This is a genomic window from Tenacibaculum sediminilitoris, from assembly GCF_964513795.1.
GTDB classification, from domain to species: Bacteria; Bacteroidota; Bacteroidia; order Flavobacteriales; family Flavobacteriaceae; genus Polaribacter; species Polaribacter sediminilitoris.
Window position 1 is genome coordinate 173,015 of sequence record NZ_CAZEQR010000011.1, and the last position, 57,671, is coordinate 230,685.

The 57,671-nt window shown below is 31.0% G+C and carries 42 protein-coding genes, 2 tRNA genes and 1 pseudogene (2 of these 45 running past the window's edge); 19 read left to right on the forward strand and 26 right to left on the reverse strand.

Going from position 1 to position 57,671, the window contains the following annotated elements:
- On the forward strand, positions 1-213 hold the 3' end of the coding sequence (gene fahA, locus ACKTSW_RS04600) for a fumarylacetoacetase (protein ID WP_408024102.1). It extends 1,065 nt beyond the left edge of the window; 213 of the gene's 1,278 nt are visible here — the last part of the coding sequence; its start codon lies off the left edge, out of view; the stop codon is at positions 211-213.
- Positions 214-285: 72 nt separating this feature from the next.
- On the opposite strand, the gene ACKTSW_RS04605 is transcribed toward fahA, so the two are convergent.
- A complete protein-coding gene (locus ACKTSW_RS04605; protein WP_408024103.1) occupies positions 286-1,842 on the reverse strand; it encodes a DEAD/DEAH box helicase in 1,557 nt (518 codons plus the stop codon).
- A gap of 70 nt (positions 1,843-1,912) precedes the next feature.
- Entirely contained in the window at positions 1,913-2,305 is a 393-nt protein-coding gene (ytxJ, locus tag ACKTSW_RS04610) for a bacillithiol system redox-active protein YtxJ (RefSeq protein WP_408024104.1), read from the reverse strand.
- A 141-nt stretch (positions 2,306-2,446) separates the two neighbouring features.
- On the opposite strand from ytxJ, the gene clpB reads away from it, so the two are divergent.
- Positions 2,447-5,050, forward strand: coding sequence for an ATP-dependent chaperone ClpB (gene clpB / locus ACKTSW_RS04615; protein ID WP_408024105.1), 2,604 nt, complete (start codon positions 2,447-2,449; stop codon positions 5,048-5,050).
- A 172-nt stretch (positions 5,051-5,222) separates the two neighbouring features.
- Positions 5,223-5,651 carry an Hsp20/alpha crystallin family protein gene (locus ACKTSW_RS04620; RefSeq protein WP_408024106.1) on the forward strand — a complete coding sequence of 143 codons (429 nt, stop codon included), beginning with the start codon at positions 5,223-5,225 and terminating at the stop codon, positions 5,649-5,651.
- 89 nt (positions 5,652-5,740) lie between these two features.
- Here the strand turns inward: ACKTSW_RS04620 and ACKTSW_RS04625 are convergent, their stop codons facing one another.
- Positions 5,741-6,469, reverse strand: a complete 729-nt coding sequence (locus ACKTSW_RS04625) for a DUF6503 family protein (protein WP_408024107.1) — start codon at positions 6,467-6,469, stop codon at positions 5,741-5,743.
- Positions 6,470-6,762: 293 nt separating this feature from the next.
- Here ACKTSW_RS04625 and smpB point away from each other — a divergent pair, with 293 nt between their 5' ends.
- The 4 genes from smpB (at position 6,763) to ACKTSW_RS04645 (ending at position 9,781) form a co-directional block, all read left to right on the forward strand.
- The gene (gene smpB / locus ACKTSW_RS04630) at positions 6,763-7,221 is read left to right on the forward strand and encodes an SsrA-binding protein SmpB (RefSeq protein ID WP_408024108.1); all 459 of its coding nucleotides are present in this window, start codon (positions 6,763-6,765) and stop codon (positions 7,219-7,221) included.
- Between the two features lie 257 nt (positions 7,222-7,478).
- Positions 7,479-8,060 carry a Maf family nucleotide pyrophosphatase gene (locus tag ACKTSW_RS04635; RefSeq protein WP_408024109.1) on the forward strand — a complete coding sequence of 194 codons (582 nt, stop codon included), beginning with the start codon at positions 7,479-7,481 and terminating at the stop codon, positions 8,058-8,060.
- A 54-nt stretch (positions 8,061-8,114) separates the two neighbouring features.
- Complete coding sequence (locus ACKTSW_RS04640; RefSeq protein WP_408024110.1) at positions 8,115-9,065, forward strand: transketolase family protein; 951 nt, start codon at positions 8,115-8,117, stop codon at positions 9,063-9,065.
- 104 nt (positions 9,066-9,169) lie between these two features.
- Positions 9,170-9,781, forward strand: coding sequence for a porin family protein (locus ACKTSW_RS04645; protein ID WP_408024111.1), 612 nt, complete (start codon positions 9,170-9,172; stop codon positions 9,779-9,781).
- A gap of 255 nt (positions 9,782-10,036) precedes the next feature.
- Here ACKTSW_RS04645 and ACKTSW_RS04650 read toward each other — a convergent pair whose 3' ends face one another.
- Complete coding sequence (locus ACKTSW_RS04650; RefSeq protein ID WP_408024112.1) at positions 10,037-10,330, reverse strand: hypothetical protein; 294 nt, start codon at positions 10,328-10,330, stop codon at positions 10,037-10,039.
- A 102-nt stretch (positions 10,331-10,432) separates the two neighbouring features.
- On the opposite strand from ACKTSW_RS04650, the gene ACKTSW_RS04655 reads away from it, so the two are divergent.
- The 4 genes from ACKTSW_RS04655 to ACKTSW_RS04670 all read left to right on the forward strand — a co-directional run bounded on the left by ACKTSW_RS04655 (position 10,433) and on the right by ACKTSW_RS04670 (position 13,708).
- On the forward strand, positions 10,433-11,059 hold the full coding sequence (locus ACKTSW_RS04655) for an NUDIX hydrolase (protein WP_408024113.1): 627 nt from the start codon (positions 10,433-10,435) through the stop codon (positions 11,057-11,059).
- A gap of 58 nt (positions 11,060-11,117) precedes the next feature.
- A complete protein-coding gene (locus ACKTSW_RS04660) occupies positions 11,118-11,942 on the forward strand; it encodes a lysophospholipid acyltransferase family protein (protein ID WP_408024114.1) in 825 nt (274 codons plus the stop codon).
- A gap of 33 nt (positions 11,943-11,975) precedes the next feature.
- The gene (locus ACKTSW_RS04665; protein WP_408024115.1) at positions 11,976-13,064 is read left to right on the forward strand and encodes a M42 family metallopeptidase; all 1,089 of its coding nucleotides are present in this window, start codon (positions 11,976-11,978) and stop codon (positions 13,062-13,064) included.
- Between the two features lie 101 nt (positions 13,065-13,165).
- On the forward strand, positions 13,166-13,708 hold the full coding sequence (locus ACKTSW_RS04670) for an NUDIX hydrolase (protein ID WP_408024116.1): 543 nt from the start codon (positions 13,166-13,168) through the stop codon (positions 13,706-13,708).
- A 433-nt stretch (positions 13,709-14,141) separates the two neighbouring features.
- Here ACKTSW_RS04670 and ACKTSW_RS04675 read toward each other — a convergent pair whose 3' ends face one another.
- Positions 14,142-15,020 (reverse strand): FKBP-type peptidyl-prolyl cis-trans isomerase, encoded by an 879-nt coding sequence (locus ACKTSW_RS04675; protein ID WP_408024117.1) that lies wholly within the window; start codon positions 15,018-15,020, stop codon positions 14,142-14,144.
- 79 nt (positions 15,021-15,099) lie between these two features.
- On the opposite strand from ACKTSW_RS04675, the gene ACKTSW_RS04680 reads away from it, so the two are divergent.
- Together ACKTSW_RS04680 and ACKTSW_RS04685 are read left to right on the forward strand one after the other, a co-directional pair.
- The gene (locus tag ACKTSW_RS04680; RefSeq protein WP_408024118.1) at positions 15,100-15,489 is read left to right on the forward strand and encodes an RNA-binding S4 domain-containing protein; all 390 of its coding nucleotides are present in this window, start codon (positions 15,100-15,102) and stop codon (positions 15,487-15,489) included.
- A 29-nt stretch (positions 15,490-15,518) separates the two neighbouring features.
- Positions 15,519-16,022: a phosphoribosyltransferase family protein gene (locus tag ACKTSW_RS04685; protein ID WP_408024119.1), complete on the forward strand. Its 504-nt coding sequence runs from the start codon at positions 15,519-15,521 to the stop codon at positions 16,020-16,022.
- On the opposite strand, the gene ACKTSW_RS04690 is transcribed toward ACKTSW_RS04685, so the two are convergent.
- The gene (locus ACKTSW_RS04690; RefSeq protein ID WP_408024120.1) at positions 16,014-16,532 is read right to left on the reverse strand and encodes a shikimate kinase; all 519 of its coding nucleotides are present in this window, start codon (positions 16,530-16,532) and stop codon (positions 16,014-16,016) included. The two genes, ACKTSW_RS04685 and ACKTSW_RS04690, sit on opposite strands and share 9 nt — an antisense overlap.
- A 106-nt stretch (positions 16,533-16,638) precedes the next feature.
- On the opposite strand from ACKTSW_RS04690, the gene ACKTSW_RS04695 reads away from it, so the two are divergent.
- Both ACKTSW_RS04695 and ACKTSW_RS04700 read left to right on the forward strand, forming a co-directional pair.
- Positions 16,639-16,711 (forward strand) — tRNA-Lys (locus tag ACKTSW_RS04695).
- 37 nt (positions 16,712-16,748) lie between these two features.
- Positions 16,749-16,831 (forward strand) — tRNA-Leu (locus ACKTSW_RS04700).
- Between the two features lie 130 nt (positions 16,832-16,961).
- On the opposite strand, the gene ACKTSW_RS04705 is transcribed toward ACKTSW_RS04700, so the two are convergent.
- The gene (locus ACKTSW_RS04705) at positions 16,962-18,680 is read right to left on the reverse strand and encodes a thiol-activated cytolysin family protein (RefSeq protein ID WP_408024121.1); all 1,719 of its coding nucleotides are present in this window, start codon (positions 18,678-18,680) and stop codon (positions 16,962-16,964) included.
- A gap of 191 nt (positions 18,681-18,871) precedes the next feature.
- Here ACKTSW_RS04705 and ACKTSW_RS04710 point away from each other — a divergent pair, with 191 nt between their 5' ends.
- The 3 genes from ACKTSW_RS04710 to ACKTSW_RS04720 all read left to right on the forward strand — a co-directional run bounded on the left by ACKTSW_RS04710 (position 18,872) and on the right by ACKTSW_RS04720 (position 24,490).
- Complete coding sequence (locus ACKTSW_RS04710; RefSeq protein ID WP_408024122.1) at positions 18,872-19,657, forward strand: carboxypeptidase-like regulatory domain-containing protein; 786 nt, start codon at positions 18,872-18,874, stop codon at positions 19,655-19,657.
- Between the two features lie 97 nt (positions 19,658-19,754).
- Positions 19,755-23,423, forward strand: a complete 3,669-nt coding sequence (purL, locus tag ACKTSW_RS04715) for a phosphoribosylformylglycinamidine synthase (RefSeq protein ID WP_408024123.1) — start codon at positions 19,755-19,757, stop codon at positions 23,421-23,423.
- 641 nt (positions 23,424-24,064) lie between these two features.
- Entirely contained in the window at positions 24,065-24,490 is a 426-nt protein-coding gene (locus ACKTSW_RS04720) for a helix-turn-helix transcriptional regulator (RefSeq protein WP_408024124.1), read from the forward strand.
- 219 nt (positions 24,491-24,709) lie between these two features.
- Here the strand turns inward: ACKTSW_RS04720 and ACKTSW_RS04725 are convergent, their stop codons facing one another.
- The 17 genes from ACKTSW_RS04725 to ACKTSW_RS04805 form a co-directional block, all read right to left on the reverse strand.
- The gene (locus tag ACKTSW_RS04725) at positions 24,710-27,085 is read right to left on the reverse strand and encodes a hypothetical protein (protein WP_408024125.1); all 2,376 of its coding nucleotides are present in this window, start codon (positions 27,083-27,085) and stop codon (positions 24,710-24,712) included.
- Positions 27,086-27,110: 25 nt separating this feature from the next.
- On the reverse strand, positions 27,111-28,496 hold the full coding sequence (locus ACKTSW_RS04730; RefSeq protein ID WP_408024126.1) for a hypothetical protein: 1,386 nt from the start codon (positions 28,494-28,496) through the stop codon (positions 27,111-27,113).
- 11 nt (positions 28,497-28,507) lie between these two features.
- Positions 28,508-29,887 carry a hypothetical protein gene (locus ACKTSW_RS04735; RefSeq protein ID WP_408024127.1) on the reverse strand — a complete coding sequence of 460 codons (1,380 nt, stop codon included), beginning with the start codon at positions 29,885-29,887 and terminating at the stop codon, positions 28,508-28,510.
- Between the two features lie 14 nt (positions 29,888-29,901).
- Entirely contained in the window at positions 29,902-30,543 is a 642-nt protein-coding gene (locus ACKTSW_RS04740; RefSeq protein WP_408024128.1) for a hypothetical protein, read from the reverse strand.
- Positions 30,544-30,545: 2 nt separating this feature from the next.
- Positions 30,546-31,253: a hypothetical protein gene (locus ACKTSW_RS04745; RefSeq protein WP_408024129.1), complete on the reverse strand. Its 708-nt coding sequence runs from the start codon at positions 31,251-31,253 to the stop codon at positions 30,546-30,548.
- Positions 31,232-31,660 carry a hypothetical protein gene (locus ACKTSW_RS04750; protein WP_408024130.1) on the reverse strand — a complete coding sequence of 143 codons (429 nt, stop codon included), beginning with the start codon at positions 31,658-31,660 and terminating at the stop codon, positions 31,232-31,234. Before ACKTSW_RS04750 ends, ACKTSW_RS04745 begins: the two co-directional genes overlap by 22 nt.
- A gap of 72 nt (positions 31,661-31,732) precedes the next feature.
- Entirely contained in the window at positions 31,733-34,882 is a 3,150-nt protein-coding gene (locus ACKTSW_RS04755; protein ID WP_408024131.1) for a fibronectin type III domain-containing protein, read from the reverse strand.
- Positions 34,883-34,892: 10 nt separating this feature from the next.
- Positions 34,893-36,245, reverse strand: coding sequence for a PKD domain-containing protein (locus ACKTSW_RS04760; protein WP_408024132.1), 1,353 nt, complete (start codon positions 36,243-36,245; stop codon positions 34,893-34,895).
- Positions 36,245-41,200, reverse strand: a complete 4,956-nt coding sequence (locus ACKTSW_RS04765; protein WP_408024133.1) for a hypothetical protein — start codon at positions 41,198-41,200, stop codon at positions 36,245-36,247. Before ACKTSW_RS04765 ends, ACKTSW_RS04760 begins: the two co-directional genes overlap by 1 nt.
- A 6-nt stretch (positions 41,201-41,206) precedes the next feature.
- The gene (locus tag ACKTSW_RS04770) at positions 41,207-42,517 is read right to left on the reverse strand and encodes a hypothetical protein (RefSeq protein WP_408024134.1); all 1,311 of its coding nucleotides are present in this window, start codon (positions 42,515-42,517) and stop codon (positions 41,207-41,209) included.
- Positions 42,502-43,794 (reverse strand): hypothetical protein, encoded by a 1,293-nt coding sequence (locus tag ACKTSW_RS04775; RefSeq protein ID WP_408024135.1) that lies wholly within the window; start codon positions 43,792-43,794, stop codon positions 42,502-42,504. Before ACKTSW_RS04775 ends, ACKTSW_RS04770 begins: the two co-directional genes overlap by 16 nt.
- Before the next feature lie 8 nt (positions 43,795-43,802).
- On the reverse strand, positions 43,803-45,899 hold the full coding sequence (locus ACKTSW_RS04780) for a fibronectin type III domain-containing protein (protein WP_408024136.1): 2,097 nt from the start codon (positions 45,897-45,899) through the stop codon (positions 43,803-43,805).
- Entirely contained in the window at positions 45,899-50,602 is a 4,704-nt protein-coding gene (locus tag ACKTSW_RS04785; protein WP_408024137.1) for a hypothetical protein, read from the reverse strand. Before ACKTSW_RS04785 ends, ACKTSW_RS04780 begins: the two co-directional genes overlap by 1 nt.
- 616 nt (positions 50,603-51,218) lie before the next feature.
- Positions 51,219-51,527, reverse strand: a complete 309-nt coding sequence (locus ACKTSW_RS04790; protein ID WP_408024138.1) for a hypothetical protein — start codon at positions 51,525-51,527, stop codon at positions 51,219-51,221.
- Positions 51,528-51,614: 87 nt separating this feature from the next.
- On the reverse strand, positions 51,615-52,745 hold the full coding sequence (bshA, locus tag ACKTSW_RS04795) for an N-acetyl-alpha-D-glucosaminyl L-malate synthase BshA (RefSeq protein ID WP_408024139.1): 1,131 nt from the start codon (positions 52,743-52,745) through the stop codon (positions 51,615-51,617).
- 90 nt (positions 52,746-52,835) lie between these two features.
- Positions 52,836-53,939, reverse strand: coding sequence for a ParA family protein (locus tag ACKTSW_RS04800; protein WP_408024140.1), 1,104 nt, complete (start codon positions 53,937-53,939; stop codon positions 52,836-52,838).
- 198 nt (positions 53,940-54,137) lie between these two features.
- On the reverse strand, positions 54,138-54,983 hold the full coding sequence (locus tag ACKTSW_RS04805; protein WP_408024141.1) for a transketolase: 846 nt from the start codon (positions 54,981-54,983) through the stop codon (positions 54,138-54,140).
- Between the two features lie 614 nt (positions 54,984-55,597).
- On the opposite strand from ACKTSW_RS04805, the pseudogene ACKTSW_RS04810 reads away from it, so the two are divergent.
- Positions 55,598-55,714 (forward strand): annotated as a pseudogene (locus ACKTSW_RS04810) (hypothetical protein); the annotation flags it as partial.
- Positions 55,715-55,716: 2 nt separating this feature from the next.
- Here ACKTSW_RS04810 and ACKTSW_RS04815 read toward each other — a convergent pair.
- On the reverse strand, positions 55,717-56,976 hold the full coding sequence (locus tag ACKTSW_RS04815) for an asparagine synthetase B (protein WP_408024142.1): 1,260 nt from the start codon (positions 56,974-56,976) through the stop codon (positions 55,717-55,719).
- 72 nt (positions 56,977-57,048) lie between these two features.
- Positions 57,049-57,671, reverse strand: the end of a protein-coding gene (gene dnaB, locus ACKTSW_RS04820) for a replicative DNA helicase (RefSeq protein WP_408024143.1). 892 nt of this gene lie beyond the right edge of the window; only the last 623 of its 1,515 coding nucleotides appear in the window; the start codon falls outside the window, past its right edge; the stop codon is at positions 57,049-57,051.

Genomic DNA, 57,671 nt, shown 5'->3' on the forward strand with positions numbered 1-57,671 from the left:
GGTAGTGGTACTATTTCAGGACCTACACAAGATAGTTTTGGTTCTATGTTAGAATTGACATGGAGGGGTCAAAACCCTATAAAAATGAACGATGGTAGCGAACGCAAATTCATTAATGATAATGATACAGTAATTATGCGTGGTTATTGTGAAAATAATAACATTCGTATTGGTTTTGGTGAATGTACTGGTAAAGTATTACCCGCTAAATAAACACTTTAATCAAAATATGATTACAAAAAATCCAGTTCTTTCGAACTGGTTTTTTTTATTTCAACTTCTATCTTATTCTTCTTCTGGTGGTGGATGACCATGAATTTGTTCATACACTTCATCAAAATTACTTCGTAAATAACTGTTTAATTTTTTACGATAATCATCTTGTAACCAATCGATAAAATTATGTGTGCTTTTTGATATACATTTAGAGTATCTATAAATTCTATCATCAATATCGCCTCCTAATTTTTTTGCTAAGATTAACGCATCAAAAACATCTTCACTATTTTCAATACACATTTTAGCATGATGTTCTATTGATTTTTCTAATACTCTTTTTGAAGACTCTCCTCCTTGTATTGTATCTCTGTATACTTTTTTAACATCAAAGTATAAATCTTCAGAGTTTGCAAACTCAGCTTTTACCTCTGCTGGTAATTCGTATTTGAAATCACTTTCAATTTCTTCATCAGATAATAAATTATCTAGATAGAAATTTGGTGCTCTAAACATTTTTTGCCAATCTAAATCAGCTCCCCAAGGTCCAAAACGATGAAAATTATTACCTAAATCAATTACATTAAACTCAGATTTTCCTGGTAAAATACGAGAACCACGACCAATCATTTGATAATATAGTGTTAACGATTTTGTTGCTCTATTTAATATAATTGACTTTACAGAAGGTTCATCAAAACCTGTTGTTAAAATGCTTACCGAAGTAATAATTGCATTGGGTGTTTTATGGAACCATTTTAAGATAAAATTGCGTTCTTTCTTAGTGTTCGTGTTATCCAAATGTGCAATAGGATACCCTGCCCTTTTAAAAGTATCGAACACATGTAAAGAAGTATTAATACCATTATTAAATATTAAGGTTTTTGTTCCTTTAGCTCGTTCTTCATAAGCTTGTAACAACTTAGAAAGCATATCGGTATTCGTGTATAAATCTTCTGATGATTTTACCGTATAATCTCCATTCGCTCCTACTTCTAAAGAAGTTAACCCTACATTGTAAGAGTAAATGTTTGCTTTTGCTAAATATTCATTCTGAATTAAAGCACCAATGCTTTCCCCATCAATAAGCTCATCATAATTATCCTTCATAGGAAGCTTAATATTTGAACTTAAAGGAGTTGCCGTTACTCCTAGTATGAATGACTTATCAAAAAATTTAAATAGTTTAGTAAATGAGTTATAGTGTGCCTCATCAATAATTACTAAACCAACATCAGAAATATCTAACATATCGTCATTTAAACGATTGTTTAAGGTTTCAACCATAGCTACAAAGCAATCAAATTCATCTTGATCTTCTAAACTTGCTTTGCTATCTATAATTTTATTTACTACACCAAATTCTTTCAGCATTTTTGCTGTTTGCTTACACAATTCTATTCGGTGAGTCATTATCAATACTTTTTTTTGATAATGTTTTAAATATTGACGTGTAATTTCAGAGAAAATAACCGTCTTTCCTCCTCCCGTAGGTAATTGATATAGTAAATGGTAATTTTCGGGGGCATTCTCAAAACTTTTAAAAATTTTGTACAATGCTTCTTTTTGATAATCATATAGATTTTTTCCTTTTTTTTGTTGTGAAGTTGCTGTTTCGTTACTCAAAGCTCTGTAATTTTGAAATATGCAAAAATACGAGGTATTTAAGGAAATTCCATTAAAAATGGTATCTTTTTTAAATTTTCTTCAGATCAATATGAGCAATATCATAATGAGAAGCGTGTGTAATTACCTCTTCATTTTTAACTACCAACAACTGAGGAGATTGGTGTAAAACCTGAAATGTATACCCTATTTCATTAGATACATCTCTATAACTAAGTAAGTCAAGATAATACACTTTAAAATCTTTTAATTCCTCATCAAAACTACTTTCAAAACGCTTAATAACCATGCTACTTATACCACATCTCGTCGAATGTTTAAAAATACCTACTGGCTCATTTTTAGATAACTCTTTTATCTCTTTAATTTGGTTTAAAGATGTCAATGGAATCCAATTAATAAATAAGTTTTGTTTGTTTTCATTTGTATTCTTTCTTCCCAAAATAGTGTTTAATACTCCCATATTTTTCTTACTTTAATGAATAACCTTTTTAAAAACAGTCAAAAAGTCATATTTTTTTATTCCTCACAGACAAAATGTCTCTTCTTCTCTTTAAAAATCAATTGGTACTAATTTTGACTTCTATATAGAAAATAAAAAGATATGAATTTTAACAATTATACAATAAAATCACAAGAAACCATACAGCAAGCGCAACAATTAGCGCAAAGCTATGGTAACAACCTTATAGAAAATGAACATATTTTCAAAGCCTTATTTTTAGTCGATGAAAATGTACTTCCTTTCATTTTAAAAAAACTTAACATTAATATTGATGTTATACAACAAGTTTTAGACAAGCAATTAGAAAGTTTCTCAAAAGTTACTGGTGCTGATTTAATGCTCTCTCGTGAAGCTAATAAAACCTTAAATGAAGCTGCTATCATCGCAAAAAAAATGAACGATGAATACGTTTCTATTGAACATTTAATTTTAGCTATTTTTAAATCTAAAAGCCATATAGCACAAGTATTAAAAGATCAAGGAGTTACTGAAAAAAGCTTAAGAGCAGCAATTGAAGAGTTACGCAAAGGAAACCGTGTAACATCACAAAGTGCCGAAGAAACATACAATTCTTTAAATAAATATGCTAAAAACTTAAATCAATTAGCACAAGACGGAAAATTAGACCCAGTAATTGGTCGTGATGAAGAGATTAGACGTTTATTACAAATTTTATCTCGTAGAACTAAAAATAATCCGATTCTAGTAGGTGAACCAGGTACAGGTAAAACAGCTATTGCTGAAGGTTTAGCACATCGAATTATTCGTGGAGATGTTCCTGAAAATCTAAAAGAAAAACAAATTTTTTCTTTAGACATGGGAGCTTTAATTGCCGGTGCAAAATACAAAGGTGAATTTGAAGAGCGTTTAAAATCTGTGGTAAAAGAAGTTACCAAATCTGAAGGGAATATAGTGCTATTCATTGACGAAATTCACACCTTAGTAGGTGCTGGAGGTGGACAAGGTGCAATGGATGCTGCTAATATCTTAAAACCAGCTTTAGCCCGTGGAGAGTTGAGAGCTATTGGAGCTACAACTTTGGACGAATACCAAAAGTATTTTGAAAAGGATAAAGCTTTAGAACGTCGTTTTCAAAAGGTAATGGTAGATGAACCGGATACAGAAAGTGCTATTTCTATTTTACGTGGTATTAAGGATAAATATGAAACACACCATAAAGTTCGTATAAAAGATGAAGCTATTATTGGAGCTGTAGAATTATCGCAACGTTATATTACCAATCGTTTTTTACCTGATAAAGCTATCGATTTAATGGATGAGGCTGCCTCTAAATTACGTATGGAAATCAATTCGAAACCTGAAGAATTAGATGTGTTAGACCGTAAAATAATGCAGTTAGAGATTGAAATTGAAGCAATTAAACGTGAAAATGACGAAGCTAAGCTAAAATCTTTAAATGCTGATTTAGCTAATTTAAAGGAAGAGCGTAATGAAATTAATGCGAAATGGCAATCAGAAAAAAATATTGTTGATACCGTTCAGAGTTTAAAAACAAGTATTGAAAATTATAAACTTGAAGCTGAAAAAGCAGAGCGTAATGGTGATTATGGTAAAGTAGCAGAGTTACGTTATGGTAAAATAAAAGATGCTCAAGAAGAACTTGAAAAGCAACAAGAAATCTTAACCAATCAAAGTGAAAATGCATTGATTAAGGAGGAGGTTACTTATGATGATATTGCAGAAGTTGTAGCAAAATGGACAGGAGTTCCTGTAACTAAAATGTTACAATCAGAACGTGAAAAGTTACTAAAATTAGAAGATGAGTTACACAGGCGTGTCATTGGTCAAAAGGAAGCTATCGAAGCAGTTTCTGATGCGGTACGTCGTTCGAGATCTGGATTACAAAACCCTAATAAACCCATTGGTTCATTCTTATTCTTAGGAACAACAGGAGTTGGTAAAACAGAATTAGCAAAAGCTCTTGCTGAATATTTATTTGACGATGAAAATTCGATGACTCGTATAGATATGAGTGAATATCAAGAACGCCATTCAGTAAGCAGATTGGTGGGTGCGCCTCCAGGATATGTAGGGTATGATGAAGGTGGGCAATTAACAGAAGCTGTTCGAAGAAAACCTTATTCAGTTGTGTTATTAGACGAGATTGAAAAAGCACACCCTGATACCTTTAATATTTTACTACAAGTATTAGATGAAGGTAGATTAACAGATAATAAAGGTCGTGCTGCTGATTTTAAAAATACCATTATTATTATGACCTCTAATATGGGGAGCCATATTATCCAAGAGAAATTTGATAATATGAAAGGAGATATTCATACAACTATGGATTTAGCTAAAACAGAAGTTTTAGGATTGTTAAAACAATCTGTAAGACCTGAGTTTTTAAATAGAATTGATGATATTATTTTATTTACTCCATTATCAGAAGAAAACATTGAAGAGATTGTAAAGTTGCAATTGAAAAGTGTTAAAAAAATGATTGCAAAACAAAACATAATTTTTGACGCTACAGATGAAGCCATTGTTTACCTAGCGAAAAAAGGGTATCAGCCTGAATTTGGTGCACGACCAGTAAAACGTGTAATCCAAAAAGAGGTCTTAAATCAATTATCTAAAGAAATTTTATCAGGAAGAATAACTACTGATAGTATTATCTTACTAGACGCTTTTGATGATGAATTAGTGTTTAGAAACCAATCTGATTTAGTTGAGAAGTAACAATAAATAAATAGCTATAAATCAATACATAAAGTGACATTTATTCATTTATTTTAGTGAAAAAATGTCACTTTTTTTAATCGTTTTGGTGAAAAAATGTCTCTTTTTTTAATTGGTATTTTTTTTGATTAGTAATTACTAAAATTAATGTTTAACTAAAAAATGTAAAGTTATGTTATTAAAGAGTACTGATTTTCCAGCATTACCAAATGTCTTTAATGATTTTTTTAGAGACTGGTCAACTTCAAATTTCTCAGATACAAATACTACATTACCAGCTGTAAACATTAAAGAAAATGAAAATGAGTTTACAGTTGATGTAGCTGCTCCTGGTATGAATAAGGAGGATTTTCAAGTAAATATTGAAAATGATATTCTAACTATTTCATCAGAAAGAAAAGAGAATAAGGAAGACGTGAACGATAACTATACCCGAAAAGAATATAGTTATATGTCGTTTAAAAGAAGTTTTACACTACCTAAAGGTATTGTTGATAGTGAAAAGATTAAAGCTGCCTATAAGAATGGTGAGCTAAAAATTGATATTCCAAAATTAGAAATAGCAAAACCTAAACCTGCGAAGCTAATTACGGTTGAATAAGTTGATTTTATAGTATCTTTTTTAAATTAAAAAACCGAGTGTTCTTAAAAGTTACTCGGTTTTTTTATAGCTTTCAGTCACTAAAAATTCTAAAAAGTATCTACTTGTATATCTTCTAAAACGATTTCAGATATTTTTTTCAATTTACCTTCTTCATATAATTTATCTATGGTGTAAAAATCAATTTCTTTATCTAGAGGCTTGTAATTATTGTAGTCAACAAAACGAATTCCTTTCACTATTTTTTCTTCTTTTGCATCTCTAAAACGTACTCCTCCTCCATTTGTATGGTATTTGTACGCTAAATAATCTAATTGAAAGTCATCTTTAGCAAACCAATAAATAAATACATCTTCAAAATCTTCCCCGCCACCTTCTTCTGTAAAAGTAACTCTAACCTTATAATATTCTTTTCCTTTGATAGTAACGGGTTCAAGCAATTTCTTTTGAACCGCTTTATCATTCAAACCAAAAGGTAATACTGAAAAATAGTGAACAGAATTCACAGAATTGCTATAACGATTTTTATCTTTTTCTGTTAGTTTAACCAAACTATCATTTACAAAACGCTTAAAACTATCATTTGATAGTATGTCTTTTATTTTTATTGAATCATTTTTTATAATTCTAACTAATTCAAAAGCTCCATTATTTCTAGTCGCTTTATAGTAATTTTCCCTAAAGTTAAAAGAAATTTTAGTGTTGCCTACATAACTTAGCTTAGAAGACTCAATAGACTTATCAATTATTTCTTGAGCAGTGAATTTTGGCTTACATGAGACAATTAATAAAAGTAGTAAAATGTATAAATATCGCATAATATTTTGTTTATTTTGGTAGTTAAATCATAAACAAATGTACAGGTATTCATTAATTTTAATTGTTAAGTTTAACACAAAAAATAGAGCTACAATTATGTAACTCTATAAAGGGGGGCAAAATTTATTATTTAAAACCTCATTCTTATACCAAAACCAATTAGTAAAGGGCTAATACCTACTTCTGCTAGTACTGTTGGTAATAATCATACTTACCTAAAAACATGGCTTAAATCATAGCTTAATAATTTTATTTAACAGTTTAAAATTATAGTTATATTTGTGTTTCATTTATGCAAAAAAAAATTAATATACAGAATAAAAAGGCTCGTTTTGAATACGAGATACTTGATAAGTACACAGCAGGAATTCAGCTTACTGGTACCGAAATAAAATCAATACGACAAAGCAAAGCTCGAATTACCGAAAGTTTTTGTGAGTTTAATGATAAAGGAGAACTTTTCGTAGTAAACATGTACATTGAAGAATATGCCTTTGGTCATCATTACAATCATAACCCAAAAAGTGAGCGTCGTTTATTGTTAAATAAACGTGAATTAAAAAAGCTTCAAAAAGAAGTTGAAAGTAAAGGGAATACCATTGTTCCTTTACGTTTATTTATTAATGTAAATGGTTGGGCAAAATTAGATATTGCACTTGCGAAAGGAAAGAAAACTCATGATAAGAGACAAAACATTAAAGATCGAGATAATAAACGTGATTTGGCCAGAATTAAAAAGGTTTATAATTAATGAATAATACTTTTTTAAATATTGTTCATTGGAAGAAAATTATATATTTTGTTTTCATTTTATTCCTTTTTAAATTTTGTTTTTTATACGGTTATGGTTTTGAAACGATTCTTTCTTTTTTTGATTTAGGGTTTTCTTTATTCACCGTTTAATGAATACTTCAGAAACTGAAGATTATAAAAAACTATAGCAAACCGGTCTAATTCTTTTATTTTTAGCTTTATTAAGCATTCCAATCATAGCCTACTACTTTAAATATGTTATCAACTAAACTATCAAAATACTCTATTATTCTTGCTTCAAACTCTCCTAGAAGACAAGAATTAATAAAGAGTTTAGATATTCCTTTTACTATTAAAACAAAGGAAGTAGAAGAAATTTATCCAAAAGAACTTAAACATAGTGAGATAACAGATTATCTAGCTATTTTAAAATCTACACCATTTAAAAATGATTTAAAAGAAAATGAGCTATTAATAACATCTGACACTATCGTATGGATGCATAACAAAGCTTTAGGTAAACCTAAAAACTATAAGGAGGCATTTCAAATGCTCAAAGAATTATCCAACACCAAACACAAAGTTATCACCTCTATATGTATTACGAATACATCATTTCAGAAAACTTTTAATGATACTACTATCGTTAGTTTTAAAGAATTATTAGACGATGAAATTGAGTATTACATAAACACTTATAAACCTTTTGATAAAGCTGGAGCCTATGGTATTCAAGAATGGATTGGTAAAATAGGAATTATAAAAATTGAAGGAAGTTATTTTAACGTTATGGGATTTCCTGTTCATAAACTTTACAAAGAATTATCAAAATTGTAGCTTTACATCTTTATAAAAGATTATTTTTGACGCGTATTTACACAACACAAACTGATGAAAAAATATACTTATACAGAAAAAAAAGATACCCGATCAGGGTTTGGTGATGGTTTAACCGAATTAGGACAGACAAACCCTAATGTTGTAGCTTTATGTGCAGATTTAACTGGTTCATTAAAAATGAATGAGTTTGCTGAAAATCATCCTGAGCGTTTTTATCAAGTAGGAATTGCTGAAGCAAATATGATAGGAATTGCTGCTGGGTTAACTATTGGAGGAAAAATTCCTTTTACAGGTACATTCGCAAACTTTTCAACTGGTAGAGTCTATGACCAAATTCGTCAATCGGTTGCTTATTCTGATAAGAATGTGAAAATTTGTGCTTCTCACGCAGGATTAACCTTAGGTGAAGACGGTGCAACTCATCAAATTTTAGAAGATCTTGGGTTAATGAAAATGTTACCAGGAATGACTGTAATTAACACTTGTGATTATAGCCAAACCAAAGCTGCAACCTTAGCTATTGCTGAGTATGAAGGACCTGTATATTTACGTTTTGGTCGTCCAAAAGTGCCTGTATTTATGACTGATCAACCTTTTGAAATAGGGAAAGCAATACAACTTACCAAAGGTAATGACGTTACTATTGTTGCTACTGGTCATTTAGTTTGGGAAGCTTTACAAGCTGCTGAACAATTAGAAACAAAAGGAATTACTGCTGAAGTTATTAATATACACACTATTAAACCTCTAGATGAAGAGGCTATATTAAAATCTGTTGCCAAAACAGGATGTGTGGTTACTGCTGAAGAGCATAATAAATATGGAGGTCTAGGAGAAAGTGTTGCTCGTTGTTTAGTAACAAACAACCCTACTCCACAAGAATTTGTGGCTGTAAATGATAGTTTTGGTGAATCTGCTACTCCAGATCAACTAATGAAAAAGTATGGTTTAAACGACGAAGCTATTATAAAAGCAGTAGAAAAAGTGATTTCTAGAAAATAAATATCGCTTACAAAACAATAAATACATCACTTTTTAGGTTCAAAGTGATGTATTTTTTTTATAAAAATAAATGTTTAACCCAAAATAGTATAAATTTTTAACAAATGAAAAAAGCAATTTTTATTTTGTGTTTTCTTATAGGAGGATCACAATTAGTACAAAGTCAAATTCAAGGAGGTATCAAAGCTGGTATTAACTATAATTCAGATTCTTTTGCTGACGTAAAAGATGATGTTTTAAGTGGAGCAGAAAGTAAAATGGGTTTTCACGCTGGTGCTTGGTTACGCATAAAACTTCCTGCTACTGGTTTGTATATTAGGCCTGAGTTAGTATATACACAATTAAGTAATAAAGTTTCTTATGAACCAGCTGGTTTTGTAGCTAAAACAACTACTTATGAGGTACAAAAAATAGATGTACCTGTTTTATTAGGCTTAAACTTTTTAGAAATAGGACATGTTTTTGCGGGACCTTCTTTTCAGTATATTTTAGACGCTGGTTTTGATATTGAAGATTTAAAACAAGTTAACTCTGATGGTTTTTCTGTAGGTTTACAATTAGGCGCTGGTGTAGAGCTTGGTAAGTTAGGCGTAGATGTTCGTTGGGAAAGGGCTTTATCTGACACTGAAGCTAATTTTATCGATTCTAATGTAGGAAATGTAAATTTTGGCACTCGTGTAAATCAAATCATTTTAGGACTTTCTTACAGATTTTAAAGTGAAGTTGATGAGTCATCCTAAAATAGGTTGACAGTTTTTAAAAAAATATTAAACCAGTGAATTGAAGTTCACTGGTTTTTTTTTATGTATAACATTAGAAGTTTTATAATTAAGACTTAAGTGTGGTCTATTATTATTGTAGGTGTCGATTGGTTATTTACCATTCTTACAGAACCCCTCCATTAATTCGTTCAGCTAAAGCATTTTGGGGAGTACTTCATTTAGAGCCTTTTTTTATAAAAAGGTTAGGTATTAAACTTCTATTGTGGTTTTTGACTCTTTTGATGAAAACACATAAGTAAATAACCACATTAAAGTAAAGGTTGGTACAGCGTCTAACCCAGGCATTGCTTCTTCAATAAAAGCAATAGCTCCTGCTATTTTACCTTTGTTTCCTTTATACATTTTTGTCATTATATATGCCGACGCTGGTGCCCAAACTATATCTGACAACTCTCCAAGCCCAGGTATTAAATAAGACACATATCCAATAGCATCAAATAATAAACTTAACGCCAGCTTTTGGTACTTTTTTTCTTTACTCATTTATATTAAATTAATTCTACACTTAACAAGGCAAAATTCAAGCCAAAACTTATTACTTTTATCTTGTAAATTGATAAGTTTGTCACAAAATACTAAAAACGAATGACTTTTTCTGATTTTATCAATCAAATAGAAAAACTGCAGCAAAGGCAACTAGGTGGTTTAACATCTCAATTTAAATTGGCACCAAAACTTAGAACACGGTTTTCAGAAGAACTCATACAAAGTAAAAATCCAAGAAAAGCAGCTGTTTTAGCATTATTTTACCCTGACAGCAATAATCAAACTCGATTTTTACTTACTGAAAGAGCAAGCTATAATGGAGCACATTCATCACAAATTAGTTTCCCTGGCGGTAGGTTTGACGAAACAGACAACAATCTTAAAAACACCGCTTTACGAGAAACTTATGAGGAAGTAGGCATCTCTTTTAAATCTATTCAAGTAATACGACAAACTTCTAATACTTATATTCCTCCTAGTAACTTTTTAGTAGCTCCATTTATAGGTGTTTCAAAAAGCACCCCTCGTTTTACACCAAATGAAGAGGTTGCTGAAATAATTGAAGTTTTATTGGCTGATTTACTTGATGACACTAACTTAATCTCAGTAGAAATGGAAACCTCATATATGAAAAACATCGAGGTACCATGCTTTAAACTAAACAATTACATTGTATGGGGTGCTACTGCCATGATGCTTTCAGAAATTAAAGATTTATTTAAATAGTTTTTTTTTATATATCTTTTGTAATTTAGCATTCACACTAATAAAACTTGAGTATAAAATGCCTTTATTTAAAAGGAATCCTTTCGGTCATATTTTGTTCATTAAACGATTGTTAATACAAATTCTCGGGGTCATTTCTCACGGGCGTTATCGTAAGTTTAATGACTTACAAATAGAGGGAATGGATGTTTTAAGAAGTCTTCCCGATCAAAAAGTATTATTTATCTCCAACCATCAAACTTATTTTGCTGATGTAGCGGCTATGTTTCATGTATTTAATGCCGCTTTAAAAGGTAGAGACGATAATATTAGAAATGTAGGATACTTATGGAAACCTAAATTAAATATTTATTATATCGCTGCAGGTGAAACAATGCGTTCCGGACTACTTCCAAAAATATTTGCTTATGTAGGTTCTATTTCAGTAGAAAGAACTTGGAGAAATGCTGGTAAAGATGTAAACAGACAAGTAAAAATGTCTGACATTTCTAACATAGGAAAAGCTTTAGATGACGGTTGGGTAATCACTTTTCCGCAGGGAACAACAACACCTTTTAAACCTATTCGTCGTGGTACTGTTCATATTATTAAAACTTACAAACCTATTGTAGTTCCAATAGTTATTGATGGTTTTAGACGTTCTTTTGATAAAAAAGGATTGATGATAAAAAAACGTAATGTACTTCAATCTATGGTTATTAAAGACCCTCTAGAAATTGATTATGATAATGAAGATGTAGCTAGTGTTATAGAAAAAATTGAACATGCTATAGAGCAACATCCTTCTTTTTTAAAGGTACTAACACCAAAGCAACTTAAGGAACAAGAGGAGTTTATTGAAAAAAGGCGTTTTTGGAGGGCCGACAAACCTAAAGAAAATTAAAGATTAAACAATATTAAAATTAACGTTTAAGTTATGGCTAATAAATCTATTTTAAACAAAAAGTCATTAGACTTTTTAGAAAAATATTTAAACAATGCTGCTCCAACTGGATATGAATGGGAAGGGCAAAAAATTTGGATGGACTATCTAAAACCTTATGTTGATGAGTTCATTACCGACACTTATGGTTCTGCTGTAGGAGTTATCAACTCAGGCGCTAAATACAAAGTAGTTATAGAAGGACATGCTGATGAAATTTCTTGGTATGTAAATTACATTTCTGATGATGGATTAATTTATGTAACCCGTAACGGAGGTAGCGATCATCAAATAGCTCCTAGTAAAATTGTAAATATTCATACTAAAAATGGTGTTGTTAAAGGTGTTTTTGGCTGGCCAGCAATACATACACGTAGTAAATCTAAAGAAGAAGCTCCAAAACCTGATAATATTTTTATCGATTGTGGTTGCAATACCAAAGAAGAAGTTGAAAAATTAGGGGTACATGTAGGATGTGTTATCACATACCCAGATGAATTCCATATTTTAAACAAAAATAAGTTTGTGTGTCGTGCATTAGATAACCGTATGGGAGGTTTTATGATTGCTGAAGTAGCTCGTTTACTACACGAAAACAAGAAGAAATTACCTTTTGGGCTATATATAACAAACTCTGTTCAAGAAGAAATTGGTTTACGTGGTGCAGAAATGATAACGCAAACTATTAAACCTAATGTAGCTATCGTTACCGATGTAACTCACGACACTACAACACCTATGATCGACAAGAAAAAAGAAGGTCTCTTAGAATTAGGGAAAGGGCCTGTAATAGCATATGCACCGGCTGTACAACAAAAATTAAGAGAGTTAATTATTGATACTGCTGAAGCTAACAAAATTCCTTTTCAACGTTCTGCTCTTTCTAGAGCTACAGGAACTGACACTGATGCATTTGCTTATAGTAATGGTGGTGTTGCTTCTGCTTTAATTTCATTGCCTTTACGTTATATGCACACTACGGTTGAAATGGTACACCGTGAAGATGTTGAAAATGTAATTAAAATGATTTACGAAAGTTTATTGAAAATTGAAGAAGGAGAAAACTTCTCTTATTTCAAATAATATAAATAATCAAACGTCATTACGAACAAAGTGAAGTAACCTTAATTTAGGTAAGGTTGTTAATCAAACTTCATCGTAATGACGTTTTTTTAATATACTCCATGGATGAGCTTATAGACATTGTTGACGAAAATGGAAACTACACAGGAAAGACTTGTTTAAAATCAGAGGCTCATAAACATGGTTACTTCCATCCTACCATTCATGTTTGGTTGTATACTTCCGATCAACAAATACTACTTCAAAAAAGAGCGTTGACCAAAAAAGTATTCCCTGGTTTATGGGATATTTCTGTAGCAGGTCACATTGCTGCTGGTGAGGATATTAAAATTGCGGCAACTAGAGAAGTAAAAGAAGAAATAGGCTTTAACATTCTTCCTGAAAACTTATCTAAAATAAGTACTCGAAAGCACATGGTTAAGCATCCCAATGGAATCATAGACAATGAATTTCATCATGTATTTATTTCAGAATTAACCATTCCTTTCAAAGAGTTAAAACTACAAAAAGAAGAAGTTGCTGCTTTAAAACTGTTTCCTTTAGAAACAATTTTACATACCAAAAATTACAAGAATTTACTATTACCTCAATACCAAGACTATTATTCTTTTGTATATAAACAAATCTTAACCGCTATAGCTTAGTCTACCCTTCCTCTCTTTTACACTTAATTTAGTTTCTCTTTTAAATATCAAATGGTTATTTTTTGAATGAAAACAACCAACTATGCTCTCAAGGTTGGTTAACGAAATTTGTAAATAACATTCATAATATAGTTCTATTTAAAATTAACGAAGCATCTGCTAGTGTTACCTTTTCTTACTTCCCTATATACAAAAAGGCTTTCGCTTCATTAAAAATTTCAGAAAGTTATAGCGTTCGAAAGTTTTAAATCAAACCTTTTGAAAAAACTAAAAACCTCTATAAAAGCTTTAGTAACAACTTTGATATTATATCTTCTATAGCTCTTGAAGAAAAAGAAATTTCACTCAAATACTCACACATATTAAATGAATTATTGTAGTACACAGAACATAAACAATAAAAATGCCGAAGTTAAAACTTCGGCATTTTTATTTATGATTTAACCCTAATATCTCTGTTTAAATAATCAGGAACATTTGGTTTATTCGGATCATTAAAATCATTGGCAGGATTTCCATCTCCGTTTCTATCTTCTTCTTTTGTTAAGATACCATCACCATCATCGTCTGTATCGATGTAATTAGGTGTACCATTTTCATCTGTATCATCATTTCTAGGGTTACCATCTCCATCAAGATCTTCATTAATTGAAGGCACTCCATCTTGATCGTCATCTGTATCTTTGACAAAATCCCATAATTCTATATAAAACATTAATATAGAGTTAGGAGCTATAGTGGCTGTACCTCTTTTAGCATAAGCTAAGCCAGAAGGAATAAACAAAATACCTTTTCCTCCATCTTCAAAATTTATTGGGCCATTATCTGTAACATTATTACCTCCTTTAAAATGAATAAGACTATGAGTCCAACCTCTTATTACTCCATTTAAAGAAAACCAAGTAGTATTTTTATCAAAATCAGGACTTAAACTATCTCTTCTTACAATTTTTTGTCCTCTATATTTTGCATATACAGAATCCATTACTGTAGGAAAACCTTTATCTTCATTTGGATTACCTACGTTATTAACATAATAATATAATTTATAGTTAATATCATTTTCAGTTACCTCTTTGGTTACTAATTTATCATCATCAAACAATGAAGTTTGACCATTAGTAATTGGCTTAACTGAATCTAAAGCCTCATCGTAGTAATTATTTTTAAAAAATACAACCAAAGAATCGTTGTCAATTACAGCTTGAGCCTCGTGGTCAAAATTATCAACCCTAGGGTTACTATCACTTCCACAAGCGTACAACAAGGTACCTACTATAGCTATATAAATTAGGTGTTTAAATTTTATCATTTAGTTCTGAAATTTTAACGCGCAATTTACCATTTTTATACCTTTGTAAAAAACGAAACGATAAAAATTAACTTTTCATATGAGAATTGACAAATATTTGTGGTGTATTCGCTTATTTAAAACCCGTAGTATAGCCACAGATGCTTGTAAAAAAGGGCATGTAAAGGTAAACGGAACTAACCTTAAGCCTTCGAAAGAAATATTTGGTAATGAAGAAATTACTATTAGAAAAAATCAAATTAACTACAAAATTAAAGTTTTAGACATCCCTCCTAACCGTGTTGGTGCTAAACTAGTTGATTTATATAGAAAAGATTTAACACCAAAAGAAGAATTTGAAAAAACAGAGTTATTAAAATATTCAAAAGATTACTATCGCAAAAAAGGAACAGGTCGTCCTACAAAAAAAGATCGTCGTGATATTGATGATTATTACGATGATTCTAATAAAAATGATGTTAATTTGTAACCCTTATTTAAGTTAAAACTGGCAATATAATGATTGATGTAAATAATATTATTTTAAATAACGTACAGATAGAACAAAAAATTCGTCGAATTGCTTTTCAAATTTATGAAAGCAACAGTGATGAAAAAGAAATTATTATTGCTGGTATTGCTGATAATGGTTACTTTTTAGCTGAAAAAATTTCAACTATCTTAAGTGAAATTTCTCCTATTAAAATAACCTTATGCAAAGTTTTAATTGACAAAAAGAATCCCATTACCCCTACTACTACCTCAATTAATTCTGATGAATATCAAAATAAAGCTCTAGTTTTAGTAGATGATGTCTTAAACTCAGGAACTACTTTAATATATGGTGTAAAGCACTTCTTAGAAGTGCCCTTAAAAAGATTTAAAACGGCGGTATTAGTTAACAGAAATCATAAAAAATATCCTGTAAAAGCAGATTTTAAAGGAATTTCTTTATCAACCTCAATTAAAGAACATATAGTTGTGGAGTTTACGCCAAATGAAACAATTGCTTATTTAACTTAATAACTTATTTAACTCTTCTATAATTTCATCTATATTTTTATCATCTACTGTTATTTTAAAAGTAGCTTGATTATAAAAGTAACTTCTTTCAAACAAATGTTTTGCTACAAACTCCTTTAAATCTTCTTCACCTAAACTAGCTACTAGCGGGCGTTGGCTTTTTTCGTTCCTTAATCTATCTACAATTGTATTAATAGTTGTTTTTAAATATACTATTTTCACATCCTTACAACTCAATAAAACATCCATATTTCCAGCATAACAAGGTGTACCACCTCCTAGAGATAGCACAAAATCTTTTTTTTCTTTTAAAATTTCTTCTAAATAAACATGTTCCTGTTTTCTGAAATATACCTCACCTTGCTTTTCAAAAATTTTAAAAATAGTTTTTCCTTCTTTTTCTTCTATGTATTCATCTAAATCTATAAAAGAAACATGATTTTTTTTGGCTAAAGCTCGTCCAATAGTAGATTTTCCGCTACCCATATACCCTAATAATACAATTTTCATAAACTAGTAATTAAGCAGTTACAAATATGAGTAAAAATATTATAAAAAAGCTTTTTTGGTTTAAAGAACAGTTGTATATTTGCAACCGCTTTCACAAAGAAGCAATGACCGGGTAGCTCAGTTGGTAGAGCATCTCCCTTTTAAGGAGAGGGTCCTGGGTTCGAGCCCCAGCCCGGTCACAAAAAGTTAAGCAAATGCTTAACTTTTTTAGTTTATGCACGTATGGCGGAATTGGTAGACGCGCAGGCTTGAGGGGCTTGTTTCCAACGGAAGTGCAGGTTCGACTCCTGTTACGTGCACTATAAAAAGCATAATACATTTTTGTATTGTGCTTTTCTTTTTCTTAAAAACATAAGATCATATCAATTTCACATAAAAAAACAAGGAGACTAAAAAGTCTCCTTGCATTAAATTTTGTACTAAATTTATTTAGTTTATAATATATGTGTTATAATCTAAATAACAAATATCTTCTTGAACTATGGTTCTTACGCCGTTCCATGTTTTGTTATGAAAACCATCTCCTACTGTATAATCATCTACATACGGATTATGCTTTGTATAATCTTCCCATTTTTTTGAACTAAGATTATATTCATACTCATTATAAGCCTTTACTCCATCTCTATAAACATAACACCCAGAATCACATTCTCCTACTACAGAAACAATTCTAAAGCGTTCACCTGCTTTTGCTTTGACCTTAAAATCAATTACTTCTCCATCAGCTACACTTCTTTTTTCGTTGAATTTATAATAATCTAAACCTATATGGTCTTCAATATTGTACCCCCAATAAATTTTCTTTCCTGCTAAATACCAAGATCCTAATTCTTGATCATACTTTTCTACGTAAAATCTACCAAAAAGTTCAGCTCCACTAGTTCCATGATCGTTTCCATAAAGCGCTACATCTGTTGGGTCAACTCTTATCTTATCATAATATACTAAATCACATTCTCTGATAACGTACTCTAAATTTGAACTTACTTTAAAAGGTCTATTATCATAGGTGTAATTTACTTTATAAGAAATTGGGTATCCTGGATTATCAACAGACACCTCTGCTCCTTCTTTCAAAAAATCAACAACCTTGTCTAAATTGTTGGCCATAGCGGCTAAAGAAGATGCTATTCCAGAAGTAGCATTTCCTCCTAATTGTTTTACTTTAACCGTTGATTCGCTAAAAATTGATTTATATTTTGCCTCTAATTCTGCATTTACTTCAGTTCCTACTGACTTATAAGCAAAATTCAATGCTGCTTCAACTTCTTTAGCACTACTACTTGATTCATAAATTAAGGTATATAGTTTTCCATAAGTTACTGATTCTACATACGAAGATGGATTTTGTTGATCTTCGCTCACATTTAAATAATCAGTAACGTAAGGCTTTAATCTATCTGGAGAAACATTATTATTAAACCATCCATTTTTACCTATAATTCCTTCTTTAGGAGATACTGAGGCTGTAAAAAAGCGTTGTTTCAACGTAACTGCATACCTAGTCTTTTGGGTAGAAAAATCTACTCCAAAACTACCAGATACTTTTACACTAGGTCCAGAATATCCTGCATTTAAAGAAAGTTGAAACTGTTTTTCATCATGAATTCTTTGAATACTAATATCAAAACTAGCAGGAAAATTAGCCTCACTTTTATAATATGCATTTAAAATAGAGTTCAAATTGTCTTGAACTTTTCCTGGTGTTGGTTCTTCAATAGTTCTTGAAGTAGAAGCAGATGTTCCTGATAACACATTAACTCTTACCTCTACAGGATTCCTATCTTCTCCATAAATAGGTATAGATACAGGAGCTCCATCTTGTATAGATCTTGCAGCTACCAAATTACCAGGCCATAATAAAGAACTATTAGGGTCTAGAATAAAAAAATCTGAATCTGTTTGAGTAAATGATATTTCTTTATCAACACAATTCTCTTCCATAGCTACTCCTTTAGCATTAGAAGACATATTATCATGTAGTTCACTAATATTTAAATTATGAATACCATCAGAGGTATCTGGTGTAATAAATTGAGCTATTTGCTCTGTGCTAAAATTTATTTCGGAATTATATAATAAATCGTCTTTTTGACATGAAATAATTGAAAAGAGGGTTAATCCAAGTATTTTTAGATTTTTCATTTATTTGTTTTTTAATTTAACATTGTACTAATTATGACCTCGAGGAGTAATTAAACATCTATAAATGTGTTTTCCCTACTTTTTTATCTATTTTTATATGCTTTTAATAAATGAAAGTACATTTACATAGAGAATAGTTAATTTCACAAATTATTAACGAGTGTAAAGCCTATTATTCTTATTTTCGCTCTATGCAAAAACAATTATTATTCCTGGTAGCAATAGTATTTAGTATGTTGTCTATTCAGGCGCAAGACAAACTAAAAGGGCAAATAATAGACTCAAAATCTAAAAAACCTTTAAGTGCAGCACATATATTAAACCTAAATAGTGTTGTAGGTACAATAACAAACGAAAATGGACTATTTGACCTCGCTACTCAAGCAAACGATACTGTTTTAGTTTCTTATTTAGGCTATGCATCTATTAAATTAAAAGTTACTAATGACCTTTTAAAAGGGAATGAAGTTGTGATTTCTTTAGAAGAAAAACCTGAAGAAGTAAAAGAAGTAGTAATTAAGTCAACTGAGCTTATCGGTGTTTTAGAAGTAGATGTAAAGCAAGTACCAAAAGACCGTTTTACCAGAATACATATTAATGGATTACCGCAAACCTATGAAGTTGGTAAACCACAAAAAATATCCTCTCCTATAGCGAAATTATTAAACCCCGTTGATTTAATATATAATCTTTTCGGAAACAAACCTAACCAACTTAAAAAACTTAAAAAACTTAAAAAAGAAGATGATTTACGTAAAATGTTAGCAGGTAAGTTTGATCGTGAGGTTATGATGGAATATTTAGAAATGGATAGAACTGAGTTAAATAAACTACTAACTGATTGTAATTATTCTGATTATTTTATAAAAAAAGCAAGTGATTTGCAGCTAATAGAAGCTGTCTTAAACTGTTACGAAAGCTATAAAGCTGTAAAAAAAGGAAAAATAGAACGCAACCGAACACCTGAAAGAGATTAATTAAAAGCAGCAAAATTTTGCTGCTTTTTTTATGCTTATATTTCATGCAAAAGAACTAAATTTACACCTTTAAAAACATACACAAACACAACTAATAATGATTCATTTCTTTGGAAACGTAAACAGCAAAGTTTTTGCTGTTCAAACAATAGAAGAATTAACATCTGAAACAACTTCGAAGTTAACTTGGTTATTTGGCAACCAATCAAAAATAAACGCGGCGTCTCTTGACGCCTTTTTTGTTGGGCCTAGAGCAGCAATGATTACTCCATGGAGTACCAACGCTGTTGAAATTACTCAAAATATGGGAATTCCTGGAATTATCAGAATTGAAGAATTTGAAGCAGTAGCTGATGATTTTTCTGATTTTGATCCGATGATTTCTCAAAAGTTTAATGGGTTGCATCAAGAAACATTCACTATTGATATTCAACCAGAACCTATCATAAATATTGAAGACATCTCTGCTTATAATGAGCAAGAAGGGTTGGCTTTAAACGATGAAGAAATTACCTATTTAGAAGAAGTTGCTACTAAAATTGGGAGAAAACTAACCGATTCTGAAGTATTTGGATTCTCTCAAGTAAATTCAGAACACTGTCGTCATAAAATTTTTAACGGAACTTTTGTCATTGATGGAGAAGAAATGCCTACTTCTTTATTCAAACTAATTAAAGAAACATCAAAGCAAAACCCAAACGATATTGTTTCTGCTTATAAAGACAATGTAGCTTTTGTAAAAGGGCCAACAGTAGAGCAATTTGCTCCGAAAAGTGCTGACAAACCTGATTTTTACGAAACAAAAGAGTTTGAATCTGTTATTTCATTAAAAGCAGAAACACATAACTTCCCAACTACTGTAGAGCCTTTTAATGGTGCTGCAACAGGTTCAGGGGGTGAAATCCGCGACAGATTGGCTGGTGGAAAAGGTTCATTACCATTAGCTGGAACAGCTGTTTACATGACTTCATATTCTCGTTTAGATGAAAATCGTCCTTGGGAAAAAGGAATGGAAGAGCGTAAATGGTTATACCAAACTCCAATGGATATCTTAATCAAAGCTTCTAATGGAGCCTCTGATTTTGGTAATAAATTTGGACAACCTTTAATCTGTGGTTCGGTTTTAACTTTTGAACATGAAGAAGATGCTCGCAAACTTGGTTTCGATAAAGTAATCATGCAAGCTGGTGGTATTGGGTATGCTAAAAAAGAACAAGCTTTAAAAGACACTCCTAAAGAAGGAGACAAAATAGTAATTCTTGGAGGTGAAAATTACCGTATTGGTATGGGAGGAGCTGCGGTTTCTTCTGCTGATACTGGAGAGTTTTCTTCAGGAATAGAATTAAATGCAGTTCAGCGTTCAAATCCTGAAATGCAAAAACGTACTGCCAATGCCGTTCGTGGTATGGTAGAAAGTGATGAAAACTTTATTGTTTCTATTCACGATCACGGAGCTGGTGGACACTTAAACTGTTTATCAGAATTAGTCGAAGATACTGGTGGAAAAATCGATTTAGATAAATTACCAGTGGGTGACCCTACGCTATCTGATAAAGAAATTATTGGAAATGAGTCGCAAGAACGTATGGGATTAGTAATTGCTGAAAAGCACATCGAAACCCTTAATAAAATAGCTGAACGTGAGCGTTCACCAATGTACACTGTTGGTGATGTTACTGGTGATTACCGTTTTACTTTCGAATCTAAAACCAATGGTAACAAACCAATGGATTTAGCTTTAGAAGATATGTTTGGAAGCTCTCCTAAAACGATTATGACTGATAAAACAGTAAATCGCAACTATACTGATGTTCAGTACTCTAAAGAAAACTTTACTCAATATTTAGAGCAAGTTTTACAATTAGAAGCTGTTGCCTGTAAAGATTGGTTAACTAATAAAGTAGACCGTTGTGTTGGAGGAAAAGTAGCGAAGCAACAATGTGTTGGTTCATTACAAATTCCATTAAACAATGTTGGTGTAATGGCATTAGATTATAAAGGTAAAGAAGGAATTGCTACTACAATTGGACACTCTCCTGTTTCTGGATTGATTGATCCTGAAGCTGGAAGTAAAAATTCAATCGCTGAAGCTTTAACCAATATAGTATGGGCTCCTTTAAAAGATGGTTTACAATCGGTTTCATTATCAGCAAACTGGATGTGGCCTTGTAAAAATGAAGGTGAAGATGCTCGTTTATACAAAGCAGTAAAAGCTATTTCTGAGTTCTCTATTGATTTAGGAATCAATGTTCCAACTGGAAAAGATTCATTGTCAATGAAACAGAAATACCCAAATGAAGAAGTTATTTCTCCAGGAACTGTCGTTATTTCTGCCGCAGCTAATTGTGATGATATTACTAAAGTTGTTGAGCCAGTTTTACAACCGAACAAAGGAAATATCTACTATATTAACTTATCGCAAGATGATTTTAAATTAGGAGGAAGTTCTTTTGCTCAAGTAGTGAACAAAATAGGGAACTCTGCTCCTACTATTACTAATAATGAGTTTTTTAAGTCTACTTTTAATACAATTCAGAATTTAATAAAGAAAGGAAAAATTGTTGCAGGTCATGATGTTGCCTCAGGAGGTTTAATTACTACTTTATTAGAACTGTGTTTTGCTGATGTTAACATAGGTGCAAACCTAGATTTATCTAGCTTAAATGAAGCTAATAGTATTCAATTATTATTTGCTGAAAACTCAGGAGTTGTATTCCAATCAACAGATAATTCAGTAGAACAAATTTTAATAGATAACAATATTGAGTTCTTCACTATTGGTTCTGTAACTGAATCTGATCGTTTGAATATTAAAAATGGATCAGATGTTTTTGCTTTGTCTATTTCTGAATTAAGAGATACATGGTACAAAACATCCTATTTGTTAGATCAAAAGCAAACAGCAAATGGTTTAGCTAAAGATCGTTTTGATAATTATAAAAATCAGCCTTTAAAATATACATTCCCTACTAACTTTACAGGTAAACTTACTGACACTATTGGTACTGTAATAAACAGACCAAAAGCTGCGATTATTCGTGAAAAAGGTTCAAATTCAGAACGTGAAATGGCCAATGCGATGTATTTAGCTGGTTTTGATGTGAAAGATGTTCACATGACTGATTTAATTTCTGGTCGTGAGACTTTAGAAGATATTCAATTTATCGGTGCTGTTGGAGGATTTTCAAATTCTGATGTATTAGGTTCAGCTAAAGGTTGGGCTGGAGCATTTTTATATAATGAAAAAGCCAATACCGCATTGAAAAACTTCTTTAATAGAGAAAATACACTTTCTGTTGGTATTTGTAACGGATGTCAATTGTTTATGGAATTAGAATTAATTAATCCAGAACATAACAAACATGGTAAAATGCTTCACAATGAATCTAAGAAACATGAAAGCTCATTTACATCTGTAAAAATTCAAGAAAATAATTCAGTAATGTTATCTAGTTTAGCTGGTACCGAATTAGGAGTTTGGATTTCTCACGGAGAAGGAAAATTCAATTTACCTGAAAATGAAAACAGTTATAATATTGTTGCTAAGTATGGATACGAGGGATATCCTAACAATCCTAACGGTTCAGATTATAATACAGCAATGCTTTGCGATAAAACTGGTCGTCATTTAGTAACAATGCCACATATAGAACGTTCTACTTTTCAATGGAACTGGGCTTATTACCCTCAAAACAGACAGGATGAAGTTTCTCCTTGGTTAGAAGCATTTGTAAATGCTAGAAAGTGGATAGAAAATAAAAAGTAAGTATAAACACTACTTCTTTAATAATATAAAAACACTCTGTCATCAGGGTGTTTTTATATTTACAAATGTAAACTATCTATCGCCTTATTTACATTTGTTAGCAGTATAAGTATGGTTACAATTGTAATTACCTCTATATTCATAGCTATTACTATACTTCTTTATACTTAGCTAGGTGTAATTATATTTTTTATTCATTCAGTTATTTAATCTAAACTAGTTTATAGTAATTATATAAACTCTATATATATATTACATTGATTTTAAATCATTAAGAGTTAAATTAAAAGGAAGAGTAATTATTATAGATATTTTTAAGCTTAAGCCTTTAAAGTAGCCTACTAAAAGGAACAAAAAAGTATTTTAATCATTACTTCTTATGTGGTTTACATTTGTATATGGTAATAATATCCTTGTTTTAAAGTTATAATTGTGTCAACGCAAATTAACCCATTCTATAGCTTTTTTCTATTATAGATGCCTAATTATCTAATTTTTAATACATTATACTACTTAACTTAAAGCTTTTTATAGGTTTTACGTACTGATTATTAAAAAGTTCTTCATTTTATCTTGTTTACAATTATAAAAACCTATATTTACAATACTAAACAATATATATTGTTCACATAAGTAAACAAATGATAGAAAGATTAAAGCAAATATTAGAATACTATGATTTATCTGCATCGAGTTTTGCAGATACAATTGATGTACCAAGGTCTAGCATTTCTCACCTATTATCGGGAAGAAATAAACCTAGCTTAGATTTTATAATCAAAGTGGAAAAGGCTTTTGATGAAGTTGAATTAGAATGGTTGGTTTATGGAAAAGGTGATTTTCCAAAAAATATTAAAAATCAAACAAAGGAGAAAAATATTGAAAGAAATGAAGCTCCTTCTCTGTTCACTAAAAATCCTGTATTTGACCAAGAAGTCGAAAAAAAATCAAATACGCAATTCTCAGAGAGCTCTAAAAAGAGAAAAGAATTTGATTCTTTCAAGGATATTAAAAATATTTTAGTTCTATATGATGATGGAACCTTTGAAGATTACAAAAAAAAATAAAGACTTATATATATGTTTGCTCTAATTACCTAATTACCTAATTACCTAATTACCTAATTAATAAAATGTAGAAAAAGTAGTATTTCACTAAGTGTGTAAAATAAAAAATGGTTCTTACCTATTGAAGCTGGGACATTATTTTAAATCAATTTTTAACTATATTTGAAAAAAGGGTGCAACCCTAATAAGTTAAACCCTCGATAAATAAGTTTACACAATTTATGGGATAGTGTCAAACATTTTTGCAAAAGCAATTTCAATAAAAATAGACACTTCCATTTTCGTTTTACCTTCTTCTAACATGTTTAGAATAGTGTTTAAATATTTGTCTTTAAAGCTATCAAAGACCCCTTTTTCTTTATACAAATAATCCTTTTTCAATCCTTCTAATTGTTCTAACATATATTTGTTTGTCTTATATGCCAACTCTCTTTTCTTTAAAAATTCTTGTACTTTTTCACTTTCTCTTTTAGTTGAATTGTTATATATAGATAGTGCTTTTTTATATTTCTGTTCTATTGACCATTCTAATTTTTTTGCATCTCTATAAAGCTTATTAAGACCTTTGAATGCCAAATCATAATAAGTGTTTATATAGTCTTGATTCTTATGTAAATGATTTAGATATTCAATAGCTTTTTTCTTGTATTTATTTCTAGATTTTAATTCTGCATCTTTTAACTCCTGCTCTAATACTAGAAGTTTTTTCCCTGTTATATCTATTTCTTTTATCTCTTTAAACCTTTTCTCTTTTCCTATAATTAATACTTCTGGTGTTATTTCATTTGGCTTTCCTGTAAAAACATACTCTCTATACGTAAAACTAAACTTTCCGTTATTTTTTTCTCCCTTTTCTTTATTTTTAGCAGATAAATCAAAGGCATAGTTGTAACCGAAAGTAACTGTTAAATCTTGGGTGTTCTTTAAAGAAGTATTTCTAAATAATTGAATAGCGCTTAAATTAAAATTATGTTTTTCTCTATATACATAATTTGCATTCAACCTAAAGTTTGTAGTACTTGCCTTATTTGTTTTGCTATTATTTTGATTATAAGAAGTACTCAATGTTGTGTTTAGTTTATCTTTTAGAATTTTTTTATTAACTGCTACTGTTGGTCCCCATGTATAGGATTCATCTCTCCCAATAGTATTATAAGTAGTATTTAAAGCAGAAGTTATATTTATTTTTCTTTGTGGTAATCCTAATGTATAGGAAGTATTAAAATTATGAAATGTTGAACCATTACCTAAGCGTACAATTCCATTTTCAGCATTAGCTACTGTCGCTAATGAATAATTTGTATTTAGATTTTGTCTTCTTGTTTTACTATTTTCTAAAATATAACTTACATTAACGTTAGCATTTTGAGATAACTGCTTATAATTGAATCGTTCTTCTTGATTATCTAACAAATTATCATCATTTATAATATCAAACTGATCTAGTTTATTATTTGTGTAAGTAGAAAAGTTAGAATAGCTTCCTGTTATATTTACTTTTTTACTCATAGCAAATGTTGTATTAACACTTCCAACTGTTCTACTAGTATTGGTCTCTTTTTGATTTGCTAAATCGTCTCGTTGGTATCCTATATTAAACCCTAAACTTATTTTATTATTAAATAAAGTGGTATTACCATTCAGTGTAATATTTTCAAAATCATTGTTAAAATAATAGGCTCCTAATGTTTTATATCCTGGGTCTATACGTTCATATCCAACTCCAAATCTATATTTATCAAAGCTATATTCCATTTCTGTTTTAAATGCTTTGTAATGTTCTGTTGAAGCTCTATTGTTGAATAATAAACCTGCAACCCCACTACTATGACTTACTTTTTCTGCTCTAAGATCTTGTGTTATAGCCGTTGAAGCGTATTCTCCTTTAAAACGAAGTCCATCTATTACAGTTACAATTCCTGACATACTTAGCACCAGATTTTCTTTTGGTAACACCTTTTTTTCTTCTGGTACTGCACTTATTGAATTTATCTTGTCTTTTGCATAAAAACCAATTAACTCTAAGCTATATTTTTCTTTTTTAAACCCCACTTTAGCTCCATATCCCATACGCTTAAAAGCTGGTTGTGTTCTATTGTCTTCTGAATCTTCTGTAGCTTTTAATAATCGACCATACATTGCTGAAAAAGTAAAACTTCCCTTAGGAGTTAAATCAACTCCACCTCCAGTAAATTGGTGTCCTGCCAACGTATATGGTGAGAAACTCATGCTCACATCTCCAATATGGGCTTGTATCCATCTATATTTAGGGTGCAAACTCAAACGATTAAAACTAAACGGTAATTGATATTCTAAATCATCTCCTTGATTAGAAAAGCTATAGCTTACAGGAATTGAAAATTCATAAATATTAAAATTTAAGCTTCCTTGTAAAAAATAGGTAAATGGTGCTCTTGCACTATTTTGATTGGATGAATAGAACACAGAGTTAGCAGCGATGTTTCCGCTAACTTTAAATGGTTTTCCTCTTCCTATATTCTCAAAATCTAATTGTTGTCCTACTATACTTTCAGCAAAAAATATGCTTAAAATAAACACTACTACTTTTAGTGTTTGCCCCCTCATTGTAATCATTAAAATATTCTTTTCTTTTTTATAACTATTTTGCTAAACACTCTTCTGAGTCTCTAACTTTTACGCTGTATGCCCCTTTGTTTAACTTACTTATTCTTGTTGTCTTTGTATTGGTAAACGGAAACCATGTTTCATTATCAGCATTATTTCCTGTGTAATTAACCCAATTCGTGCCATTAAAAATTTGTATTACATTATCTTTTTTTAGTTGATATAAAAATGTTCTACTACCCTCTCCTGTTGCACTGATATCTATATACCCATCATTTACCTTAAAACAATTTTGATCTGCTGAACTTATTACACTAAAGTCAACTTTTGCTGTTTCCTCAATAGTAACATCTACAGGAACTAAATTTGACCAAGAAATATCTTTAGGATTTATTCCAACTCCTTTTTCTCCTGTTTGATATTTGAGTTTGTAAGTTCCATGAGGCAAATTGTTTGTCCATTGATACCTATAGGTAGTTTCGTTTATTTTCTCTAGAGATTCTATATCAAGTTTTTGATCTAAAATAACATCGTACTTTCCAGATACTGTATTCTGTTGATATATAATAACAGCCAACTTTTCTGTTGTATATAGATCTCGCTTAAAGTCTAACGTTAGGCTTCCATCAGCTCTGTAGTTACAACTTGGACTTTGAGACACTGGTGGGTTTTGTTTTAACTCAGGAGAAGAAGAAATTATGTTAAAATTAAAAATGTTTGTTGAAACCATTGGTTCTGATATTCCTAAAAGTCCTTTTTTTAACACAGAATTATCAAAAATAGCTTTTACTCTAAATGTTTTTCCTGCCTCTAAATTCTCATCAACCAATACTTCACCAACTGTAGCTTTCATTGGAAAATTATGTTTGATACTTTCTGGAAAATCTTTAAATCCTTTGCCGTCATAATCATACTTCCATATAATTTCCGGTACTTTCACAACTTCATCTGTATTAAATGTGTTTTCTTTTGTTTTAAATAAAAAATCACTGAAAGCTCTGGAGTTATCAACTGGCTGTACATAATGAGGTAACAACATTATAAAACAATTAACATAATCATTATTGACTTCTGAACGTGCCTCTATTAATTTTTCTGCAACACACAATGTACTTGAGGAAACAGCTGCTAAATAATCGTATTTATTTATAATTGTATTACTATAAAGTTCACACACAACATCTGGAACCGTAGCTCTTTCACCTACCATTACATCTACTGATGATGTTGAAGCTATATGTATTCCAACTGGAGTTTTAAACTCTCCTCTGGGAGAAGTACTTAAACGAACATCATAACTATGACGATAGTGCAATGTTCGTATATCTTTATACTCTACACTGGCTAGCCATACACTATATTCTTGTCCAAACCCTAAAAAACTATAAAATAATAGTAATATAAATAATCTCCTTTTCATTTTTCTCTTCCTTACTGTTTTGCTAAACACTTTTCTGAGTCTCTAACTTTTACGCTGTATGCCCCTTTATTTAAATTACTTATTCTTGTTGTCTGTGCATTGATAAACGGAAACCAGGTTTCATTATCAGCATTATTTCCTGTGTAATTAACCCAATTGATACCATTAAAAATTTGTATTACATTATTTTTTCTTAGTTGATATAAAAATGTTCTACCACTTTCACCTTTTGCACTAATATCTATATACCCATCATTTACCTCAAAACAATTTTGATCTGCTGAACCTGTTACTTGAAAATCAACTATCGAAGGTTTACCTATTGTGAATTCATCCGAAGGAACTATACTTGCCCAAGAACCATCCGTAGGGTTAATTCCACCACCACCTTTTAAAGTTTGGTATTTTAACTTATATTTACCTGCTGCTAAATCCTTACTCCATGTGTATTCAAAACTACCATCAGCCATAGATTGCAAACTTGTAATTTCTCTTTGTGGATTAGCAGCCAAATCATATCCTGTTGAATATTCATAATACAGCGTAGCAATTAGTTTTTCGTTGGTTAATAAATCTCTATCAACACTAAAAACAAAACTACCATCTTCACTATAATTACAGCTTGTTGTAATTGAAGTAGGTTGTTGTACTAGCTCGGGTGAGCAAGGAATAATATTATAAATTATAATGTTTGAATCTGATTCTATCCATTTAAATAACCCTGTAGTGATACTAACAGTACCTTTAAAATATAAAGGACCTTCATATGATGAGGGTATATTTATATCTTTTAAATCTAATATAACGCTATTACCACTAGTTGTAGATGTTGATAAAAAAGTTGGTTTATAGTTAATATTATCCAAACTATAATACCAAGAAATCGTCTGTTGTGGTATACAGCTATTAGAAGTTAAAGTTAGACTCTCTTTTCTACAAAAAGTATTATTCGTAGAAACTTTCAATACATTATTGTTTGAAACCCTAACCGTTGTGCATGTTACTGATGGTTGGCCAAAAAGTCCTCCTGTTTTATTAACTTCACAATCTCCACTTCCAATAGTTATGTCATTATCACAACGAGTACTACTACCAGAAACACTCCAAGAAGTTATAACTCGCGTTGGTCTTTGTTCAAATACTTCATATGCAATATTTCCATCGAACACTTCTAAACCTGTAGTAGGAATAACTCTAGTTAAAATACCACTATCTTTTAATAAGGTATTACCATTGTACACCCTATAACGATATGTTTCAGTTTTTCCATTAAAAAATAGTCCCCCTGTAAACCCTGAACCAGGCCTTACAAATTGAAATGTATATTTTTTTTGAGCTTTTACACTCAAACTTACTATTAATAGAAGTACTAACAATAATTTCTTTTTCATTTTACTTATAGTAGTTACTCATCTAAATACTTAACTAGTGAAGCTTTATTTTCTTTTAGTACTTGGGCTAGTTTTTTTATATCTAAAAAACCTTGCTCATTTTTAGTTGCATCTTTAAGTTCATCCACAATTGGATAATTTTTACTTTTTCGAACATTGTAAAACTCAAATAATAAATTTGCATTAGAATTCTTTAAAATTGATTTTAGTAATTCTATTTCACTATTTGAATTTGTGATTTCTATAAAATTAACTCCGTTATTAAGAAAATTTGAAATCATTTTCACATTATTGTCTGACGCTTTATAACTTACAAAATAGTGTCTTTTATTATCTACATCAATGATTAAACGTGACAGTAACTTAACAGAGAATGATATTGAATCTTTGGTATTATTGATAAATTTAGGAGCATATTTTTTTGATATAGCATCCTCTAAAGAATTATCATTCAATGTTTGTACAAGAAGAGAATCTTTGCCATTTGAATTGAAATTATAATCGTAAACATTTACAAAAGAATACTCTTTAACTATAGTAATTTTTGACTTTATACCTTCAAATTTTGAATAATCTAATTGAGCATATGACACTGATTTCAAAAAAAGAAAAGTAACAACACTAATTATTATCTTAAAATTTATATTTTTTTTCATTATTACCATGATTTAGGGTCTTTATATAAATTTATTTTTATATCATCTTTTCTAGGGGTATACCAACTTGCAAATTCATCTTCTAATTTTTTAACATCTAAAGCGCCATTTGTGGTAACTCTTTCTCTAATTGCTTGTATAGATGTATCTGTCGAATTTCCTAAAATTATTCCTTCTAATACTTCCGATTTCATTCGCATAACAATTATTGAAAGCATAGACAATGAAGAATGTGATGTTCTTTGCCATCGTCCATTTATTTTTTGCATAACGTAAGCTGCTGATAACGGTTTTTCGTTTTCCTGATAAAAATAAAATTTGATTATTGAAGCAGGAATATCTCCTAGATTAAATGTAAACTTATGATGCAATTCAAAATAATTTTCATCTTTATTCATACTTACAATTTTCTCAAAATGAGATGGCTCCTTTTTTGATGCTTTTTCCTCTCCGCCTAGCGTATTATAATTTACCCACTCTTGGTTTCTTGCTGAAAGTATCGATTGCATTAACTGCTCAGGAAACTCATTTTTAGCCTCACTAATTGTTGTTAGTGTTGCCTTTAATTGTAACCTAGGCTCATACTTATGAAAGCTAAGGTTTTGCTCTTCTGTAATGGTTAATATTAAATTAGCATTGTTAGTATTTTGACTAAACACCACAACATTTATTAATAACCCAATTAAAATTAAAACTCTTTTTTTATCCATCTTTTTTTAAAGTATTTAAATAGCAAATAAATTAAGGTGATTATTGCAATAAAGAATAATATTATCAGATTTCTTATGTTTGTTTTATCAAATGAATCTTCATATTTCTTATGACTTGGTATTGCATAACTATCTTCTAATGTAGGATGATGCCATATATGTATGGAATCGTTATTTTGATTTTTTTCTCTAATTATTTTTTCTACAACACATAACTTATGTTCTACTAAAAAAGAGTCTCGTAATTGATTACTATACTTTACCCAATATGTATCATAACCTGGTCCATCTGTTCTTGCTGTAGAAGATAAATACATCGTATCAACCAATACTCTAACTTTTTTAAATTCATTTCTATGAACATATAATCTATTTAGTTTTATTAATTTAAATGTTCCAAAAAACATGAAAAATAAATTTATTCCTAAACAAAACTTAAAAACAACTACTATTAACTTTTTTAACCCCATACAATTAAATTAATCTATTAAAGGGATTTTATCGCTAATTTCAACACTCCCTTTCCAATCAACCAAATCAAATTTTAGTACACCTTTTGATTTAACTTTTATTTGAGCTCCCAAAATAACAGGAGGTATATACAAACTTCCTTTAAAGTTTTCATCTGTAAAATTATACTTTAAACCACCTTGAAGGCAGGCTTCAATAAAACCCTTTGCTTCAAATTCAACTTGTTCTTTGGCTATTAGCAATTCAGCCATAAGTCCAGCTTGTATACAGCCTTTAGTATAAATTTCTGTATAAAGCTCTTGTCCTGTATAATTATCTTGCTCTGCCAGCTTAGACCTGTTAATTCCTCCTTTAAGTTTTACTTGAAGGTTAAATGAAAAATAAATTCCTGCTTCAAAAATACCTGTACGTTTTAAAACCTCAAATGCTGGATGCGTTATCGTTTTTTTTGCTAAGTCAGCTTTTACTCCTGCTGCTATACTACCTTCTTCTACTGTTTTATATAACCTTGAATCAGGCACTTCAATATTATACCTTTTTGATGTGATTTTAACAGGTTCTATTTTAAATTTTGTTTTATCATTTAACCCTAAAGTTTTATTGATTTTATCTAAAATTTTTAAATTATTTTCAATAGTTCCCATAGTCTCTTTTATAACATGACTTATAGCTGGAGGCATAAAATCAAATTTTACAACTTGCCCATCAACAAATTGCACGTCTATACTTTTAGCTTCTTTATTAGGGTTACCAACATCAACACTTGTTGTATGCGCTAAATCTCTTTCCCATAAAGGTCTATTTATGTTTATCCTTCCGTAATCATATTGTCTTGTTCCATTAATGTTATGATAATCCCATACTATATCTGTTTTCTTAAAACTATTAGCATTTAAATTTGGTGAAATTGTTACACTGTAATTAACTCTACGAGTTCGACTATCCGGTGTTGTAATCCCCTTATCTTTAACCAAATATAATATTTCACCGCTTTTTGCTAAACGATCAGTATTATTAGCATCAGATGCCCAAAGTTCTTTTAATTCAAATTTTGGTCTATTAATTTTTACATTTACTAAAAATGTTGTCATCTTATCTTCATTAGGAAAATCTTCTGGGCTATTCCAATAATTAACCGCTAATTGATAAGTAACAATATCTTTTTGCACTAAATAATTCACTTTCTTACCCTCAACAATATACTGCCCTGAACCTTGAGGATAATTTTCTGTGTAAGCATTAAATTGTATACGTGCTCCTTCTTTAGCTCCAAAAAATTCTACACCTTCTTTTTCTATACTGTTATCATAATCTATAGTAATAGTATCATCCTTATAGTATTTTGTTCCTCTGTAAGTAATATATTTTCCAGTACCTTCTCCTTCAGATGTTCCTCCATCTGGTGTAGTTCCTCCATCTGGTGTTGTTCCCCCATCTGGTGTTGTCCCTCCATCTAGTGTTGTCCCTCCATCTAGTGTTGTCCCTCCATCTAGTGTTGTCCCTCCATCTAGTGTTGTCCCTCCATCTGGTGTTGTCCCTCCATCTGGTGTTGTCCCTCCTGTAGTAGTATCACTATTAGTTGTATCTGAATTATCTTCTACTGGTTCATCAGGGAAAATATCATCTACAAGATCACTTATATCCTCTATAACTTCATCAGCATCTATAATTCCTCCCCATTCAGGGTCATAGTCTGTAACTACTACTCCATCAGTAAGCTCATAACTATTATTTACTTGAACATTTTTAAATACTACCTTAATACGTGTGTACTTACCGATATTAACTTCACCTCCTGTAGCTATATTCGCCGCATCAATAATTTCTTTCAGATTTTCTAAAAAAGGTAGCGTAATATACCCCCAACCACTAAACGTACCATTACTTCCTGTTACTTCACGTGTGGTTACAGGAAAATCTCCTGCTGTAAAGGTTTCGTTAAGTCCTAGTTTTGGTAACGGTTCTTTGTTTGTAATATTAATTTGTGGTGTTAATCCACAATTGTAATATGCTGCTTCATCGTTACTTGGTGTCGTAAACTCTTGAATGTTAGAATAGGCAAACCCTGATAACTGGGTACACTCACCTCCTACACGAAACTCGTATACTGTAGCGGGTTCTAAATTGCGGATCTTCCCTTCATTGGTATAACTATTTACTTCAAACCAATCATCATCTCCAAATCCTTTTTTACGATACTGAATCCTATAACGTACATGTTCTGAGCTTTGCCAGTTCACTTGAACTGATTCTGCTGTTAATGCTTGTGAAATAACAAAACTTGGTGGTCTACAATCTTCTAAGTATTTAAACCAAAAAATCTCACTTTTTCCATCATTTTTAAATACAGAGGTTTCATTTACTCCATCACTTACAAAAGCACGTACCTGCCAACCGTATATTTTACCTGAAATTAATTGTGGTGCTTCGGGTCCTACTAATAGTGTTGTACTATAGGTATTTGTTTGATAAAAAGGAACAGAAGCTAAAAAGTTGGCTTGTGGATTTTGTACATCCCACAATTCTTTTAATGTGAACTCATATTGCACATTACTTGCATTACTATGACGAGGAGTCCAAGTAAATAATACATTTTGAGGATTCGTCGCATTTACAATATTATCTTTAAATGGTAAGTTTAAGATTGGTGGGTCGTTTTGTAATAAGTATACAGTAGTACAACTTTTAGATGACAGTTTTCTGTTTGTAAAATAGTCGTACACTTCAAAACAAAAATCATATCCTCCATTTGGCAACGGTGCATTATACTGTCCTGGCGTGATTCCAACTAAATTATTTAATTGAAAATAGGCTTGTAAATCTAAATTCGATAACCTTAAATTTATTCCTCCATCTAAATATATAGGCGTCTCTCCTGCTATTACATCACGTGTGGTGATAGAAAGCCCCTGTCCTTCTATATACATTTTTAAACGTATCCTACGCCCTACTTCATTTACATCGGTTAATAAAATGTTTGTGTATAATTTTTCACTAGTTGTTGTAGCATAGTCTGACATTTTTAAACTATACGGAGGTATCAACTGTGGAGTAACTTGTACTGGATAGGTTTGAGAATATAGTACTGTACTTATTAATACAGTAAACAACAACATCACCTTTTTGAATATATTACTATCGTTTAAATTGATTTTCATCTACTTTTTCTTATTTAGCTTCTTTTTGAACTTTTATATCAACTACTATGTATGAGTTTGTACCGTCTTTTACAAACTGCTTTATTTTTATCGCTCCTTTTCTGTTATCTGAAGTTTTAAAAGGGATGATTCTTGGCACTGTCGTATTATCAAATTCTTTCAATCCTTCACCTGTTTCATCTACTGTTAAGGCTACTAATAATTGATCATTTACCATAGAGTCAAATTCAGACACAGATAAATGAGTACTGCAATTACACGATTCTTGCTTGTTTATTAATTGAATATTTTGAGCATTAGGAATCGATGAAAAAGCAACTGATGAAGCTTGATCTGGACTCACAAATTTGTTGTAGGAAAAAGTTTCGCTTAAACCGAAGAAAACAAGATCTATATCCTTTCCTGTCTCATTAGTAACTTCGCTCTTCGTATATACTTTTCTTGTTTTGGTTGATAAAAAAGCGCCTATAACATTCTCTTTATGAGCTGTGTTAATTCCTAATTTTACATTTTCTAAACTTCTTAAGTTGGTATTTTCATATACAGTTATTGTTTTTGAAAATACTTTCTCTTGTTTTCCATTACTTACTTTTAGCTGTAATGTATGAGTTCCTGGTGTTTGAATTTCTATTTCTGGATTTTTTTCTAAGCTACTTGTTATATTGGCGCCTTCAAACGTCCAATTGTAATTAGTTGCACTGATACTTTTATTAGTTAATGTAACTTTTACCGGAACTTGATAGTCATCGTCTTCAAAAGCAACTGAATATTCAAAATCGGCTGTTAAATAAGGTGCAACTTCTATTATTTTTTCTTGAGTATAACTTTCCTCTCCATTGCTTACTTTTAATCTTATCGTATGCTCTCCCGGAGTTGTAAAAGTGATGTTTTGTGGGTACTCTTTTGATGATGTCTCTGGTATTCCTCCTTGAAAAAACCACTCAAAAGAAGTAGCTCCTTTTGTTTTATTGGTTAGTTTTACTTCAACTGGTGAATAGTTATTTTCTAGCACTTCTGCATCAAAATCAATAAGAACTGTTGGTTTTACCGTTACTTTTTGAGTTTTCACATCTATACTACCATCTCTATTAGAAGCCTCTAAAGTGATAAGATATTCTCCTTCTGTATTATACGTTATAACACCTGGATTTCTACTTGACGAGCTATTGGGTTCTCCTCCTTCAAAAGTCCATTTATAGGTATCTGCTCCTTCTGTATCGTTAGTGATTTTCACCTTTACAGGAACTGTATAATCTTGGTTCACAACTTCTGTACTAAAATCGACAGTAACTGGTAAGGCTACTTCATTTATACAAGCACAAATACCTAATAGCGTTATTATAAAAAATAAACTCTTTCTCATTACTCAATTATTACTTTTTGTATTCTTTTTGCTTTTGGCGTTTCTAATAATAATACATATATACCTGCTGATACATTCATATCGTACAACACTTCATATTCTTTTTTCCCTTTTAGCAGTTTGTCGGCAACTATAGAGTTTGCTCCTAAACTAAAAAGGCGTAGAGATATTTCTGATTCCTTTTCTAATTCTACATCAACAGTAAACTTTCCTTTATTAGGGTTTGAATAAACTACAAACTCTTTTACAAATGGATTCTTCGTTTCTCCAATATCTGTAAGATCTCTTGCTTTTAAAACATTTACTGTTTTAGTTGCTACTTTTTTACAATTTCCTTCATTTGAAATCAAGGAGATGTCGTAATTTCCTGGAGCAGGAAAACGTAAAACTAGACCTTCATCCGTTTTTTGAACTATAGTTACATTTGAAGGAATGTTCCACTCTACCTTTTCACTTATTGGATTAGATACATTAATTAGTACTATATCTTCTCCTACAAATGCTTGAGATGTTAAAATTAATTGTGCATCTATCTCTACATTTGACTTATGGATTGTTATTTCTTTAGATACTTTACATCCATCAACCGTTGTTACTGTTAATGTATAAACTCCTTCTTCAGATAATAACACAACACTCTCATTGCTTGTAAAACCATTTGTTGAAGTCCATGCATATTCCGATACTCCAACCATGGTTACATCATACTCTATAGTTTCACCATAACATAGGGTTACTTCACTAGGAACTACATCAAATATCAGCTCTTCTGCACTTTTTACAGAAATTTCTTTTGTTACTAAACACCCTTTTTGGTCTGTAACTGTAGCTGTATATATTCCTGCACACAATCCTTTTATAATATTACCTGTTTGTCCTGTATTCCATTGCACAGTGTAAGGAGCAATTCCTCCGTCAATACTTAGGTTGATTTCTCCTGTACAACTATTATAACAAATAACATCTTTTACAGTTTCTGTAATTGTTAATGAGCTTGCTTTTTCTACTGTAAAACTTCCTGTAGTTTGACAACCATTTGCATCTGTAACTAAAACGAAATAACTTCCTACTGCTACAGTAATTTCTGCTGTTGTTTCACCTGAACTCCATGAATAAGAATATGGTGGTGTTCCTCCTTCAACATTTAAACTTATTACCCCATCATTATTACCAGAACAAGTTACGTTTGACACATCACCTGTTACTCCTAGTACCTCTGGTTGTACTACTGTGAAAATTTCACTTGTATCCTCTATCCCTTTTAAATCGGTTACTTTTACAAAATATCTTCCTATTGGTAAATTATAAATAACTTGAGAGTTTCCGATACTATTTCCTGTTACAGCATTAAACCATACATAACTATTTCCTCCCACACCACCTGTTGCTACCACATTTAGTACTGCCGATATGTCTCCATTACATTTTATCGTTTCTACTTGTTCAATTGTAACTACTAATGGATCTGGTTCATCTAAGTTATAAACCTCATTTAACTCACATCCTTTGGCATCTACTACTGTTAAATAATATTTTCCTGTAAGTACATCATTTATTGATGTAGTATTACTTATACTATTAGTTGCTTCATCTTTCCACTCATATGTATACGGTGCTACACCTCCTTCAATTTTAACTGATATACTTCCATCAGATAAACCAGCTCCACTAGGTTCTTCAAAAGCTGTTACTAATACTCTGTATATACTCGGTTGCGTTATGGTAATTGCTTCTTGTAACTCACATCCATTTTCATCTTTTACAATTACTGTATACACTCCTTTAGGTAAAGCTGTAACATCTTCATTTTTTTCACCATTACTCCATTCGTAAGTATACACTCCTGTACCTCCAGTAACAGAAATATCAATATTCCCATCATTACCATTGTAACAGGTTACTTCTGTTTTTGTGAAAGTGATTGCAAGAGGTGGATTTTCTGTTAACTCTTGTTCTTTGTAAGTTGTATTTCCATTAGAATCAGTAACTACCAATCTATACGTTCCTACTAAAGTTGTTAAAGATGTTTCTGTACCTATAACTTTTGTTAAATCACTACTATTATACCATTGATAGTTATAATCTTCACCTGATAATACATATCCTCCTATTACTGTTGAACCAATTGTTCCTGTTACCCCATTACAAGCTATTGGCTTTGTAACTGCTAAGTTTAGTTCTAATTTGTCAGGTTGAATAAGTGTAAATTCTTTTTCTACTGAACAATTATTAGCATCAAGAATAGTCATTAAATAAGTAGCAGCCTCTAATCCTGTGGGATTGCTTAGATTACTAATAATTGTTGTATTTCCTTTTACTCTCAACTCATAAGTGTATGGAGCTGTTCCTCCTGATACTTCTTCAATATTAATTTCTCCATTTGCCGTTTCAAAACCTGTTAAGTTTTTTTGAGAATCTTTAATTATTGTTAAAGGCGCTACTGGTTGATTGACTGTTATTATTTTTTCAATTGGTGGATTTGGACAGTTATTGGTATCTGTAATTACTACCTTATAATCTCCAGTATTAAGGTTTAATATGTTTTTTGCTGTTCCTATTACTGTATTATTTCCAACTTTATACCATTCATAAATATAAGTATCTGTACCTCCAATTACATCTACATCTATACTTCCTGTTGAATCTCCATAACAAGCAACATGATTTACAGTAACATTACTAATTTCAACTTTAGTTGGATTTACTACCGTTCCTTCACTATACGACTTTATACCATTACTATCTGTTATTTCTACACCATAATTTCCTGCAGGTAAACTGCCTATCGTGGTATCTGTAGCTCCTGAAATAAATACTTTTCCACCACCACTATCCTTTTCATACCAATGATATGTGTAAGGAGAAATACCGCCAACAACGGTTACCTCTAATTTACCATCAGTATCTCCATTACAAAATAGTATTCCATCACTAGGAATGATTATAGTCCCTACAACTTTATCAGGCTGTGTAAGTGTTTGGTATAATTCATCTGTACATCCTTTAGCATCTGTTACTACTACTCTATAAGTACCATCTCCAATATTTGAAATGTTTTGTAAAGCTCCTACAACACTTCCTGCTTGATTAAACCATTGATAAGAGTAAGGTAAAGTTCCTCCCGAAACAGAAATTTTGATATTTCCATCTTCACTTCCAAAAGCTAATGGCTCTTGGTGACTTATATAAGAAACACTCAAACTTTCCGAAGGTTCAGTTACAGAATATGTTTTTTCTAAAGTACAATCATTTGCATCTGTTACTGTTACTGTATATAAACCTATTGACACTCCTGAAATATCTCTTGTGGTTGCTCCATTTGACCATACATACGTATAAGGTGATGTTCCTCCATTAACAGTTAAAGTTATTGTCCCATCATTCCCTCCTTTACAGGAAATATTTTTTATAGTTTTCCCTACTAACAATGGTTCGATAGGTTGTGAAATAATCTTAGTTTCTGAATACCCATCTTCTACAACATTACCATTATAAACTACCGATACAAGTACTCTGTATTCTCCTGCTGGTAAATTATTTATTAAAGAAGTTGTTTCTGGTATTGGAATCCATGAAGTTCCCTCTTTTTTGTCCCATTCATATGTATAAGTTGAACTAGCTCCGCCAGCAACACTAGCTGATATACTTCCTGAATTTTCACCAAAACACTTTACATCAGTTTTGAATAATTGTATTACTAATGGTTCTGGATCAGTTAATGTTATTGAAAAATTACTTATACATCCTTTAGCATCTGTTACTATGACTTTATACCCTCCTTCTCCCAAGTTAGTAACATCTTGTGTAGTCGTAAAAGGGCTTGTACTTCCATTTTTAAACCATTTATAGGTATAAGGTGCGATACCTCCAGTAACAGAAACATTGATGAATCCGTTACTAGCACCAGCAAAAGTAGGATTACCATCACTGTCTTTTTGTATGTCTATTCCTTTTATTGGTTGTGTTACTTCTTTAGTAGTTAGTGAAGTTGTACAATTATTTACATCTACTATTTGAATTGTATAAGTCTTTGCTGTTAATCCTGAAATTGTTTTTGTTGTATTAAACTCTTCAGATAATGGGTTCGTATCTATTTTCACTCTATAGGGTGAAGTTCCCCCCGTTGGGGTTACTGTAATTGTTCCGTCATTTCCTCCAAAACATTTTACTGATGTTGATGAAATATTGGCTAAAGGTAACTCCAAAATATTAGGCTGACTTAGATCTACTGGGGCTACTATTGATTTATCAATAAACTTGTCTGAAACTTTTACTGAATATTTTCCAACATACAAACCTGTAAAAATCACTTCTTGAAATGTACTAGCATTGTATACTAATGGTAATGTTTTAAATACTGTTGTATTACCATCTTTAAATAACTCTACAATATAATTTCCACTATCTGGCTCTTTACCTCCTCTTACGTTTACTTTAATTGAGCCTGTTTCTCCATTACATTTTATTATTGAATTAACTAAGGCATTAACTTCCAAAACTGGTGGATTCTCTAATATTTCATTTCCTCTTCTTTTACTATTACAATTACCAGTATCAAATGAAGTTGCTGGTATTGTTCCTAAATAGTTGGCATCATACACATCTACATAATAAGTACCAGAGGACAAATTTGATTCCTCTACACTACCTCCTGATAAGTTTATAGTTCCTGTTCTTACTGGTGTAGCACTTCCTGATTTGTATAAAAAATAACTATATGGAGCAGTACCTCCTTCAATACCAATGCTTATCTTTCCTGTAGTGGCATTATTAAATTCTATCTCAGCTGTTTTAGTAAATGTAACAGCAAATGCTTTAGTAGGTCCATCAATATTTACTTCAATAACTTTATCAGCTGGTTCTTGCCCCCATATATTTATTCCAAATAATAAAAATACAACTAGTGTTACTAGCTTTTTCCTGTTTTTGATAATTAATAAACTATTTTTTTTCATAGAAATTTATTTTGCTAAACAGCCTCGACTATCTTTTACTTTTATTTTATACTTTCCTTTTCCTAACCCACTTATTACTGTAGTGCTTCCTGAAAAACTTGTCCAATTTCTTTCTAGAGTCTCAGTGGTTCCATCCACTTTATAGACTGTATACAAATAAGATCTTTCTATTTCTCGACTAGTAACTTCTACTTGAATTTGACCATCGTTTTTCTCAAAACAATTTTCATCATTTAAACGTACAGCTGTAAAATCTATATTTATTGCTTTTTTAATGTTAAAATTTGGTGTTTTGACGAGTTTATCCCAATACGGTAAATCTGAGGCATCTGGTTTAGATGGTGTGATGCTCTCATTCAACGTTTGATATCTAAAATAGTAGGTACCTGCGTCAATATCTCCAGGCCATTTAAACCCATAATATCCTCCTCCTAAATCATCTAATACTATTACTTTTGGATCTGTAGCACTGAGTTGTTTGGTACTGTATTGACCTATTAATATGTCCCCACTACTATCTTCTTTAAATAAAGTTACTGCTAACTGTTCAGAAGGATCTAATTCTCTATTTATTTTTAAAGATATCTTACCATCTGATAAATAAGAACATGTCGTATTCATCGTATTATAATATTCTATAAACTCTGGTGAACAAGTGGTTACTGAATGGGTTCTAGTTGCAACATACTTACCACTCGCTCTATGCCCTGTACGAAATCTCAAATTACTTTGCCCGTCAATAGTTAGACCTTCTGATGCATAAAGGTCCCCTATATTTACTGTAATACTAGTTTTTGCTGAAGCTAAAGGTATCCATCCATTAGTACCAATTTGAAAGTCCCAATCATAACCTCCTTTTAACATAATTGTTGAAGTTGTGCATAAATCAATAGGAGTTCCGTCACCAGTATTAGTTGCTCCATCAATATGAAGAGGATATACTGTTTGCTGAAAACTACATCCTTCGAAACTTAAAACACCTCTACTATTGAAATTTTCTTTTAAAACCGTTTCTTCCTTTGTATATTCACAATCTGGATACGTTCCTAACCTAATAGCACTATTGTACACTTTGACTTTAACCGAACTAAAACTATTTAAATCAACAAAATCAAAATAAACTTTCCCCACATTTCCTGCTGATGCAAAATAATCAAACTTTAAAGTTCCTATATACGTATTTCCTCCGTTAGCATGCAAAGACCCTACTATTTCAGTTTTTAACAAATAAGCATACTCTGGGGTTTGCCCAAACATTTTACTCATAGAAAAAACCATAGCAATTAATAGTGCTGTTTTTTTTATTTTGCAGTACATTTTTCGTTATCCCTTAGTTTTATTTTATAATTACCTATTCCTAAACCTCCAATAATTGTTGAACTTCCATTGAATGGAATCCAAGAATTATTATTTACCTGATATTCAAAAGTTCTATTTATTTCTCCTCCAACATTAAAAATTTCAATTTTACCATCATTAGTATTAAAACAATTTTCATCGTTAAGTTTTTTTGCATTGAATGTAACATTTGTAGATGGTATTATTTCAAATTCTTCTGAAAATTCTAAACTTGCCCAACTAGGGTCATTTGTAGCAATACCTCCAGTTCCTTTATATGCTTGGTATTTTATTTTGTACCAACCAGCAGCTAAATTTAGACTCCAAGTATATTTATAAGTTCCGTTTGTTTGTGGAGTTAAACTTGTAATTACTTTTTGTGGATCTGTAGCTAAATTATAACCTGTAGTGTATTTATAATACAAAGTCGTTATTAGTTTTTCATTAGTTACTAAGTTTCTATCTACACTAAGCGTAAAACTTCCATCTTCTGAGTAACTACATTTTGTTTTATGAGGTACCAAACTTTGAAGTTCTGGTGAACATTCTGTTAATTGTATGGTATAAGTATTAAAGGAATAAACAACTTCATTAGTAAATGGGGCTGTAAACTTAAATCGCAACTGTAAATTTCCATTGAATTTACTTCTCCAAGCTGTTCCAAAAACATCTAATAGGCTTACATTTAACGGAAACCTGTTTTTATGGCTAGGTATTTCTTTCCATCCTGTTGTGCTGTAATATTCCCATACTAAACCTGTTACATTATGATTTTGTCCGTCAGAATATTGTTTAAATAAAGTATCTCGTTCACATCTTCTGTCTGCTGGTGCTGTTATTTTAGGCAGCAAAACGGCATGATAACTTATAGGTAAACAATTTTCTGATCCACATAGTATAGGGTCTGGGCCTTCATAAGTTCTTCTGAAGCTTTCATAAATAGTTATTTTTGTGTTTACTTCTGTTCCTGAACAATAATCTTGATATTGTCCACAAGATCCCCCACAATCATCACTTGGATCATCATTATAAGCCTCTTTATAATTTAAAATAATGTTCACCTCGTTATTGGGAATATCATACTTATTTTGAGTATAACTTATATTAGTAAAGCCGTAGTCACCTCCTCCTACAGGACAATGACCATCCTCAGATGATAAATTTTGAGGTTCTTTAAGTAATACATACAATTCAGATTGAGAAAATCCCAAACAATACACCAATAAAAAAATAAAGAATAGTATTTTTCTTTTCATAGACTTTTTTAATACTTTACTTCAATCTTTTTAATTTCTCCTAAACTACCATCTATAAATACTGGACGTAATATATAAGTGTAAGTATTATTTGGTTTTACATTTTCATCCACTATTCTATTCGTACTTGGTAAAACATTTTTTAACAAGGAAATTTTTTCATCTTTTTTCCCTTTATAAATCATTATCTCTACAATAGCTTCTTTATTTACAGTTTTCCAAAACAATTCTATAAAAGTGTTATCTCTATCTACATAACTTCCTAAGTTTTTCAATCCTTTTAATAAAGTAAACCTTGGTACCTCAATAGTAGTATGTTTTGTATTTATAGACTGTAAATCGCTTTCATCAACTGCTTTTATTAAGTATTGATAGGTTGTATTTCCTTCTGTATTAGTATCTTTCCAGTCTGTATATTCAATATGTGAGGTGTCTTTTGGTAACGTAGCAATTAAATTCCAATTAATGCTATCTCTAACTCTTCTATATACTTCGTGTTTAGCAATGTCATTACTTTGGCTATTTGCCCACGTTAAAAACACTTTTCCTTTTTTTACTTTATATGACGTTATCACAGGAGAGGCTGGAGGTATAAAATCTGGTTTTTTCAAGATTAAAACATCTGAATACTCAGACATGTTGTACCTTTTATCAACCGCTACTATTTTATAGTATACCTTATTATTTAAACTTTTTACAGAAACACTATCATAAAAAGTAGTCGCTAAGTGTGGACTCACCGTTATTTGTGAAAACTCTTCTTTAGCATTATTCCCCTTAAAAACTCGATACCCTAACATATCTGGCTCAATATTTTTTTTCCATTGTAAAGTTACTAGTCCAAGACTGTCTACTTTTCCTTCTAAACCTACCGGTTTTACTGGAGGAATAGAATCCACTGGCTGTACTAACACAGGATACGAGGTTCTACTATTTCCTTGCTTTCCTATAGCGGTAATCGTAAAATAATTTGTAGCATCTAGCTTATCATATTGAACTTTTCTTGTTTTTGTGGAAATATTTCTTAGTACAGTCTCGTATTGTCCATTCGCTTTATTACTTTTATTTAATTCAAAGCCTTTTATAAAATCAACACCTTCCTCTAAAAACTTCCATTCTAAAACAACACTTTTATTGTTATTTACAATCTTTTTACTTGAAATTTTTGGCACATAAGGCAGTACCTTTACTCCTTTACCTGAAATAACTTCTGAAGGAGGACTTAATTCTCCAAACGGAGTTCTTCCCTTTACTCTGTAATAATATGTTTTATTATTTTGAATAGAATCTGTATAGTAAATTCTTTTAGTGTCAACTCTACCGCCACTATTTAGAGTAGTATAGGGTAACTTATTAAGTTGATTAAAGCTTATACCGTCTTCTGAACGTTCTATAAAATAACTGTTAAACTCATTTTTATGAATTGCATAATTCCAATTTAGCATTACTTTTTGATCATCAAAAATAGCTGCTAAATCCAGCGGTTTTGGTAAATCTTGGTAGTCTTGAAGTCCTACAAAAACTCCTCCATCCTTAATTTTCATTTCTTCTTTTGGTACTAAAGAAAAAACTTTATAAACATATTTTTCTGTAGACTTTACCTTTAAATCTTCAAACCCTAATCCTGCTAATTTTGCTACTTCAAAATCCTGATCAGCTACATACAATGCCCATGTGAATCGTTGTTCTTGTTCTTGAGACATGTTTATAATTCCTTGTAAAGAACCAACTCCTTCTACATCAAAGCTTTCACCAAATAGTGATTGAGCCATAATAGCTGCGTTATTATTCTTCTCTATAATATCAATCCATTTCTGCGGTTCTGCAGGTTTAAAAACTCCTAAATCTTTTTCTATAGGTTTAGATAATGTTTGTCCGCTAATACTAATGGTATACCTTTTTAATCTATAACCATACTTTGCCAACTTCCTAAATGACATTGGAGTTGTAGCTCCCCAGCGCAACATTATTTTTTGAGTACTATGCGGTCTTGCTAATACTTTTATTACATTCTTACTGACCTCTCTTTCTTGTGAAAAAGTAGTTAAAGCTGAAAGTATAAAGATTAGCAAAAATATTTTGTTTCTTTTCTTATTAAATAGCATTAAAAGGGATTTTTATATTTAAATACTGCATTCGTTCCTAAAACACCTCCTGGCATTACATATTGCATTTTAACTTTGTATTTACCTGACCATATTGCTGGAAACACTCCATTAATTATATAATTATACTTCTGTATTTGTGATGCATATTCTGTAGGGTTATTTAAGTATTTATTAACTACTTTATACTGTATATCTATAAAGTCTCTTTTATAGTGGTAAGGTAAATTATATCGATAAGGAATTCTTTTGTTTAATAATGAGAATGTTGGATTATTTCTTAAATATGGTACATACCAAGTTAAGATATCAATTCCTTTTTTAGGAGGTATCCCTAAATTTTTCACATCTCTGTTAACAGTAAATTCAGGTTCTAGAGGATATTTTTCATAAATTAACTGATAAATTCTGTCTTCATAATAGTTATCATCTAAAATTGCTTCTACTTCAATCAGAGGCTGTTTATCTGAATATTTCCCTCCTTCTAACTCAATTCTATCAAATTTTTCTGATTCTCTTACATCTGTTTGAATAGCATGTACATCAGAATAAATAGGTTCTAAATAGTGTTTCACTACTCTTTTATCATCTATTTTTTTAGCAAACGTATTATATTCACTTGTAGAAAAGTCATAAGTCAATAACTCTGTTACAGCTTTGTCATTAACCACACTTTGTACCTCTTTATTTTTAACCTCTACGGTATTACCTTCATAACCGGTGTCTTGTTTAGTATAAGAAGTCTCATTTACAGAACCTTCTTCTACATCTGGTGAACTAATCAATTTCAATGTATATTTCTTTTGATTATTAAACTCTCCAAGCTTAAAGTTCACTTGTCTATCTTCTTTGCTATAAGAAACTGAATTCACAAAATTATGTTCCTCTTCGTTACTATATACCACTTTTTGTTTCCAATCAGTTTCTGGAGTAAATAGGTAGGGTTGCCCTCTTTTTAATTTTATATAACCTGTTGTGCTTTCATTTTGATAAAAATACTTTTGATCTATTATAGGGTATGTATATACTATATTTTCAATTGGAATATAATCTGGTGCTACTCCTGTAGTAAAAGTTCTTTCTTCAATCTCTTGTGCTTTCTTTCCATTATGTATTAATGTAATCCAGCTTCCTGATTTTAATTCTTGAAAACTCACCGCTACTTTTACTTGAATAGTTTTTTGTGGGGGTAAAACATCAAAAGAAACAAAATTCACTACATCTTGTGACTCATTCCATTCTAACTCTCCTTCAATTATTTTTCCTTCACTTTTTACTGTAAACTCATCTAGTAAAATTTTATACGTTTTTACGCCTTTATCATCTTCAAGTTCAAAAGGTTTATTTATCCTCATATTAAATGCTGATTGTGGTGCCGTAAAGACATCTACCTCTGTAGCATCGTTATTAGGTGTTACTCCTGAAATTATTTTCATACCTCCTAGTGGAGTTCCTCCAATTATCTCACATTCCTCACCAAGCTCAATTTTAAACCTGAAACGCCCTTTTATCATTCCACCTAACACATTGAAGTGTCCTCCTACATATCCTCTAAACCAACTAGGGTTTGGTAATTTTGCCTGTAATAATACAGCTGCTCCTGCTTTTACTATTGGAATTTTTGCTTTATAAAACCATAAATTAACTCGTATTCCCAGCTCTCCTTCTAAATACGCATAAGCCTGCCCATTTGCATACCATCCATCAATACCAATCTGCCCACTTCCCTTACAAGCAGTTTCTCCATAATCTTTAATCATGATATCAAACCCCAATCCTGCTCTAAATCTGGCATAAAACATTAAGAAGTTCATATCACCTGTGTCTAGGCTTAAATCCATACCAATAGCAAAACCTCTACCATCACCTAATGCATTTAAATCTCTCATATAGTCTAAACTATTTAGATTTACTCCTAAAATATCTGCCACAGCTTGAGGTGGTGGTGGACTTCCTGGTATGTTATCTCCTATCATTAAATAGGTGGTAGCTTTAACGCTAAAGCCCCCTATCCCTACTCTAAGCCCAATACGGTCTTTGGGTGTCCCCATGTGTAGGTACCAACCTTCTGGACCTGTATGAAAAACTGCCCATCCTGCTCTACCTTTAGGTCCAACTCCGCTAAAAAAGTTACCTGGAGTATTTACAAACACTTCCATCTCACTATGAAAAGAATGGTTTACAAAATCCATTTCCATAGAAAAATGAGCGTCAATTCCTGCATCAAAAGTTAATCCATCTTGAGGAAAAGAAGCTTTACTATATTCTACTAAGTTAGTTTCTTTTAAGTCTTTTATTAACTCATTATCTGCTAGTTCGTTTATTTTGTTTTCAAGTTTAGTTAATTTTTCTTTGAATTTATCTCCAAACTTCACACTTATACCTTTCATAATATGAGCTTCTCCAAAGAAAAATATTCTATTTAGCCCCCCATGTGTATTGAAAGCCATTTCAAAACCTATTTTCCCATTAAAAGCGCTTTCGTTTCCTAGTGCGAAACCTAACATTGCTCTAAAACCTAAACCTGACTCAGCATCTGGCACATAATCCATTCCAGATGGAGGTTTTGGAGTTTTTACAGGTAATGGATTACCCTCTTTATCTAATTCTCCTTGATATACTAATTTTGGAGGGTTAGACATTTTTTTCATATGATAATAAGCTCCCCCTCCAAAGCCGTTAATTTCAACAGGGCCAATCATGGGCTTTGTCGCCATAGCTGATAAGTCTGCATACGCATCAACATACCAATATCTTACATCTGTTCTTCCAAACCAAGCTGATGCTTTTACATTAATACTATTAAAATCTGCTTCAAGCTCTCCATAAAAACCATTACCATAAACAGGGTCATTATTTTTAATATCAACAAATCCCTTAAACTTAACACTTCCTAAGTCTGCAGCAACGTTTATCCTTTGAATATCAATCCCATCATATTTCCATCTATGCCTTTCGTTATTTTTTTCAAATTTTCCTTTTATACCCAACTTTGTTCCTCCTGAGAAACCTTTACCCATTAAGTTAACATCTAAAGCAAAATTTAGTGATATTTTTTCATCATTTGCTGTAACACCTACTTCAGAAATAGTTACAGGAAACCTTGCAAACTTAACGTCTCCTTCATACCCCATATAATCAACTGAAAAATACGGTGACTCTGTTTGTAGTTTTAAATTTTCAAAAGTTATTCCTTTAAAATCAACAATTCCTTTCTTTCCTTCTTCTGTCTCTGTATTACTTGCATTAATATTCATATTACCATAAAGAATAGCCTTGGGTTTAAAGCTACCTTCAACAACTTTTAAAACAACTTCTGAATTTGATTTTAATGTGGCCTGGGCTTTGAACAAGTTAAACTCAAGTTGTTTTAAAGGTTCTAGCGTTAAACTATACTCTTCAGTTTCTACATTAACCATTGCTGAGTATCTGACTGCCTTTTTTGATAGTTCTTCTTTAGATAGCTTCTGAACTTCTTCTTTCGTAACTTTTTTAGATACTGGCAATACAATATTACCTTCAAACCCTCCTCCTATAAGTTTATTTGCTTCTAATGATGCGTGAAAATTCTGAACTGAAAACTGCCAACCTCCTGCATTTCCTTCATCAATAGATAGAACATTTTTCATCGAAAAGTCTCCTGTTAAACCTTCTCCATCAATTAATAATTCTGTTGCTTCTAAACTAACCGATTTTTCTTCTTTATTGAATTCTTTTGGCAGGGTAACTTCAATTTTTTTTATATATACTCCCCTCCATAACTCCTCATTCTCAGGAATCAAGTACTTGTCTCTATAGTTACTTGAAAAGTTAATATTTTCTGAATTTCTTATATCACTAAAGTCAAAAACAGCATTTTTAACTTCAAAAACTAATCCTGCTTTTCCTCTACCTGTTGTAGATTTTTCATCTTTAATTTGAAATGGATGACTTAAATTTATCTCTGCAATGATATCATTCCAATCTGATACTACTGTCGTAAACGATCCTTTTACTCTTATTTTTTCATCTTTTACAACTGTATGATTAGGTGTTAAGGGTTCTAATAATTCTCTTGAAAACAGTACATCAGCAGCAACACCAATTTCTTTAATTCCAGAACAGTCTATAGTAACATACGTTTTATTTTCTACAATACCTGTTTTCATATTAAAACCTCCTTTTAGCTCAAGTAAGGCTTTGTTTCCTTGTATAGGAATAGCTACATCTCCAAATAACGAGATATTGGTATCACCATATATTCCTCCTTTATGCGATATTTTTATATTATCTGCCCCAAAGAAAAGTTCTTGTTGCTTCCCATTAGCTCCTAGTTGTCCAATTGTTAATTTTGCAAAAAGTGTTACCTCTGTATAATCTGGAAAAAATTTAGCTTTGCTAACTCCTAATATCGCCGTGTTTTTTCCTATTCTCTTTTTAACTCCTACTGGTAGACTAATCATGTCATTAGCACCTAAAACATCTACATAGCTCCCAGTCTTATCTATAGCCTCAAAAACAGAAGAAGCTCTAGCTATAAGCGTATCCACCTTAGAGTCTGAGTAATTCTTTTTAACATAATCAAAATCTTCTTTTGCTTTAGAAGAAAATGTTATTGGATTGTACTGTTTTTCTTTTTTAGAAATACTATCTTTAGGATAGTGATTCGATGAAAAAACTAATTGAGATACTACAATAAATAGGTAAAAAGTAATTTTTTTCATAAGCAAATAAAGGGGGGATAGCTTTGCAAATATATGTAGTAATTTGTTGTTTTCCAAAGCTCAACATTAAAAAAAACACATTTTATTAACATAATAATTATGTCATATACTCCCTTATTTAATCATCTTAATTCTTTCCTTTTAAACAGCCTAATAAATTATTTTATATGTTTTTTTACTAGATAGTAAAGACTTATTATAATTTACTTGTTGTTAATATGAAAAATAGCAGATTTACCGAAACACAGATAGTCTCAATGCTTCAACAGTATGACTCTAGCATGAAAATTACAGACATCTGTCGAAACAAAGGAAATCACCACTGCAACGTTCTACACTTGGAAGCATTAATATGGTTGTATGAACTCTCAGCTGCTTAAGGAGTTAAAGTCTTTACAAGAAGAGAACCATAGAGTTAAAACAGATGTATGCAGATTTAAATCTAGATTATAGAATTCTTAAAAATATTATCTAAAAAAATTCTAAAACCCTGTGAACAAAAAGAGCTAGCTCAGAGGGTGGTTAAAAAAGAAGGTTTCAATATTCAGATAGCTTACGAGATGGTCAGTTTGAATCTATTATAAGTCACATAAAATAGATAAACTAACTATTTACGCTAACCTAATTTTTCTTCTAAGTAGTTTTTTACTGTTTTATAAATAGCAGCTACTTCTTTGGTGCTAAACCCACTAAACTCTCTTAGAGGAAAACAAATAGTAGCATAAGTATCAAAAAACTTATATTCTTCTGAAGATAGCATTAATAGTTTAGAGGTATGTGCTAAAACCTTTGATGTGGTGTTTAATTCTTCGTTCTTTTTACTCGAAGGATACACAACATAACTACCTATTATAGGGTATTCAGAATCTTTAAATGGAGTAATAATTGGAAAGTTATCTATAATTCTACCATCAGAGTATAACATATCTATGTTTACTAGTTATAGTTACTGATTGGAATTTTTCTAACTTTCTTTAAAAAAGAAATGCGTGTAAAAAATATTCGTTTTGTTTTATAAACTAATATAGCATTTTTTATAGAGTTTTTCATAGGTAGGAAGAATGTTCTCTAATGAAAATAATTTAATATGCTCTTTTGCATTTAACTTAAATTCATTTAATATAGCTTCATCTTTTAAAAGATATATGGCATTTTTAGCCATTTGATCTACATCTCCTAAATCACTTAAAAAACCTGTTTTTCCTTCAATATTCACCTCTGGCAACCCTCCAGTATTTGTAGAAATAACAGGGGTACTTGCTGCCATGGCTTCTAAAGCGGCTAAACCAAAACTTTCTGTTTCAGAGGGTAATAAAAACACATCTGTATAACATAGTATTTTTGCTACTTCGGTGCTATTCCCCATAAATAACACTTTATCTTCTATCTCTAATTCTATAGCTAAATTTTCTGCTTTTAAACGTTCAGGTCCGTCACCAACCATTAATAATTTTGAAGGAACTTCTTTCTGAACCTTGTTAAAAATACGAATTACGTCATCGGTACGTTTTACAGGTCTAAAGTTACTTATATGCGTTAAAATTTTTTCTTTTGGTTTTGCTAATGCTTCTCTTTTACATTCTCCTTCGTGCGCTTTATCATACTTCTCTCCATCAATAAAATTATACACTACTTTAATATCTTTATCGATATTAAACAATCGTAAAGTATCTTCTTTTAAACTTTTAGATACCGCAGTAACTTCATCTGATTTGTTTATACTAAACTCTACAGCGGTTTTATAGGTTGGGTGGCTTCCTACCAAGGTTATATCTGTACCATGTAATGTTGTTACCACTTTTATATCGACGCCTTTATCTTCAAGCATCTTTTTTGCCATATAAGCAGCATAAGCATGCGGAATAGCATAATGTACATGTAACACTTCAAGTTCATACTTTTGCACTACTTCTACCATTTTACTAGATAATGCTAGCTCATATGGTTGGTATTGAAATAGTGGATATTCTTCTAAAACAACTTCATGAAAATGTAAACGATGAGAAAAAAAATCTAATCTAACAGGCTGATTGTAAGTTATAAAATGTATTTCGTGCCCTTTATCTGCTAATGCCATTCCTAATTCGGTTGCTACTACACCACTTCCTCCAAAGGTAGGATAACATACAATTCCTATTTTCATCTGTATCTGTTGATTTTTTTTTGAATATGTTTACTGACGTAAATTTACAGTATTACTTACATTTTTATGTGAATAAAATTATAAAAAAGGCTAGTTTATTTTAAATCGTTTTGTTGCAAAACTTTTTACAGTTTCATCTTCAAAATAAAGATATACATATTTCTTTTTAACTATATTAATGCTGTTTTTAAACTTATATATCCAAATATCTTCATCAACATTATTATTACTAAGTCCTATTTTTTTTTTTATCTCATACTTAGATAGTCCTATTAAGTCATTAAAATCCGAAGGGAAAGGTCTAGTTTCTTGTGTTTCAGTTATTTTTATAAAACTTATTCTTTTAATAATACTATCGTGAATAACAGATTTTGAAAATGTTCTTTTGATAAAGATTCTTTCTTGTTCTTCGGGTATTGATGGGATATGATTTGAAACCGTTATATCTAAATCTTTTTTAATAACCTCGTCTGCAAGTGATAGATAATCTCTTGCTCCAATAGATCCAATATCATGTTCAATAATAGTTTTTCCATATCCAGGTGCTTGAGAAACTTTCGTGTTTCTATTGATAATAGTTTTAAAAACTAATTCTTTAAAATTCGATTGGATATAAAGCACCACTTTTTTAGAAAGGTTAACACGTTTGTCAAACATAGTAAGTAAAAAACCCTCAATAATTAATGATGAGTTTAAGTTTTGTTGAACATAACGCACTGTCTTTAAAAATTTATGTAGTCCTTCTAAAGCATAATAATCACATTGAACAGGAATAATAACGGAATTTGAACTGACAAGAATTTCTAGATTTTTTGTTTTGAAAAATGGAACACAATCAATAATCACGTAATCGTAAAGTGGTGAAATAATTTCTAACGCTTTTTTAAATCTTAAAGATTGCAACTCTTGTTTAAAAAAATCTACATCCTCTAGAAAAGGGATTAAATCTACATTAGGAGAATTTGTTTGAATACGATTGTTCTTTAGTATCGATACAAAATTCATAAACTCTAGTGCAGGATTGTTTAATTTTTTTGATACAAAGCCAAAAGAAATAGTTGCATTGGCTTGTGGATCTGTATCTATAACTAACACTTTTTTTTCTAAAATACCTAAACCTGCAGCCAAATTTACACACGTTGTCGTTTTACCTACTCCTCCTTTTTGATTACAAATTGCAATTATTTTACACATTATCTGAATTATATTGATTAGGGGAAACGATAAATGTAAATCTTTTTTATCTATTTAGAATATGTAATCAAAATAAATAGTTATCATTAATCAAAGGTTGCTTTTTAATTAAATTAATAAATGATTTTACTAAAAGTAAAACAGCTTGTAATTTAGAATTACAAGCTGTTTTATTATGATTCTTAATAATAGTGTATTTTAATAATCTCCTAAAGTTTCAGGGTTTTGAGCTAAGGCTTCTTCTAATTGTTCATCGTTTGGTGCTTTGCCATGCCATGCATGTGTATGCATCATAAAATCAACTCCGTTTCCCATTTCAGTACATAGTAATACGCAAACTGGTTTTCCGTTTCCTGTACGTGATTTAGCTTCTGCCATTCCTTTTAAAACAACCTCTATATTGTTTCCTTCTGTAATTTCTACAACATCCCAACCAAAAGCTTCAAATTTAGCTTTTAAGCTTCCCATGGCTAAAACTTCATCTGTAGAACCATCTATTTGTTTTTCGTTTACATCTACCGTAGAAATTAAGTTGTCAACTTTTTTAGCAGCTGCATACATAACAGCTTCCCATATTTGACCTTCTTGCAACTCACCATCACCATGTAATGAATACACCGTTTTGTTATCTCCGTTTAACTTTTTTGCTTGAGCTGCACCAATAGCAACACTCATTCCTTGACCTAACGACCCTGAAGCAATACGTATTCCAGGTAAATGCTCGTGTGTAGTTGGGTGTCCTTGTAAGCGAGAGTCTAACTTTCTAAATGTATCTAACTCTGCTACTGGAAAAAATTCACTACGAGCTAAAACACTATAATAAACTGGAGAAATATGTCCGTTTGATAAAAAGAATAAATCTTCATTTTTACCATCCATAGAGAAATCAGTAGAATACTCCATTATTTCTTGATACAAACAGGTAAGAAATTCTGCACATCCTAAAGACCCTCCTGGGTGTCCTGAATTTACAGCATGCACCATGCGAACGATGTCTCTACGAACTTGTTGTGTAAACTCTTGCAATTGTTGTGTTGTTGGCATTATTGTTTTGTTTTATGCCCACAAATGTAATTGATTATAAAAAAATGAGCAATTACTTTTTTACTTAAAAAAAGAAAAAGGGTTCATATGAGTTAAGTTTTCTTTTTCACTAAATTTTCCCTTTCTAAATATTGAACTCTTTATTTATGTGATACAAAGAACTTGTTTGTTTGTATAAAAAGTGAGAGTTTATTATCTGTAACTAAAAATGATGATTGTTATTTCATATGAAGAACCTCAAAGGTTATATAGAAAAGTTTATGATTATGCTCAAAGGAATAATTATATTAAACCTGAATCTGACTTTTATTCAATTATTTTAACACACTCTTTAACTTCATGTATTTAAAAAATTATGACTCTCCTATGGTGTACTGTAAAAAAGCAGAGTTAATTTATAAAAAACATAAAGATTCTAATTGCTACTTAAGTAACTTAAATTATGCTTATGCTAGAATATACTTTAAAGTCTATTAGTTATTTTAAAAAAGCTGTTCCTTCTTTAATTTATGACAAAAACAATTCTTTCTCTAACTATCTATATCAATCAGCTTAGAATTTAATATACTGTTCAGAAACTTAAAAATGTTACTTTATAGAGGAAGTATACTGTAAAAGCTATTGTACAAGAAGTAGGTTTTAAAAGTGCTGAGTCTTTTTCGAAAACCTTCTATAAATTTACAGGGTTGAAACCTTCTTACTTTATTAAAGAACAAGAAAAGTCAACCTGAAATTAGGTTTTTTGTTTTTTCTTTTTTGCTGCGGGGAATAATACATTATTCAATATTAAACGATATCCTGGTGATGTTGGGTGCAGGTCTAATTCTGTTTTTGGGTCTCCTACTCTATGTTGGTAGTCTTCTGGATCGTGCCCTCCATAAAAAGTAAACATTCCTTTTCCTTTAGTTCCGTGTATATAACGCCCTTCTCTATTTGTTTTGTTTTCTCCTAAAACAATAATGGTAGATTTTATGGTATTGGGATCAAAAGAAGTTGTTTGTCCCATAAAACCTTTAACTAACATGGTATGATTTTGAGTAAGCATTGTTGGTACTTGATCCCACTTGGCTGAAAACTCCTTTAACACAAAGTAGTCTACTTCTTTTTTAATTCGTCGTTTACGAGTCATATCTATTGAAGAAAATTCATAGGTAGTAGGATTACGAATTAATTCAAAATTTTTAAACGCAAGTGTTTTATTAAAGTTTATTTTCGATTGATAATTAGGTTCTGAAGCATCTCCATCAAACATTCCTTCACAAATATCTACTCCATCAGCAGCTAGTGCAATATCAAAACTATCGGTTGCAGAACACATAGCAAACATAAATCCACCACCCACTACATAGTCACGAATTTTTTTGGCTACAGCTCCTTTTTCTTCAGAAACTTTACTATATCCTAATTTTTTAGCCAAGGCTTCTGCATCTTTCTTTTGTTGAATATACCAAGGTGCAGTTCTAAAAGCTCCATAAAAACGTCCATATTGTCCTGTAAAATCTTCGTGATGTAAATGCAACCACTCGTATAACAACAATTTATCATTTAGCACCTCTTCATCATAAATAACATCAAACGGAATTTCAGCATAGGTTAGTACCATAGTTACTGCATCGTCCCAAGGCATTTTATCTTTAGGTGAATACACTGCTATTTTTGGTGCTTTTTCTAAAGTTACTGCTTCTTGGTTTTTAGATGGCGATGAAATTTCTTCTAAAATTAAGGCTGATTTAGCATCTGAAATAATTTGATAGGAAACACCTCGTATTTTACACTCTTTTTCGACAGATTGATTGTTTTCAATTAAAAAAGCACCTCCATCATAATTCAATAGCCATTTGGCTTTTAAACCATTTTGTAAGGCATAGTACACAATACCATAAGCTTTTAAGTGATTTTTTTGGTTTTCATTACTCATAGGCACATAAACAAATGATGCCCAAAGTGTGTTTGAAAAAAGGAAAAATGTTAGTATGTATATAATTTGTTTCATATCAAAAACTAAAATACACAATTACTTTTTAGCAATTGTGCATTCAATCATTTTTTAAGTTTTATTTAAAGATTAAAACGGAACATCATCATCGCTTGGGCCAAAAGCATCTTCTGGTGAAGCAAAGTTACTTGATGATACTTCATCGTTAAACCCTGAGTTCATACTCGATTGGAATTCACTACTAAATCCTTCTTCTAAATCTGAGAATTTTGCCAAGTGTCCTGTAAACTTCAAACGAATATTATCCAGTCCACCGTTACGGTGTTTTGCTACAATAAACTCTCCTTGTCCTTCACATGGTGAATGATCATCATCATCCCATTCTGTCATTCCATAGTATTCAGGACGATAAATAAAAGATACGATATCTGCATCTTGCTCAATCGCTCCAGATTCACGAAGATCGGATAATAACGGACGCTTACTTCCTCCACGAGTTTCTACCGCACGCGATAGCTGAGAAAGTGCAATTACCGGTACATTTAATTCTTTACCAAGTGCTTTTAAGTTACGTGAAATCATCGAAATTTCTTGTTCACGGTTACCTCCTGCTCCACCAGCTGTCATTAACTGTAAGTAATCAATAATTAATATTTTAACTCCATGTTGCGATACTAAACGCCTTGCTTTTGCTCGTAAATCGAAGATAGACAGTGCTGGTGTATCATCAATAAAAATAGGGGCGTCTGAAA

What these genes read in the sequence shown, in the direction of transcription:
- ytxJ (WP_408024104.1), bottom strand. Translation starts at nt 2,305, where the DNA reads ATGGGAGTATTAAACACTATTTTGGGAAGAAAGAATACAAATGAAAAC.
- clpB (WP_408024105.1), top strand. Translation starts at nt 2,447, where the DNA reads ATGAATTTTAACAATTATACAATAAAATCACAAGAAACCATACAGCAA.
- ACKTSW_RS04620 (WP_408024106.1), top strand. Translation starts at nt 5,223, where the DNA reads ATGTTATTAAAGAGTACTGATTTTCCAGCATTACCAAATGTCTTTAAT.
- ACKTSW_RS04625 (WP_408024107.1), bottom strand. Translation starts at nt 6,469, where the DNA reads ATGCGATATTTATACATTTTACTACTTTTATTAATTGTCTCATGTAAG.
- smpB (WP_408024108.1), top strand. Translation starts at nt 6,763, where the DNA reads ATGCAAAAAAAAATTAATATACAGAATAAAAAGGCTCGTTTTGAATAC.
- ACKTSW_RS04635 (WP_408024109.1), top strand. Translation starts at nt 7,479, where the DNA reads ATGTTATCAACTAAACTATCAAAATACTCTATTATTCTTGCTTCAAAC.
- ACKTSW_RS04640 (WP_408024110.1), top strand. Translation starts at nt 8,115, where the DNA reads ATGAAAAAATATACTTATACAGAAAAAAAAGATACCCGATCAGGGTTT.
- ACKTSW_RS04645 (WP_408024111.1), top strand. Translation starts at nt 9,170, where the DNA reads ATGAAAAAAGCAATTTTTATTTTGTGTTTTCTTATAGGAGGATCACAA.
- ACKTSW_RS04650 (WP_408024112.1), bottom strand. Translation starts at nt 10,330, where the DNA reads ATGAGTAAAGAAAAAAAGTACCAAAAGCTGGCGTTAAGTTTATTATTT.
- ACKTSW_RS04655 (WP_408024113.1), top strand. Translation starts at nt 10,433, where the DNA reads ATGACTTTTTCTGATTTTATCAATCAAATAGAAAAACTGCAGCAAAGG.
- ACKTSW_RS04660 (WP_408024114.1), top strand. Translation starts at nt 11,118, where the DNA reads ATGCCTTTATTTAAAAGGAATCCTTTCGGTCATATTTTGTTCATTAAA.
- ACKTSW_RS04665 (WP_408024115.1), top strand. Translation starts at nt 11,976, where the DNA reads ATGGCTAATAAATCTATTTTAAACAAAAAGTCATTAGACTTTTTAGAA.
- ACKTSW_RS04670 (WP_408024116.1), top strand. Translation starts at nt 13,166, where the DNA reads ATGGATGAGCTTATAGACATTGTTGACGAAAATGGAAACTACACAGGA.
- ACKTSW_RS04675 (WP_408024117.1), bottom strand. Translation starts at nt 15,020, where the DNA reads ATGATAAAATTTAAACACCTAATTTATATAGCTATAGTAGGTACCTTG.
- ACKTSW_RS04680 (WP_408024118.1), top strand. Translation starts at nt 15,100, where the DNA reads ATGAGAATTGACAAATATTTGTGGTGTATTCGCTTATTTAAAACCCGT.
- ACKTSW_RS04685 (WP_408024119.1), top strand. Translation starts at nt 15,519, where the DNA reads ATGATTGATGTAAATAATATTATTTTAAATAACGTACAGATAGAACAA.
- ACKTSW_RS04690 (WP_408024120.1), bottom strand. Translation starts at nt 16,532, where the DNA reads ATGAAAATTGTATTATTAGGGTATATGGGTAGCGGAAAATCTACTATT.
- ACKTSW_RS04705 (WP_408024121.1), bottom strand. Translation starts at nt 18,680, where the DNA reads ATGAAAAATCTAAAAATACTTGGATTAACCCTCTTTTCAATTATTTCA.
- ACKTSW_RS04710 (WP_408024122.1), top strand. Translation starts at nt 18,872, where the DNA reads ATGCAAAAACAATTATTATTCCTGGTAGCAATAGTATTTAGTATGTTG.
- purL (WP_408024123.1), top strand. Translation starts at nt 19,755, where the DNA reads ATGATTCATTTCTTTGGAAACGTAAACAGCAAAGTTTTTGCTGTTCAA.
- ACKTSW_RS04720 (WP_408024124.1), top strand. Translation starts at nt 24,065, where the DNA reads ATGATAGAAAGATTAAAGCAAATATTAGAATACTATGATTTATCTGCA.
- ACKTSW_RS04725 (WP_408024125.1), bottom strand. Translation starts at nt 27,085, where the DNA reads ATGATTACAATGAGGGGGCAAACACTAAAAGTAGTAGTGTTTATTTTA.
- ACKTSW_RS04730 (WP_408024126.1), bottom strand. Translation starts at nt 28,496, where the DNA reads ATGAAAAGGAGATTATTTATATTACTATTATTTTATAGTTTTTTAGGG.
- ACKTSW_RS04735 (WP_408024127.1), bottom strand. Translation starts at nt 29,887, where the DNA reads ATGAAAAAGAAATTATTGTTAGTACTTCTATTAATAGTAAGTTTGAGT.
- ACKTSW_RS04740 (WP_408024128.1), bottom strand. Translation starts at nt 30,543, where the DNA reads ATGAAAAAAAATATAAATTTTAAGATAATAATTAGTGTTGTTACTTTT.
- ACKTSW_RS04745 (WP_408024129.1), bottom strand. Translation starts at nt 31,253, where the DNA reads ATGGATAAAAAAAGAGTTTTAATTTTAATTGGGTTATTAATAAATGTT.
- ACKTSW_RS04750 (WP_408024130.1), bottom strand. Translation starts at nt 31,660, where the DNA reads ATGTTTTTTGGAACATTTAAATTAATAAAACTAAATAGATTATATGTT.
- ACKTSW_RS04755 (WP_408024131.1), bottom strand. Translation starts at nt 34,882, where the DNA reads ATGAAAATCAATTTAAACGATAGTAATATATTCAAAAAGGTGATGTTG.
- ACKTSW_RS04760 (WP_408024132.1), bottom strand. Translation starts at nt 36,245, where the DNA reads ATGAGAAAGAGTTTATTTTTTATAATAACGCTATTAGGTATTTGTGCT.
- ACKTSW_RS04765 (WP_408024133.1), bottom strand. Translation starts at nt 41,200, where the DNA reads ATGAAAAAAAATAGTTTATTAATTATCAAAAACAGGAAAAAGCTAGTA.
- ACKTSW_RS04770 (WP_408024134.1), bottom strand. Translation starts at nt 42,517, where the DNA reads ATGTACTGCAAAATAAAAAAAACAGCACTATTAATTGCTATGGTTTTT.
- ACKTSW_RS04775 (WP_408024135.1), bottom strand. Translation starts at nt 43,794, where the DNA reads ATGAAAAGAAAAATACTATTCTTTATTTTTTTATTGGTGTATTGTTTG.
- ACKTSW_RS04780 (WP_408024136.1), bottom strand. Translation starts at nt 45,899, where the DNA reads ATGCTATTTAATAAGAAAAGAAACAAAATATTTTTGCTAATCTTTATA.
- ACKTSW_RS04785 (WP_408024137.1), bottom strand. Translation starts at nt 50,602, where the DNA reads ATGAAAAAAATTACTTTTTACCTATTTATTGTAGTATCTCAATTAGTT.
- ACKTSW_RS04790 (WP_408024138.1), bottom strand. Translation starts at nt 51,527, where the DNA reads ATGTTATACTCTGATGGTAGAATTATAGATAACTTTCCAATTATTACT.
- bshA (WP_408024139.1), bottom strand. Translation starts at nt 52,745, where the DNA reads ATGAAAATAGGAATTGTATGTTATCCTACCTTTGGAGGAAGTGGTGTA.
- ACKTSW_RS04800 (WP_408024140.1), bottom strand. Translation starts at nt 53,939, where the DNA reads ATGTGTAAAATAATTGCAATTTGTAATCAAAAAGGAGGAGTAGGTAAA.
- ACKTSW_RS04805 (WP_408024141.1), bottom strand. Translation starts at nt 54,983, where the DNA reads ATGCCAACAACACAACAATTGCAAGAGTTTACACAACAAGTTCGTAGA.
- ACKTSW_RS04815 (WP_408024142.1), bottom strand. Translation starts at nt 56,976, where the DNA reads ATGAAACAAATTATATACATACTAACATTTTTCCTTTTTTCAAACACA.